Origin of the sequence: Neoroseomonas lacus (assembly GCF_014644535.1) — a bacterium.
In the GTDB taxonomy this organism is placed as follows: Bacteria; Pseudomonadota; Alphaproteobacteria; order Acetobacterales; family Acetobacteraceae; genus Neoroseomonas; species Neoroseomonas lacus.
The window spans coordinates 113263-169671 of the sequence record NZ_BMKW01000001.1 but is presented as its reverse complement, the minus strand read 5'-3'; the positions used below and the strand labels follow the sequence as shown (position 1 = coordinate 169671).

The following is a 56409-nucleotide window of genomic DNA, read 5'->3' as shown; positions in this document are numbered from 1 at the left end:
GCGCCTGTTCGATATCCTGCACGGCACCGAACCGGTGCTGCTGGTCCAGGGGCAGCCAAATGAGCTGCCCCGCGTCGCCGGGCTGCGCGTCGTCGCGATCACCGGGACAGCCATGGACGATCGCCACGGCGTCACGATGCTGCATGACGCCGCGGGGGCATTCGCTGCGGCGTATGGCAGCGCGGCCGGTGCCTGGCTGGTGCGCCCGGATGGCCATGTCGCCTGGCGTGGACCGACAGCGGCCCATCCGGGGTTGGCCGACGTGCTCGGCCGCGTCTTCGGGCTGCGCTGACGTGGTTTGACAAGACGGCGGTGCCCTACCGACACTGGCCGCAATCAAACCCGGAGGAACAAGCATGTCCCGCGCGGCGCCCGCCATCCTGGCCCGACGATCCCTGCTCACTGCCGCATCGGCGCTGCTCGCCACGCCGGCGCTCGCGCAGGCGCCCTGGCCGAACCGCCCGGTGCGCATCGTGGTGGGTTTCCCCGCCGGCGGCACGACGGACATCCTCGGCCGCATCGCCGCGCAGATCCTGCAGGAATCCCTGGGCCAGCCCGTCGTGGTCGAGAACCGCCCGGGCGCCGGGTCGAACATCGCCGCGCAGGCGGTGCTGCGCAGCCCGCCGGACGGCTACATGCTGTTGCTCGGCTCGCCCGGCACCAATGCGATCAATCCGCATCTCTATGCCAATGCCGGCTACGACCCGCTGAAGGACTTCCTGCCGATCAGCCAGATCGCGGAAGTGCCGAACCTGATCGCGGCGCATCCGGGCCTTGGCGTGCGCGACGCGGCCGCGCTGATCGCCTTGGCGAAGACGCGCACGCTCTCCTATGGCGAGACGAGCATCGGCGGTTCCACGCATCTCGCTGCCGAGTTGTTCCGCCTGATGGGTGGCTTCGAGGCGACGCACGTCTCCTATCGCGGCTCCTCGCCGATGATGGTGGATTTGCTGCCCGGCCGCATCGACTTCGGCACCGACAACCTACCCTCGATCATGCCGCATATCCGTTCCGGCGCGCTGGTCGCGATCGGCGTGACCTCGGCCGAACGCTGGCCCGCGAATCCCGAGATCCCGGCCATCGCCGAGACCCTGCCGGGCTATGAGGTGACCGCCTGGTTCGGCCTGGTCGCGCCGCGCGGCACGCCGCCCGAGATCATCGCGCAGGTGAACCAGGCGCTGCGCGTCGGGCTGGAGAATCCGGTGACGGTCTCGCGCATGGCCGAACTCGGCGCCCGGCCGCTGCCCGGCCCGCCCGAGGTCTACCAGGCACGCAACGAACGTGAATTCATCCGCCTCGGCGACCTGATCCGCCGCGTCGGCATCCGCGCGGAATAAGGGAGAGCGCCATGGCACGCATCGGTTTCATCGGTCTCGGCAGGATGGGCGCGCATATGGCGCGCAACCTGCTCAAGGCCGGGCACGAGGTTGTGGTCTTCGACATCGTGCAGGCAGCGGTCGATTCCGTCGTCGCGTCGGGGGCGAAGGCGGCCTTCTCCTCCGCCGCCGCGGCACAGGATGCGGACGTCGTCATCACCATGCTGCCGGCCGGCGAGCAGGTGCGCGACGCCTGGCTGGGGCAGGGCGGTCTCGCCAAGGCGTCCCGCGCCGATGCGCTACTGATGGATTGCTCGACCATCGACGTCGCAACAGCGCGCGAGGTCGCGGCGGCGGCGGGTCGGCCCTTCCTCGATGCGCCGGTCTCCGGCGGCGTGATGGGGGCCGAGGCCGGCACACTCACCTTCATGGTCGGCGGCGACGCGGAAGCAGTCGATCGCGCGAAGCCGATCCTCAGCGCCATGGGCAAGACCATCGTCCATTGCGGCGATGCCGGCGCCGGCCAGGTCGCGAAGCTCTGCAACAACATGATGCTCGCCGCCACCATGGCAGTGACCTCCGAGGCCTTCGTCATGGCCGAACGGCTCGGCCTGCCGGCGCAGGCGCTCTACGACGTGTGCTCCAAATCCACCGCGATGTCCTGGGCGCTGAACAACTCCTGCCCGGTGCCCGGCCCAGTGCCGACGAGTGCGGCGAACCGTGATTTCGCACCCGGCTTCACCGCGGCCCTGATGCGCAAGGACCTTGGCCTCGCCCAGCAGGCGGCGAAGGATGCTGGCGTGGATGCGAAGGTCGGCGCGCTGGCGCTCGCGCTGTTCGACCGCTTCGTGGAAAGCGGCGGAGGCGGCAAGGATTTCTCGGGAATCATCACGATGATCCGTGAAGGCAAGTGACCATGACGACGACTTTTGTTTCACCACGGCTGCTCATGATCGGCGGCGGTGCGGTCGGGAAGCTCGCCGAGGTTCTCGGCCAGTTCGGCTTCTCGAAGCCGCTGGTGGTCACCGACCCATGGATGGTTTCCTCCGGCACGGTGGAGAAGGCGCTCGCACCGCTGCGCGCCGCCGGCATCACCGCCGGCGTGTTCTCCGACACGGTGCCCGACCCGACCGACACGGTCATCGAGGCCGGCGTCGCCGCCATGAAGGCGGGCGACTATGACTGCCTGGTCGGTTTCGGCGGCGGTTCCCCGATGGACACCGCCAAGGCGATGGCCATCCTCGGCGCCGCGCCCGCGGGTGCGAAGATGCGCGACTTCAAGGTGCCGGCGCAGGCCAATCGTGGCGCGCTGCCGGTGATCGGCGTCCCGACCACGGCGGGCACCGGCAGCGAGGCGACGCGCTTCACCGTCATCACCGACACCGAGCGCGACGAGAAGATGCTGATCGCCGGCCTCGGCGCGCTGCCGCTCGCCGCCGTGGTGGATTACGAACTGACCTTCTCGCTGCCGGCGCGCATCACCGCCGATACCGGCATCGACAGCCTGACCCACGCGCTGGAGGCCTTCGTCTCCAAGCGCGCCAATGACGAGGCCGATGAATACGCGCTGCGGGCGATGCGGCTGATCGCGCCCAACCTGCGCACCGCCTATGCCGAGCCGTCCAATGGCATCGCCCGCGCGGCGATGATGAAGGGCGCGACCTTGGCCGGGATCGCCTTCAGCAATTCATCGGTCGCACTGGTGCATGGCATGTCACGCCCGATCGGCGCGCATTTCCATGTCCCGCACGGCTTGTCCAACGCCATGCTGCTGCCGGCGGTCACCGAATACAGCCTCAACGCCGCCCTGCCGCGCTATGCCGAGGCCGCGCGCGCCATGGGCGTGGCCACCGCCGCCGAGGGCGACCAATCCGCCGCCGCCAGGCTGCTGCAGGAACTGCGCGACCTCAACCGGGACCTCGCCGTGCCGACGCCGGCCGCCTATGGCATCGACCCGGCGGCCTGGAACGCGCTGTTGCCGACCATGGCCGAGCAGGCGCTCGCCTCCGGCAGCCCGGCGAACAACCCGGCGGTGCCGGCGGCGGAGGAGATCGTCGCGCTGTACCGGCGCGCCTGGGCGGGGTGAGAGACCTTGCCGCGCCGCGGGCCAGGACCGCCGGGGCGGCGGATGCCTCCTGATGCACCAGGGGCGTGATTGACCGGCGCCGAGCGGGCATGATGCGGCCGCCCCGGGACGGAAACGCTGCCATGGTACCAGGAATCGCCATCCTCGATGGAGCCGCCGCGCCGCCGGATGGCGCGGCCATGCACGCGGGGTCCGGCCCGTGCTGAGCGCCGCGCCGAAGAGACTCGCCCTGGCGCTGTGTCTGTTGCTGCTGGCCATGGGGGTAGGCCGCGCGGCGCTGCGGCCGGCCATCGACACGTCGAGCCCGGCCGCGACCTACGCGAGCTTCCTGTCCGAGGCGCGGCGGATCGAGGGCCTCTTCGCGGCATATCGCGCCGATCCGGGCCTCTCGACGCAGCTTGTCGTGGTGCGGGCGATAATCGGCCTCGGCACGGCGGTCTTCGACCTCAGCGACTTCGCCCCCGACCATCGCTGGAAGGACGCCGCCCGCTCCGTCGCGCTGCTGGTGGACATCCTCAACCGCATCCCAGTCGTGCCGCCCGAGGCCTTCCCCTCAGGTAGCGGCGCCAACGCGCCCGCGCATTGGACCATCCCCGGCACCGAGCTGACCATGTCGCGCATCGAGAGCGGCCCACGCTCCGGCAGCTACGTGTTCTCCGCCGCGACTGTCGCCCGGCTGCCGGAATTCCGCGCCATGGTCGAGGGCGACCCGGTGACGCAACGCACCGACATGTCGAACTGGACCCTGGCGCAGCAGCAATTCGTCGGACCCCTGCTCAAATGGCTGCCCGTGCAGCAACTGCCCGCGTGGACGCATGCGACCCTGCTCGGCGCACCGGTGTGGAAGCTGTTGTTCCTGTTGGCCAGCATATTCCTCGCGGGCTGGTTCTTCCTGCTGTGGAACCGCTGGCTGATGCGCGCCACGGTGGGCGCTACCGGGATGCGCAAATTCGCGCTGCGGCTGCCGGCGGCGCTCATGCTCGCCGTGCTGACGGCCTTCATCCATTTCATCGCGTCGCTTCAACTCGTCCTGCCCAGCCCGATCGGCGACTGGGAGACAACGCTGGCGATGATCCTGCTCTATCTCTCGGCTGCCTGGGGGGCCTGGCTCACCTGCTGGCTGTTGGCCGAGGCGATGATCGCCTCGCCGATCTTTCCCGACGACCTCTACGACGCCAATCTGTTGCGTCTGCTCGCGCGCGTCGGCTCGCTCGTCGCGGCGTCGGTCCTGATCATCTATGGCGCGAATGATATCGGCGTACCCGCGGTCGGCCTGCTCGCGGGCGTCAGCGTCGGCGGCATCGCCCTCGCCCTGGCGGCGCAATCGACTGTGGAGAACCTCTTCGGTGGCGTCTCTATCTTCGCCGACCGCCCCTTCCGCGTCGGCGACTTCATCCGCTATGGCGAGGACAGTGGCACGGTCGAGACGATCGGGCCGCGCTCGAGCCGCATCCGCGGCCTCGACGGCACGTTGACGGCGGTACCGAATGCGGACCTCGCCAAGATGCAGCTGACCAACCTCACCGCCCGCGACAGGACGCTGTTCCACCACACGATCATGGTCCGCTACGAGACCTCGCGCGGGCAGTTGCAGCATCTGCTCGCGACGCTGCGCGACAGGGTGAGCGCCCATCCCAGCGTGGAGAAATCCGCCACCCTGCCGCGCATCCGCCTCGTAGGCCTCGGCTCATCCTCGGTGGATATCGAGATCTTCGCCAAGGTGCTGGTCCCCGACCTCGCCGGCTATCTCGAGGTGCAGGAAGTCCTGATCCTCGAGATTATGAACGCGGTCGAGGACTACCGCGCCGGCTTCGCCATTCCCGCGACCATCACCCACGCCGCCCCGCCGAGCGAGACGCCCCGCGCCACCACGCCAGGCGCCTGACCCGGCGTCGTTCAGCCCTTCGCTGGCTTCGGGCCCGCCGGCGGCTCGTCCTTGCGCAGCCGGGTCCGACCGGTGAACAGTACGATCGGCGCCGCGATGAAGGTCGAGGACGACGTCCCGATCACAATGCCCGCGATCATCAGCCAGCCGAAGCCCGACAGCGTCTCGCCGCCGAACAGCGCCAGCGGCACCGCCGAGAGCAACAGCGTCATCGACGTCCCGAGCGTGCGGTTCAGCGTCTCGTTGATCGACAGGTCCACCAATTGCTCGAGCGGCATCGTCTTGAACTTACGCAAATTCTCGCGCATGCGGTCGAACACCACGACCTTGTCGTTGGCGTTGAAGCCGATGATGGTCAGGATCGCCGCGACGGTGGTCAGGTTGAACTCGATCCCGGTCACCACCATCACGCCGATCACCTTCGTGGTGTCCAGCATGAGCGTGACAACGCCGGCAATGGCGAATTCCCATTCGAAGCGGATCCAGATGTAGGCGAGCATGGCCAGGAAGGAGAGGCCGAGCGCCAGCATGCCGCCGAGGAACAACTCATCCGAGACGCGATTGCCCACCGCCTCGACGCGCAGGATGCGCGTGCCGGCGGCGACGTTCTCCAACGCGCCGCGCACGGCATTCACCGCATTCTGCACCGCGCCCTCGTCGCCCTGCGCCGGCAGCCGGATGGCGTAGGTCGAATGGTCGCCGAACTGCAGGATGGTGGCATCGCCGAGATTCAGCCCGCTTACCGCCGAGCGCAACGCGCCGATGTCACCGGGCCCGGGCGTGCGGACTTCCATCTCCAACCCGCCCTTGAAGTCGATGCCCTTCTCCAGCCCCGGATAGAAGGCCAGCGCCACCGAGGCGGTCGACAGCACCGCCGAGGTCAGCAGCCCGATCCGCGCCCCGCGCATGAAGCGGATGCGCGTGTCATCCGGCACGATGCGGAACAGCGGCCGCGCCAGCCGCTGCATCAGCGTCAGCCCCGGCCGTTCGATCACCGGCAGTTCCTTCGGCCGCGTGCGGCGATACCACCAGGACACCATCAGCCGGGTCAGCACCGTCGCCGTCCACATCTGCACCACGGTGCCGATCGCGACGGTCACGGCGAAACCCTTCACCGGCCCTGAGCCGAAGCCATACAGACAGGCCATGGCGATCAGGTTGGTGAGGTTGGAGTCCATGATGGTGCCGGACGCCTTGGTATAGCCGGCCTCCAGCGCATTGATCGGCGTTCGTCCGTTCTTGATCTCTTCGCGTATCCGCTCGTTGATCAGGATATTGGCGTCGAGCGCGGTGCCCAGCGTGAGCACGATGCCGGCGATGCCCGGCAAGGTCAGCGTCGCCTCCAGCAGCGATAGCCCCGCCATCATCAGGATGATGTTGAACACCAGCGCGATGTTGGCCAGCCAGCCGAACAACCCGTAGGCGAGCCCCATATACAGGAAGACGAAGGCCGTCCCGGCCGCCAACGCGATCATGCCGGCACGGATCGCATCCGCCCCGAGTTCCGGCCCGACGGTGCGTTCCTCGACCACGGTGAGCGGGGCGGGCAGGGCGCCCGCGCGCAGCAGCACCGAAAGCTCATTGGCCGATTGCGCGTTGAACGACCCACTGATCTGCCCCTGGCCGCCGGTGATCGGCTCGCGGATCACCGGCGCGGTGATCACCTTGTCGTCCAGCACCACGGCGAAGGGGCGGCCGACATTCTCGCGCGTTATCTGCGCGAAGCGCCGCGTGCCGACCGAATCGAACTGGAAATTCACCACCCATTCGCCGTTGCGGCTGTCCTGCCCGGCGCGGGCGTTGGTCAGGTTGGCGCCATCCACCTCGACGCGCCGCCGCACGGCGAAGCGTTCGCCCGGCCGCTCGCCAGGCAGGAACATCACCCCCGGCGGTGGGGTGCTGGCCAGCGCCGCATTCTCATCTACCAAGTGGAAGGTCATGCGCGCCGTGCGGCCCAGCAGTTCCTTGATCCGGTTGGGGTCCTCGACGCCCGGCAGCGTCACCAGGATGCGCGACTGCCCCTGGCGGGCGATCAGTGCTTCCGCGACGCCCGTCTCATCGATGCGGCGGCGGACGATCTCGATGGATTGCTCGACCGCGCTGGATGCCTTGGCGCGCAGCCCGGCCTCGGTCAGCGTCGCCCAGATCTGCCCGTCCGGCTCGCTGGTCACGTCGATATCGGGCACGTTCTGCCCGGTCGACATGGTGACCGGATTGGCCAGCTCGCGCAGCGCGGCGACCGCCGCGGGCACCTGTGCGGCATCGAGCACGCGCAGCCCCATCCGCCGGTTCGCCGCATCGGCGGCGAGGTTCACGTAGCGGATATTGCCCGTGCGCAGGCGCGTGCGCGCGCCGTCGATCATGCTCTCGAGCCGCTCGCGCACCACGGTGTTGAGGTCGACCTCCAGCAGCAGGTACGACCCACCCCGCAGATCGAGTCCGAGGCTGACCTGGCGGGCCGGGAACCAGCTCGGGAAGGCCGAGCGCGGCGCCAGGTTCACCATGGCGATCAGCGTCCCGATGAGGCAGACCGCCAGGATGGTGACGGTCTTCCAGCGCGCGAAATGAAGCATGGGTAACAAAAACCCCGGTTTTTCAGGCGCCGGACAATGGCCAGGGGGTGCAGGTCATGCAACCCCGCCGGCGGGATGGCGCAAGCCGCGCCGTCATCGCGGAGGCGGCGCGATTGCGCAAGGGCTTACGCAGGCGGCGATGCTTGACGCGGATTGGACGACCGTCCTACATGCCCATTAGGACGTTCGCCCCAGGAACCCGCCATGCCCGCCGGGCAGACCCGCGACCACATCATCGAGGCCGCTGACGCCCTGTTCTACGAAAAGGGCTTCGACCACACCGCCTTCTCCGACATCGCGCGGGCGGTCGGCATCTCGCGCGGCAATTTCTATTACCATTTCAGGACGAAGGACGAGATCCTGGCCGCCGTGATCGACCGCCGCCTAGCCCGCACCGCCGAGCTGCTGGCCGGCTGGCAGGCGCAGGCCGCTGACCCGGCCGGCCGCATCCGGTGCTTCATCGGGATGCTGGTGGCGAACCGCGAGCCCATCATGCGCCATGGCTGCCCGGTCGGCACGCTGTGCCAGGAACTGGCCAAGCTCGGCCACCCCGCCCAACCGGATGCCGTGCGCCTCTACACCCTGTTCCGCGACTGGCTCGCCCGCCAATTCACCGAAGCCGACCGGGCAGGTGAGGCCGACGCGTTGGCCCTGCACCTGTTGGCCCGCAGCCAGGGCGTCGCCGCTCTGGCCAATGCCTTTCACGACGAAGGCTTCATCCGCGCGGAAGTCGCCCTGATGGAGGCCTGGCTGACCCGGGAGATCCCGCCATGTTCATGATCCTGCTGCGCTTTTCCACCAACAAGGCCGAGGCCCCCCGCCTGATGGAGGCCCACAACTCTTGGCTGCGCGAGGGCTTCGAGGCCGGCGTCTTCCACCTCGCCGGCAGCCTGCCGCCGGGGCTGGGCGGCGCCATCCTCGCCCATGGCGCGACCCGCCCTGAGATCGAGGCCCGCCTCGCCGCCGACCCCTTCGTCGCCGCCGACGTCGTCCGCCCGGAGATCGTCGAGATCACTCCCGCCCGCACCGAACCGCGCCTCGCCCATCTGGCGGCTTGACTCATGGACAAGCTGTTCACCGCCCCCGATGGCCGCCCGCGCTGCCGCTGGTGTGCCGCCTTCCCCGACTATGTCGCCTATCACGACACCGAATGGGGCTTCCCCGTCACCGACGACCGCCGCCTGTTCGAGAAGATCTGCCTGGAAGGGTTCCAGTCCGGCCTGAGCTGGCGAACCATCCTGACCAAGCGCGAGAACTTCCGCGCCGCCTTCCACGGTTTCGACATCGACCGCGTCGCCGCCTTCACCGAGGCTGATGTCGCCCGCCTGCTCGCCGATGCCGGCATCATCCGCCACCGCGGCAAGATCGAGGCTGCCATCAACAACGCCCAGCGGGCGCGCGAACTGCTTGCCGAAACCGGCACGCTCGCCGCGTATTTCTGGCGCTACGAGGGCCAGGCGGTGCCGGGCTTTCGCGCGACCTCGCCGGAATCCGTCGCCCTGTCAAAGGACCTCAAGAAGCGCGGCTGGCGCTTCGTCGGCCCGACCACGGTCTATGCCTTCATGCAGGCGATGGGACTGGTCAACGACCACGACCCGGGCTGCGCCATCCATGCCGAGGTGGCCCACGCCAGGGCCGTCTTCCAGCCGCCCACCGCCCGGTAGCGGTCGGCGCTCCCAGGCGCGGAACCGCCTCGCGCCATCCACATCCCGGCACCGGCGCGGCGGGCCGGTGCCGCCGTGCGAAAAATGCCCTAAACCGCGCCCATGAACGCCAGCGACACGCGACTCGCCCTTGCCATTCTCGGCGTCGGTCATTTCGGCCGCTTCCATGCGCTGAAGGCCGCCGCCAACCCTCGCATCCGGCTTCTCGGCCTGGCGGATGCCGACGCCGCCCGCGCCGCCACGGTCGCCGCCGAGGCCGGCACCGAGGCGCTGCCCCCCGTGTCGGCGATCGCCGCCGCCGACGCGGTGATCATCGCCGCGCCCACGCGCTTCCATCACGACCTCGCCATGGCCGCCCTCGCCGCCGGCAAGCACGTCTTCATCGAAAAGCCGATCGGCGCCACGCTCGCCCAGGCCGATGCGCTGATCGCCGCCGCCGCCACCGCCCGCCGCGTCCTGCAGGTCGGCCACATCGAACGCTTCTCCGCCGCCTTCCGCGCCGTGGTGGAAGCCCCCGCCGGCGGCCGCGCCCTGTCCTGGGACGCCGTCCGCGTCGCCCCCTTCCGCCCGCGCAGCCTCGATGTGTCAGTGGTGCTCGACCTGATGATCCACGACATCGACTTGGTGTTGACCCTCGCCGGCGAGGACCCCGACGCCGTCGAGGCGGTCGGTGCTACCGTCGCCTCCGACCGCCCCGACTTCGCTGTCGCCCGGCTGCGCTTCCCCGGCGGCCGTGCCGCGGTCATTACCGCCTCGCGCGTCTCGCTGGCGATGGAACGCCGCCTGCGCGTGCTCGGCACCGAGGGCGAGATGAGCGTGAATTTCCTCGATCGTTCGCTCGCCATCCTCCGCCGAGGCGGCGCCGAGCCCGTCGCCACCATGCCGGGCTCGGGCATCGACCGCGCCACCTGGACCGACCATGACAGCCTGGAAGCCGAGCAGGCCGCCTTCGTCGGGGCCTGTCTGGACGGCGCGCCGGTTGTGGTGGACGGTGCGGCCGGACGGCGCGCACTGAAGGTGGCGCTCGCCGTGGAGGCCGCGATCGGCGGCGCGTAAGAGGAAACGCTACGAATGGAAAAGCCACGCATCGCCATCGTGGGGGCCGGCGCGGTCGGCGCCTATGCGGGGTCCTACATGGCCCAGGCGGGCCACGACGTGACCTTCATCGACCCCTGGCCCGAACACGTCGAGGCGATGCGCTCGCGCGGCCTGACCATCGAGCATCTGAAGGATGTGCCGCCCTTCACCGTGCCGGTGCAGGCGATCCACCTCACCGAGCTGCAATCCTTCGCCAAGCAGAAGCCGGTCGACATCGCCTTCGTCTGCATGAAGTCCTACGACACCGCCTGGGCCACGACGATGATCGCGCAGTACCTCTCGCCCGGTGGCTACATCGTCTCGCTGCAGAACTGCATCAATGAGGAAGTGATCGCCGGCATCGTCGGCTGGGGTCGTGTGCTCGGTGCCATCGCCTCGCTGATCACCGTGGAACTCTCCGCCCCCGCCCTGGTGAAGCGCGCCGCCGGCAAGTCGGGCGCCTCGCACACCGTCTATCGCGTCGGCGAACCGCATGGCCGCGTCTCCCCGCGCGCCGAGTACATTACCTCGCTGGTCGCGCTCTCCGATTCGGCGCTCACCACGACCAATCTATGGGGCGAGCGCTGGTCGAAGCTGGTGGCCAACGTGATGGGCAACGGCATCGCCGCCGCCACCGGCCTGCTTGCCAAGGAAGCCACGGCAGACGACGCCATCCGCGGCTTCGCCGCTCGGCTCGGCAGCGAGGCGATCCGTGTCGGCCAAGCCCTCGGTTACGACCTCGAGGAAATCCTCCATCTCGACGCCGAGATCATCGCGAAAGCCGGGGAGGGCGATGACGCCGCCCGCAAGGCCTACGACGCGCAACGCCTCGCCGATACGCAGAAGCCCGGCGGCGGCGCCCATCGCGCCTCGATGGGCCAGGATATGATGAAGGGCCGCCGCACCGAGATCGAATACCTCAACGGCTTCGTCGTCGCGCGTGGCGCGGAAGTCGGCATCGCCGCCCCGGCCAACGCCGCGCTGACCGAGATCGTCAAGCGCGTTGAGCGTGGCGAACTGTCCGCCTCGCCCGACCTGATCCGCAATCTGCGGCTCAACTGATTGGACCGGCGCGCCTCCGGGGGCAGCGGCTTCACCGGATCGGGACCGGCGGGATGGGGACAAGCGCCGCGTGGGCTGGCACCGTGACCCGCGACGCCAGGATGAGATGAGGGTCAGATCATGAAAGTTGCGGTCATGGGTGCCGGAGCCATCGGTTGCTACTACGGCGGCCTGCTCGCCCGCTCGGGCCTGCCGGTCACGCTGATCGGCCGGCCGCAGCATGTCGATGCCGTGACGCAACGCGGGCTCCTGCTGGATATCGGCCAGGAGCAATTCACCGTCCCGATGGCCGCCACCACCGAGGTGAGCGGCGTCGCCGGCGCCGATGTCGTGCTGTTCAGCGTGAAGTCCGGCGATACCGAAGCGGTCGGCCGCGCCATGCTGCCGTATCTGCGCCCCGATGTGACGATCCTCTGCCTGCAGAACGGCGTGGACAACCCGGACCGCCTGCGCGCCGTCATCGGTGGGACAGTGGTGCCCGTCGCCGTCTACGTCGCCACCGCCATGGCCGGGCCAGGGCATGTGCGCCACCACGGCCGCGGCGACCTGGTGATGGGTCCGAATCCCCACGACAGCGAGATCGTCCAGCACTTCGCCGCCGCCGGCATCCCGACCACCGTCTCCGCCACAGCGATCGATGCGCTCTGGGCCAAGCTGATCGTCAACTGCGCCTACAACGCGCTCTCGGCGCTGACGCAGCTCCCCTATGGCCGGCTGCTGGCGATGGGCGGCGTCGCCGAAGTGATGACCGATGTCGTCGCCGAATGCGTCGCCGTGGCGACTGCCTCCGGCGTGACCGTCTCGCCGGAGATCCTCCCCTCGGTGCTCGGCCTGGCCGCCAGCATGCCCGGACAGCGCTCCTCCACAGCGCAGGACCTCGCCATGGGCAAGCCGACCGAGATCGACCACCTCAATGGCTTCGTCATCCGCCGTGGTGCCGAACTGGGCATCCCCACCCCGGCGAACCGCGTGCTGCACACGCTGGTCAAGGCGACCGAAGCCGTGAAACGCGGCGATTGACCGGCTGAGGGAGCGCCGACTCTACCCGCCCTCGCGTTTCGCCGCCCAGACCAGGATCGCATCGAGCGCCGGGCACAGCGCCCGGCCCCAGTCGGTCAGGCCATACTCGACCTTTGGCGGCACCTGGTGGTGCACGACACGCCGCACCACGCCGTCCGTCTCCAACTGGCGCAATTGCTGGATCAGCATCTTCTGCGACACCGCCGGAATGGCACGCTCCAGGTCGGAAAAGCGCCGCAGCGACCCGTCGAACAGGTGGAACAGGATCAGCAGCTTCCACCGTCCTTCGAGGATGAGCAGCGTCGCCTCGACATCCGCCGCCGCCGTCTGCGGCGTATAGGGCGCACCGCTGCGGTCCACCTTACTTTCAGGTGAGTACCTTACTTTTTCGTCTGTGCTTGCCATTGCTGAAGTTTATCCGCACCTCCGCCTTCACTCAACCGAGGAAGGAGAGCCCCATGACGCCGCCGCTGCCCGACCCGATCGCCGCCTATTACGCCGCCGAGCAGGCCAATGACGCCGAGGCCCTGTCCCGCTGCTTCGCCCCCGAGGCCATCGTGCGCGACGAGGGCGCTACGCGCCACGGGCGCGCCGAAATCGCGGCCTGGATGGCCGAGGCCAAACATCGCTATCAACACCGCACCGAGATCCTGTCCGCCACGGCCGAGGGCGACACCGTGACCGTCGCGGTCCGCATCAGCGGCCGCTTCCCCAATTCACCGGCCCATGCGTCGCAGGTGTTCACCCTGGCCGACGGCGCCATCAGGATGCTGGTGATCGCCTGATGGCCGGCCCCCTGCATAGCAAGCGCGCGCTCGTCACCGGCGCGAGCCGCGGCATCGGCCGTGCCGTTGCCGACCGCTTGCGCGAGGACGGCGCGACCGTCCTCACCGTGGCCCGCAGTGGCGACGCCGATCGCCTCTCCATCGCCACCGACCTCGCCACCGCCTCCGGCTGCACCGCCGTTGCCGAGGCGGTGGCGGCGCAACTCGGCGGCATCGACATCATCGTCCATGCGCTGGGCGGTTCCACCGCGCCGGCCGGTGGCTACGCCGCCCTGGACGATGCCGAATGGCAGGCCGCGCTCGCCCTGAACCTGCTGCCCGCTATCCGGCTCGACCGCGCGCTGCTGCCGTTGATGGTGGGGCAGGGCGCCGGCGTCATCGTGCATGTCACATCGATCCAGGTGCAGTCGCCGGTCTTCGAGGCGACGCTCGCCTATGCCGCCGCCAAGGCTGCCCTTGCCAATTACAGCAAGGGCCTGTCCAAGGAGGTCAGCCCGAAAGGCGTGCGCGTGCTGCGCGTCTCCCCCGGCTGGACCGAGACCGAGGCCGCCGTCGCACTCGTCAACCGCCTCGCCACCGAGGCCGGCACCGATGCCGCCACCGCGCGCGACGAGTTGATGAAGGCGATCGGCGGCATCCCCATCGGCCGCCCGAACCAGCCCTCCGAGGTCGCCGACCTCATCGCCTTCCTGGTCTCGCCGCGTGCCGCGACGATCACCGGCACCGAAATGCGGATCGACGGTGGTTCGCTGCCCATCGTCTGACCGACCCCGCCCGAGCGTTCGGTCGGGACTTCCTGCCGGAACCCGACCGATCGGTCGGCCCGCCCTTGCCAGCGCCCCACCGCCGCGCGACCCTCCCCGCAACGTATTCAGAGGAAGGAAACGCCGCATGCACAATCCAATGGACCTGACGGGCCGCACCATCATCGTCACCGGCACCGGTCAGGGGATCGGCCGCGCCATTTCGCAGCTCGTCCTCGACCTAGGCGGCAACCTGGTGATGGTCGAGCGCAACCCCGAGACCTTCGCCGATGTCTCGAAGGCACTCGGCGGCAACCACACCCTCGCCATCCAGGGCGACGTGACGGATGAAGTGTTCTGCGCCCGCGTGGTGGACGATGCCGTCGCCCATTTCGGCGCTGTGCATGGCCTCGTCAACAATGCCGGCATCACGCGCCCGGCGATGATCGAGAAGATGACCGTCCCGCAATGGCAGGCGGTGATCGACGTGAACCTCACCGCCGTGCACCTGATGCAGCAGGCCGTCGGCCGCCACATGATCAGCCGCGCGCGTGCCGGCGACACGGTCGCGGGCGCGATCGTCAACATCTCCTCCACCGCCGGCAAGCGCGGCTCGATCGGCCAAGTGAACTACGCGGCGGCCAAGGCCGGCGTGCTCGGCATCACCATGACCGGCGCGCTGGAATGGGCGCGCTACGGCATCCGCGTGAACTCTGTCGGCTTCGGCACAGTCGAAACCCCAATGACGGAGACCGTCCGCTCCGACCGCTTCCGCGAGCGCACCCTGGCGCGCATCCCGCTCGGCCGCATCGCCACGCCGGCCGAGGTGGCGCCGCTGATCTGCTTCCTGCTGTCGGACGCCTCCTCCTTCGTCACCGGCCAGAATTGGCTCGAGGATGGCGGCAGCATCACGCATGTCTGACGGACCCCGGCCCCCTGTTGGTCGCGCCGCCGGGGGCGCCGCGCGGACGGGCCAAGTGCGGATGTTCCCGATCGGCCGACACCGCGCGGCTCTCCCGAGGGTGCTGCCGGTCGGTTCGCCGGCCCGGGCGCGGCGCGATTGACCCCGTTCAGGAGAGCGGCGGGCGAGGGGGAGGTGGTTGCATCAAGTACGTATAAAGTAAAGACGGCTGAAAATATGTCGAGGCATGAACGGAAAATTAAAATAAGATTACAATGAATGATGGGGCCAGGTTAACCGCCATGTACATGCCTGTACTGGCATGACCGATTTCAAGAAGGGATAGTCCGGCATATGCAGCGGGCGGGACGCAGACGCGATCCATCCGCAGCAACGACCGCCGCCAACCAGCCCCAGATAGCTTGCGCAGGGGCGCAGTTGCCTCCGACGAGCTTGGATAGAATTTACCATGATGCTCAAACGCCGCGCTCCGCTGCTTCTTGCCGCGCTGGCCACGGGCTGGATCGCGGCGGGTGCCGCAGCCCCCGCGATGGCGCAGGACCTCGGCGCGGCCATCGTGCCAACCAATCCGGACCCGCACAGCTTTGGCGATCCGATGGCCTCCGGCCGCCCCGCACTCGCTGCGACGGTCCCGCGGGCCGATGCCAATCAGGGTCCCCGAGGTTTCGGCGACCCGACGTCATCCGGCCGTGTTGCAACCGGATAGACGGCCGCGCGCAGCTCCGTCAATCAGGGTGCCCATCCCCTGGGGTCATGAACGAAGGTTCCGATCCGCGACGTCATCGGTTCCGGCGATCACGCGCGAACGCCTGCAGCATGACGGGGCCGGCACCATGGCGCGTCTGACCCCGTACTTTCACTCACTTCAACAATTCATCAATAGATTTGGCTTTCGCCGGACTACCAGCGGGCCGCCTTCGCGGTATCGGCACAAGTCAAAGCCTCGTGCCGTTGGTATAGCGTGAACGAAACCGAATTCGCTCACATGTGAGTGTGACGCAGCGCCAAAATGCTCGATAATGTATGAGCAAGCATTGAAAGGCGACCGCGCGACATGACGAGCGAGCCCACCCGTCCTCAGCTTTCGTCGAGGACGGTCCATGTGAACGCCGCAAGCGCGGCCGTCCAGCCCGATGGCACCAGTTGGGCAAATGCCTTCCCTGATCTCCAACCGGCGCTCGCAACCAATGCCGCCGAGATCTGGGTCGCGGCGGGCAGCTATTCGCCGGGCACCACCGCCGACGCCACCTTCCAGCTCAAGGCCGGCCAGGCGGTGTATGGCGGTTTCGCCGGCACCGAGGCGCAGCGTGAGGCGCGCGACGTCACGCGTCATCGCACGGTGCTCGATGGCGGCGGCGTCGCCCATCACGTCGTCATCGGCGCGGATGACGCGGTCCTCGACGGCTTCACCATCCGCGGCGGCCATGGCGAGACCCAGCACGAGACCACCCAGGGCAATGCCGGCGACCCGTTGCATCTGACACCCGAGACCATCCTCGCCGGCACCAACACCGATGCCGGCGCCGGCATGCTGAACTTCCAGGTCGCGCCGGTGGTCCGCCACTGCATCTTCGAGGACAATTCGGCCGCCAAGGGCGGCGCCGCCTACAATGCCGGCCACTCCTCGACCGGGTCGGACCGCAAGACCCGCGTGCCGCTCTTTGCCCACTGCACCTTCCGCCGCAACACGGCCACCGCGCGCGGCGGGGCGATCAGCAACGATCTGGGTGTCGATACGATCTTTCTCGACTGCGTCTTCGAGGCCAACCGCACCGATGAAAAGGGCGGCGGCATGTACAACGACTTCGCCTGTTCGCCGCTGCTGCTGAACTGCCTGTTCACTGGCAACGAGGCGGCCAGCGCGGGTGGCATCGGCTGTGACGGCGGCTCCTCCCCGGTGATGCGCAATTGCAGCTTCACCGCCAACCGTTCGACCGATTTCGGCGCGGGCGTCTATCTCGGTACCGGCCCGGCCAACGACCCGGTGCTGGTGGATTGCGTCATCGCCGACAATGCCTGCCCGTGGGACCCCTCGGTCATCTATCTGTGGCACGACAATCGGCCGCGCAGCGTCACCCTGTCGGGTGATGCGGGCTACCGCGCCGGCCGCTGGACCGAACAGGATATCGACCGTCTGCGCACCGAGCTCGACGCACTGCGCGTGGCGCCCGAGCCGGCCATCGCCCCGCCCTCGACGACCACGCCGCAATCCACGCGGGTCGTCTTCGTAGACGGGTTACGCCCATCCGGCGGCGACGGCACCGCCTGGACCAGCGCCCATGCCTCGCTCTCGGCGGCGCTGGAGGATGCCGGCAAGGATGGCGCCGAGATCCGCGTCGCCGCCGGCCTGTACTGCCCCGGCACCGACCGCGATGCCTCCTTCTTGCTGCAGCCGGGCGTGCGCGTCCAGGGCGGCTACCGCGACGGCCTGCGTGACATCGAGGCGCATCGCACCGTGCTCGACGGCCAGGGCGTCTATCACGTCGTCACCGGGGCCAATGGCGCCGTGCTGGACGGCTTCACCATCACCGGCGGCCGGGCGGATGGGCAGGGCTATGACGGCAAGGGCGGCGGCCTGGTGAACTACCGCCGCGGCCCGCAGAACGCGCCGCGCCACACCGACGCCACCGGCTATTCCACGACGGTGCGGCACTGCGTCTTCATCGGCAACAGCGCGCATGATGGTGGCGCGGTGTACAGCTACGACCGCGCCGCCCCCGTCTTCGAGAACTGCACCTTCACGGCCAACAGCGCCGAGAATGGCGGCGCCGTGCTCGACCGCGTCGGTGTCACCTCGGCCTTCCGCAACTGTACCTTCGACCACAATCTCGCCCGGTGGCGCGGTGGTGCGCTGTATCTCGACTATGGGGCGCGCGCGACATTCTCCGACTGCAACTTCTCGGGCAACGCCACCGGCGGCCATGGCGGCGCCCTGTTCGGCGTCAGCCGCGCCTCGCAACTCGAATACACCGCCGCCGAACTCACTACATGCACGTTGGAAAGCAACGCCGCCGCCGGCGATGGCGGCGCGATCGACGCCACCGACTTCACGCGCATCACTCTCGACAAATGCAGCTTCGCCGGCAACACGGCTGGCCGCAGCGGTGACGACATCCTGACCGACAGCAGCAGCTTGCTGACGCGTAGTGGGTGATGCCGGGCGGGCAGGACCCGCCAAGGCGTCTCGGCACCGCAACTGCCCCCGCAGGCCGGGCCAGTGATGCCTGTGCCGCCTCAATCCTCTCGGCCAGCCCTCCGCGGGGTGGGCGCATCGGCATGACCTCGTTTTGTCACTTGTAATAGACACATATCAAGATATCCTTATTTCGCGTTGGTCCCGCGCAAGCGGGTGCAAGAGGGAATGCCGTGCGCGGGGGCAACACACCCCCCGCAAGTCGGCGGCTGCCCCAGCAACTGTCGGCGGTGAGCCGCCGGCCCTTCCGCGGTTCCAACCGCGGGCCACTGCGCGGGCAACCGCGCGGGAAGGCGGGCCGGTGGCGCTGACCCGCGAGCCAGGAAACCTGCCCACGCCGCCGACCCGTGACTCAACCGCGGGCAGCGCCACCATTTTGCCGCCGGGCTGGGTGCACCGGGGGCGGAGACGCTCGCGATGACCATCGCAGCCACCCTTGGCTACCCCCGCATCGGCCCGCGCCGAGAGCTGAAGACCGCCCTCGAGGCCCATTGGGCCGGCACGCTCGACGAACCCGGCCTGCTTGCCGCCGGCGCCATGCTGCGCGCCCGCGCCCGCGTCACCCAGCGCGCCAACGGCATCGGCCATGTCGCCTCTGCCGATTTCGCGCTCTACGACCACGTCCTCGAAACCGCCACCGCCCTTGGCGCCATCCCCGACGGCTATGGCTGGGACGGCCAGGGCCCGGCCAGCCTAGCCACCCTCTTCGCCCTGGCGCGGGGCGCCCGCGGCACCGAGGCCGAACGCGCCGCCGGCATCGCCGCCGATGTCCCCGCGCTCGAAATGACCAAGTGGTTCGACACCAACTACCACTACCTGGTCCCGCGCCTGTCCGCCGCCACGCGCTTCCGCCTGCTGCACAACCGCTGGGCGGATGCCGTCGCCGAGGGCCTGGCCGAGCAATGCCGCACCCGCCCCGTGCTGCTTGGCCCGGTCTCCTTCCTGCTGCTCTCGAAAACCGAGGACGGCAGCAACCCGCTCGCCCTGCTGCCCGCCCTGCTGCCGGCCTATGAAGCCGCGCTGCGCGGCATCGCCGAAGCCGGCGCGGCCTGGGTGCAGATCGACGAGCCCTGCCTGGTCACCGACCTGCCCGCCGGCGCCGCCGAGGCCTACGCCACCGCCTTCCGTCGCCTGGCCGACGCCGCCCCCGGCCTGCGCCTGCTGCTCGCCACCTATTTCGGCGGCCTGCGCGACAATCTGCCGATCGCCGCGGCGCTGCCCGTTGCCGGCCTGCATCTCGACCTCACCCGTGGCCGCGACGGGCTGGAACCCGCGCTCGACGCCCTGCCGGCCGGCCACTTCCTGTCGCTCGGCGTCGTCGATGGCCGCAACGTCTGGCGCAACGACCTGCGCGCGACCCTTGCCACGCTGCGCGGCGTCGCCGAGCGTCGCGGCACCCGCAACCTCATGGTCGCGCCGAGCTGCTCGCTGCTCCACGTCCCGCATTCCCTCGCCCGCGAGGACGCGCTCGACCCCGCCTTGAAGCGCCGCCTCGCCTTCGCCGAGGAAAAGCTCGCCGAGGTCTCGGCCCTCGCCCGCGCCCTCGACGAAGGGGAGGGCGCCATCGCCGCCACCCTCGCCGAGTCCGACCGCGCCATGGCCGAATGGCGGGCCGACCCGCGCCTGCGCGACGCGACGGTCGCCGCCGCCCTGGCCGCCGTCACCCCGCGCATGGCCCAGCGCATCTCCGCCTATCCGCAGCGCGCCGTCGCCCAGCAGCAGCGCCTGAACCTGCCGCGCTTCCCGGTGACCAGCATCGGCTCCTTCCCGCAGACCGCCGAGGTGCGCAAAGCCCGCGCCGCCGCCGCCCGTGGCGAGATCACGGCCGAGGCCTACGACACCCGCATGAAGGACCTCACCGCCGAGGCCATCGCCTGGCAGGAGGCCGAAGGCGTCGACGTCCTCGTCCATGGCGAGTTCGAACGCAACGACATGGTCAAGTATTTCGGCGAGCGCCTCGCCGGCTATGCCTTCACCAAGCATGGCTGGGTGCAGTCCTACGGCAGCCGCTGCGTCGCCCCGCCGATCATCTGGGCCGACGTCTCGCGCCCCGAGCCCATGACGGTGGATTGGGCCAGCTACGCGCAGTCCCTCACCACCAAGCCGGTGAAGGGCATGCTGACCGGCCCGGTGACGATGCTGTTCTGGGCCTTCGTCCGCGAGGACATCCCGCGCGCGGAGGTCTGCGCCCAGATCGCCCTCGCGATACGCGATGAGGTGTGCGACCTCGAACGCGCCGGCATCGCCATCATCCAGATCGACGAGCCCGCCTTCCGCGAAGGCCTGCCGCTGCGCCGCGCCGACCAGCCCGCCTATCTCGACTGGGCGGCCCGCTGCTTCCGGCTCTCCGCCAGCGGCGTGGCCGATGCGACGCAGATCCACACCCACATGTGCTACGCTGAATTCAACGACATTATCGGCGCCATCGCCGCGATGGATGCGGACGTCATCTCCATCGAGACCGCCCGCAGCCGCATGGAACTGCTGAACGCCTTCACGCAGTTCAACTACCCCAACGCCATCGGGCCGGGCCTGTGGGACATCCATTCCCCCCGCGTGCCCGGCGTCGAGGAAATGGTCGGCCTGCTGCGCCAGGCGGCGGCAGCCCTGCCGAGCGAAAGGCTGTGGGTGAACCCCGATTGCGGCTGCAAGACGCGCGGCTGGGCGGAGGTGAAGCCGGCGATGGCGAACCTCGTCACAACGGCACGGCGGCTGCGGGCGGAGGCAGTTGCCTAAGACGCCGTCAATCCTGGAGGGGCAACTGCTCCTCCAGGTCCGGCCTGGCGTTGACAGGTGCAGGTGGCTCCCGTGAAGTCGGGCTGCAACAGCGATGCAGGTGACGCCATGCGCGAGCCGACCGACTCCCAGCCCGCCGCGATGCGGCGCCGCGCCCTGCTCCTCGCCGCACTCGCCACGCCATCCCCCACCATCGCGCAATCGGTGCGCGGCACGACGAAGATGATCGTCCCGTATGGTGCGGGCAACATCACCGACCAGGTCGCCCGCGTCTTCGTCGAGGTGCTGGGCACGCGCGGCGGCCGGCAACTCGTCATCGACAACCAGCCTGGCGCCGGCGGCACGCTTGGCGCCTACAATCTGGCACGCGCGCCGGCGGATGGATCGACGCTCGGCATGGTCTCCGTCGCCGCACTCGCCATCGCCCCACATGCGGCGCGGCAGGCGGTGCGCTACGACCCCTTCACCGACTTGGTGCCAGTGGCCGGCATCTGGGTCTCCAGCGCCTTCCTCGCGGTCAACGCCAGCGTGCCGGTGACCAACCTCGCCGAATTCGTCGCCTATGCGCGCTCGCGCCCGGCCGACAATCCGCTGTTCTACTGCTCGCCCGGCAACGCCACCGTACCGCATCTGAACATTGAGGCGCTCCGCCGCGCGCTCGATTTTCCCGCGCAACACGTCCCGTATCGCACCAGCGCGCAGGCCAATACTGATCTGCTCGCCAACCGCGTGCAGGTGACGATGGATTCCGCCTCCATCACCGTCCCGCACATGAAGGCGGGCACGCTGCGCCCGATCGCCTATAATGGCGCGCGCCGCAGCCCGGACTTCCCCGACATCCCGACCTTCCGCGAAGCCGCCCCGGATGTGCAGATGCTCAACGCCTGGTCGGGCATCTTCTTCCCCAAGGGCACGGCGCAGGCGATCGTGCAGCCGGCCGCCGAGGAATTCCTTGCCACCGTCAACGCCCCGGGTTTCGCCGAGAAGATGCCGCTCGGCGTCGCTCCCTTTGCGCTCAATCCGGCGGAACTCGGCGCGCAGGTGCGGCGGGACAATGAACGGCTCGGGCGGCTGATCGCCGATATCGGCCTGACGTCGGACTGAACTGTCGCGAGAGCGGCTTACGTTCGACCGCGCTCACGCAAATCGCTCCGACCGATTATTTGACCGAGCATCGTCACGTGCCTGACTGACTCCAGTCAGGCACGATCTGCTCCAACCTCCGGAAAGGTCCCCATGGCACGAGAGATCATCAACTCGCCGCGCGTGACGCCGATGCGCTCCGCCGTTTCGCATGCGGTGAAGTGCAACGGCTTCGTCTTTGTCACCGGCGCCACGCCCTTTCGCGGCCCCGACCGCATGACGGCGGAACTCGACAAGGGAGACCTCACCGCGCAGGTCCACCAGGTGATGCGCAACATCACCGCGATCCTCGAGGAAGCGGGCTCCTCGCTCGACCGCGCGGTGAAGATGAACATCGCAGTCACCGACCTGACCCGCTACGCCGAGTTCGACGCAGCCTTCCGCACCTGGTTCGCGGAAGGCAATTTCCCGGCGCGGCAGACGACGGAATCGGTCCATCTGGCGCATCCGGATTTCCTCGTCTCGATCGACTGCATCGCCGAGGCCTGACGGGGTACCTCCTGGCGTATCGCTTGCATGCCCCTTCGGCATGCCGCGCGAGACCTTCTGCCTCCGCTTTGACATGCCAGACCCCGGTGACGCGGCGGCCCTGCGCGCGGCCATCGCATCCGGCCGCATCGCGCGCGACGGCCTGCGCGCCGTGCTGCTGAAGACCCCTGGCAACGGCCTGACCAACGACCACACCCGCACCCTCGCCACGCGCGAGGTGCTTGCCGCCCTCGGCCCCGGCCCCGCGCCGATGATGCTGGCCTCCGGCGGCACCGAGGGCATCGCGGTCCCGCACATCATCCTGCTCGGCGAAATGGCAGGTGGCGGCCAGCCGGGCAGGGGCCTCGCCATCGGCCTGGGCCATGGCCCGTCCATCACCCCGGCCGACACCGCCGGCCCCGCCATGTCGCGCGCCGTCGCCGCCGCGGTCGCCGCTGCGATGCGAACCGCCGGCGTCACCGACGCTGCTGATGTGGTCATCGCCCTGGTCAAGGCGCCACTGCCGAGCCCATTCGCTTTCGGCGGTACCGAAGAAGCCTTCGCCGCCTTGAAGGGCTCTGCCCGCGCCGCCGCCTCCCTCGGCGCGGCTGCAGCGCTGGGCGAGATTCCCTGGGCGCAGATCGGCGACGGCACGACGGCCGCGCTGCACGGCCACCGCACTCTCGTCGCCGCGGGCACTGACGTCACCGCGCCCGAAGCCCTCGTCATCGGCCAGGCCCCGGGCTGGGCCGGCACGCTGCGCGCTGGCGCCACCATGCTCGTCGACATGCTCGACGCCCCCGGCGTCGCAGCGCTGCTGGCCTCGCTCGGCCTCGCCGCCACACCACAACTCACCGCCGCTGACGCCGTGCGCCTGCGCGCCGTCATCACCAAGGGCGAGATGCCCGCGCTGCTGCGCGGCGACCGTCCCGCCGCTCTCGATGACAGCGACATCCACCCCAACCGCCACTTCCGCGCCGCCCTCGGCGGCATGATCGCCGCGCTCACCGGCGATGGCCGTATCTTCCTCTCCGGCGGCGCCGAGGCTCAGACACCACCAGGTGGCGTGCTGCTCGCCATCATCGCCGACACAGGCCAGGAGGCTCAGGAATGAACACCAGGCAACTCGCGGAACAGTTCCGCGAAGACGGATTCTGCCGCATCGAAGGCTTGTTCGGCGCGGCCGAACTCGCCGACCTCGACGCCAAAACGCGCGACGTCATCGCCCGCGCCCAAGGCATCCCCGGCGAGACCGAGATCTTCGACGTCGAGGACAGCCACACCCCCGACGACCCCCGCATCCGCCGCATCAAGCGCCCGCACGAAGTCGACCCGCTCTACTGGTCCTACGCCTGCTTCCCAAAGCTGCTCGAAGCCGTACAGGCCATCCTCGGCCCCGACATCCGCCTCCACCACAGCAAGATCAACCTGAAGAGCGCCCGCTTCGGCAGCCCGCTCGAATGGCATCAGGACTGGGCCTTCATCCCCCACACCAACATGGACCTCGCCATCGGCGCGGTAATGCTGGACGAGGTCGACGAAGGCAACGGCCCCATGCTTGTCATCCCGGGCAGCCACCGCACCGGCCTGATCGATCACCACGACGAGGACGGCTGGTTCGCCGGCGCCATCGACCCCGACCGCATCGACACCGCCGCTGCCGTCCCGCTGCTCGGCCCGCCAGGCACCGTCACGCTGCACCACCCGCTGCTGGTGCATGGCAGCGCGCTCAACACCAGCACCCGTGAACGCCGCCTGCTGTTCTACGAATACGCCGCCGCCGACGCCTGGCCGCTGATCTATGGCGTGCAATGGCCGGAATACACTGGCCGCCTCGTCGCCGGCTCGCCCAACCCGCGCATCCGCATGGAGCCGGTCGAAGTGAAGATGCCGCATCCGGTGCGCAAGGCAGGGTCGATCTACAATAACCAGTCGGCCCTCAAGCGCCGCTTCTTCGAGACGCTGAACGCCCAGGCGTAAGGGAAGGTCGAGGGGCGCTGCCCCTCAAACACCCGCAGGAAATTCAGCTTCCTGCACCTTCGCTCGATTTCTGCGAAATCGAAGAACGGCATCACGAATGCGGACAGGCGGCCCGTCGCAACGGCCATGCGCCGCGCCCGGGAGCAACTGATCCCGCCTTTGGCACCCATTGCCAATGGCGCCTCCAGGCTGTCTCTGAATGATCTCGGCCCGTGTCAGCAAGGTCGGGAAGCGGCTCTTATACGCGACTGCCCTGACGCTCCGACAGCCGCACTGCAGGGATCTTGCCCTCATTGGCGCGGACATCAGCGGCGAGCGACTCTCCACCGCGGCCCATGCGGCAGCGCCGCGATGCACTTGTCCACATTGCCTCAGTTCGACGAGCAACGTGTTCAGCCAGTTGGCCTGCGGCCTGCTGGACGCCCCAATCCTCATGCACCGCCATTGGCGTTGTTGTAGGCGATTGGCGGCAGGTTGACGCCTCTCGGGCCGGAACCGGACACTGCGTCGCTACAAGCAGCCACGGAAAGCAACATCTGGATCACAACGGCGAGGCAGAACATCTCTCGGATTCCCTGCCGCACGAGGAGCTTCATCCTTCTTCTGACGAGAACTCCAAACACTACTCCGTCGCGTCTGATGCATTCGATCGGGTGGCTCCAATCCATCCGATGATACGAACTGGTCCGTGATCGAGGCATTCACGTAGCGAACGGGCGCCGCACGACCCGCAGCGCCCAGATGTTCTGCAACGCGAACTGGTCCGCAGTAGGCCGCGTTATCGGCTCACGCGACAGTTCGGCTACGGTCGCCGCCGCGCGAAAGAGAATGCGGCGGGCGCGGCTCAGGACCGCCGCACCTTCCCTGTCAGCGCCCACCAGCCGAACCGCCGTACAAACCGGCCAGGGCCGGTCCGACGCTTCGGATCCTGGGCGGCTGGGAAAGGCGCTGCACCGTCGTATTAGGTCCGGCGCGGAAGATACTGCGCGGCAAAGCCCGCGCGACGCCCGGCCGGCGGTCTACGTCGAGGGCCGCCGCAGCGGCAAGCAGCCCGTCGATCACGCCCTGCGCGGGCGCGGATGCAGGGATGTCGAGCGCGGCACGACCTTGGTTGCGCGCTTGGGCCAACTGGGTGATTGCCGTCGGGGAGGAAGACCGCCAGCGGGGACCAACAGGCACGTTCGCCGCGAGGAACTCGGTATCGGCAATGGCGCGTGCCGCCGCGGCAGGCTTGTTCGCTTCAGGACTCCGAAAGAAGCTGGCAGCTTCCTGGCCTGCGCGGCGAATGGGATCGGACGTAACGGCGTCGGGGCTGAGGCCGGCATCGTGGGTGGAGGTTCGGCGGGCGTACGGGCGGCAACCGCGATTCTCCCAAGTAGCAGCGCCTCCCGGATCATGGCCGTTCATCCTCACTGTCTTATATTGTCAAGAGATCGCTTCCCAAACGATGCGGATTGATTTGCGTCAAATCGTACGGGCTGAATGTCCAGGCGGACGGCACATGCGCGGCTGCCTCAAGCTGAGCCCACTCTGACCCAGGCGTTGTATTGCGAGGTGGTCCGGAAACCTTGGACCGCCGGTGTGGCGTCGTTCGCGAGAGAGAGGAGTGGCCCTGTGCCACTCGCTACTGCCCGCCGCGCTCCTCCACTATGCCCAATACCGCGATTGCCGCCGCTTCTGACGGCAACCCCTCCGGCGCCCGCAATTTCGCCAGCGCCTCGCCAAAGCCGACACGCTGTGCCGCCGCCACCGCCGGGTCGAGCATCGGCCGCAACAACGCCTCCGCCAGTGATTCCGGATTGCACGGCCCCTGGATGCGTTCCGGCACCACCTCGCGTTCCGCCAGCAGATTCACCAGCGACGCATGCGGCACCTTCACCAAGCGCTTCGCGATCGCCGCTGTGATCGGGTTCAGCCGATACGCCACCACATGCGGAATCCCGGCCACCGCCATCTCCAACGACGACGTGCCCGATTTGATCAGCCCTGCACCATGGGATTCCGCGACGGCGGCGAAGGCGTCGTGCTTGGCCTCATTCCCTTCCACCAGGATCGGCGCCGCAGGCCAATCGGCGGCCGCGGCCCGCACAGCCTCGGCGACAATCGGCGCCACCGGCAACACCGGCCGCAACCCAGGCAGCTGCTGCGCCACCAACCGCAACGCCCCGCCGAAGATCGGCAGCAGCCGCTGCGCCTCCATTCGCCGGCTGCCCGGCATGACGATGACCGGCCGCTCCTCCGCGCCCAGCCCATGCACCGCACGGAACCGTGCCGCATCGCCGTGATCCGCCCCGCTCTCCAACACCGGATGGCCGACGAAAGTCACCGGCACGCCGGCGAGCTCGAAGAAGATCGGCTCGAAGGGCAGCAGGCAGAGAATGCGGTCCACCTCCTCCTTCAGTTTCACCACGCGCCCTGGCCGCCAGGCCCAGACCTGGGGTGCGACGTAATGCACCACCGGAATGCCGAGTGCCTTCGCCGGCCTGGCCACGCGCAAGGTGAAGCCCGGGCTGTCGACCGTCACCAGCACCGCCGGCCGGCGCTTGGCGACATCGGCGACGGCATCGGCGATCAATCGCTTCAGCCGGAAGATCTTGGGCAGCACTTCCAGCAGCCCCATCAGCGCGAGCTCGCGATAATCGAACAGGCTCGGCACGCCCTGCTCGGCCATGCGCGGCCCGCCAATGCCGGCGAAGTCGAGATCAGGCCGCCGTGCGCGCAATGCCGCGATCAGCCGCGCCCCCAGCACATCGCCCGAAGCCTCGCCGGCCACGACATACACCAGCGTCATGCGAAGACCGCCGGCACCGGCGCCGCGAAAGGCCGAGACGGCCAGTCACGAAAGTTGCGCACCTGCCCATCCTCCCGCACCGCGGCCAGACGCGCCGGGTCCAGCGTGCAGAATACCCATTCCTCCGTGTCGAGCGCCCCGCGCGCCAGCACGCCATCCTCGGGAAAGCCCCGATCGACCGGCCCGAACACCGCTGCATGCCCCCGGTTCACATCGAGCGCCGCCGACCATGGCGCCTCGCCCACGGTCGGCGTGATGGCGACGTAGCATTGGTTCTCCATCGCCCGTGCCGCCGCACCGACGCGTACGCGGTTGAATCCATGCATCGTGTCGGTGCAGGACGGCGCGAGGATCGCCCAGGCACCTGCCTCGACCTGCGTGCGAACATGCTTCGGAAACTCCACGTCGTAGCAGACGGAAATCCCAATCCTTCCCCACGGCGTCTCGAACACCGATGGATCGGCGCCCTGCGCGACACCCCAGCGTTCCGCCTCGAAGCGCGTCATGGCGCGCTTCTCCTGCACTGCCATGCGCCCCTCCGGCGTGATCAGTGGCGCGCGGTTGACGACGCGCCCATCCGTCCGCCGCACCGGCAGCGTGCCCGGCAGCAGCCATATGCCAAGCCGTCGCGCCGCACCCTGCATCACGGCCAAGATCTCTGGCGCCGCGTCGACCATCGCGGCAAGTTCGCCGGCCTCATCGGCAACATCGCCGCCCGCCAGCGTACTGCCGAGTTCCACGCAGGCATATTCCGGCAGCACGAGAAGCTCCGCCCGCGCACGCCCTTCCTCCAGCCGTTCCTCCAGCGCGCGCCCGAAGGCCGCGACTGAGGCCGGCCGCCCGACACCGTATTGCAACAACCCCAACCGCAGCGGCGCGCTCACAGCGGATCCTTCACCCAGAAGCCGAGCGCGTGGGGCGTCTCGCGATCGTCCCCGACTTCCTTCCAGTCAAACACAACTGAAATGTCGGGCCGCTGCGTGTACCCTCGTTTCACCCAGAAGCCATCGAGCGGGACATGCCCCTGCGGCCGCCGCGGATCGTTGTCGTTGCGCGTCACCGCGCAGAAGGCGCTGGCGCGTAACCCGAGCGACCGCGCATGCGCTTCCCTCAATTCGAAGAACCGCACGCCGGCGCCGCGCCCGCGATACTCGGGCAGCAACACGCTCTCGCCGAAATAGCAGAACCGCGCCGGGTCCAGGCCACGCCCCCGGAACGCCGCCGCGACGCGCGCGGCCGCCTCGACCATCGGCTGGCAGGTGGCGCATCCGACGACGCGTTCGCCGTCGATGGCGGCGATGACGGCCGCCCCCGGACTGTCGGCATAGGCGGCGAGATAGCCTTCCTCGTAGCTGGCGTCGCCGTCATAGAGATACGGCCAGTCCCGGAACACGGCGATGCGCAGCCCCGCGAGGCGCGGCAGCCAGGCGCGCAGCGCGTCGCCGCGCAATGTCTCGAAGCGAAGGGATGAGGTCTCCATCCCCGATGCATAGGGTCCGTGCCCCCCACAAGGAAGGCCCCACCCACGATTTCGCGGAAATCGAGCAAAGCTCCAGGAAACCGAGTTTCCTGGCTGGGGGGCGAGCGGCGCCCCTCGACCTACCGGTCCCGCACCACCCGTATCCCCGCGAAATTGTACCGATCCGTACCGGTCCCCTGCACCCGGTTCCCCGCCCGCACATACCAGGGCAGATGGCTCCACGAGCCCCCACGCATCGAGCGGTTGGCGCAATCCCCAGTCAGCCGCGGTGCCCCGTTGGCGGGCTGCCCGTGCAGGTCGGGATTCACGCAATCCTCGACCCACTGCCAGGCATTGCCGAGCATGTCGTGCAGGCCGAAGGCGTTCGGCCTGAAGCTGCCGATCGGCGCGGTGTAGACGTGGCGGTCATTGCAGCGGAAGGTGAATTGCGGCCGGCGGTCGAGTTGCCGCGCCTCGGCCAGCGTCAGGTCCGCGACATTGCCATAGGCGCAGGCCGCCGCCCGCGAATCCCCCCAATAGCGCGATGTGGTGGTGCCGGCGCGCGCGGCGAACTCCCATTCCGCCTCGCTCGGCAGGCGATATGGCTTGCCGGTGGTCTCCGTCAGCCAGCGCGCATAGGCCTGTGCATCATTCCAACTCACGCAGACGACCGGGTGGTCTCCCTTCTGCCGAAAGCCGGGGTTGCGCCAGTTCAGCGTCGGCGATTCGAGATATTCGTAGGTCGCGCCGGTATTCGAGACCGCCCAGCAGCCGGCCTTCGGCGCGTGGCCGGTCGCCGCGACGAAGGCGGCGAATTCGCCGACCGTCACGGCGCTGCGCGACATGGCGAGCCCCGAGGCGATGGTCACGCGCAACGCCGGTTCCGATCGTCCGCGCATGGTGACCGGCACACCCTCGAGCGCTTCCTCACCGGCCGGGACGCCCATGGTGAAGGTGCCGGCGGGCAGCGCCACCATCTCGGGGCAATGCGAACAATCGCGAAAACCGGGCGGTGACACCTGCGCGGCAGCGTCGCCGGCGAACAGCAGCATCAGGAAGATCGATGCCAGGGACGAACACTTCAGCATGCAACGCTCCGACGAGTGCCCGAAGCCTACCGCAGGCCTTCCCGCCACCGATACATGCAACGATCGTCAATGCGCGTGGATTTGGCCTGATTCGCGGGCCGCGGTGACGAAGGCGGCGAGGCCTTCCTCCACCACCGCGCGCGGCAGGTTGCGCAGCACCAGGGTCAGCCGCGACCTGCGGTCGTGACCTGCCGGCCATGCTGCAAGCTTGAGTGGCGGATGGAACACATGCTGCACGCCATGGACGACGACGGGTCTGTCCTCACCAGCGATGTTGAGCAGCCCCTTCACCCGCAGGATCGAATCGCCGCGCGTCAGCGCCAGCATCTCCAGCCAGGTGGCGACGCCATCCCATGGCAGCGGCGCGTCGAACACCAGCCCGAACGCCTCGATGCCCGCATCATGCCGGTTCGGATCATGGTTATGGTGATGCCCGTGATGATGCCCCGCCTCCGCGTCCAGCCACCCAGCCACCGCCGGAATCCGCCCCGCCACATCGAAGCCGCCGGCATCAAGCAACGCCTCGGGCGCGATCACGCCAAGCTCGGCGCGTAGCAGCGGCGCCACCGGGTTCAGCGCGACAAGCCGCGCCTCCAGCGCCGCGACCGCCTCGGCTCCTGCGAGATCCGCCTTGGTGAGCACCAGCCGGTCGGCCATCGCCGCCTGCTTCACCGCCTCGACCTGGGTGTCGAGCGTCGCCATCCCCGCCACCGCATCGACCAGCGTCACCACACCATCGAGCCGGAATGCCGCCAGCACCACCGGGTCGCTCATCAGCGTCTGCAGGATCGGCGCCGGATCGGCGAGCCCGGTCGTCTCCACCACCACGCGACGGATGTTCTGCCCGCCCTCCGCGCGGATCGCGAGGTCGCGCAACACCCGCACCAGATCCCCGCGCACCGTGCAGCACAGGCACCCGGCATTGAGCAGCACCACATCGTCGTCGAGCCGTTCGACCAGTAGGTGATCGAGCCCGATCTCACCGAATTCGTTAATCAGCACGGCGGTATCGGCCATCGCCGGCGACTTCAGCAGCCGGTTCAGCAGCGTCGTCTTGCCCGCACCGAGAAAGCCGGTCAGCACCGTGACCGGGATCTTCTCCCGCCTCATGCGCCGTACAGCGTTTTGGGGTCCACCAGCGGATCGGCGATGGTCGTCACCTGCCCATCGCGCAGCGCGTGGAAGAAGCAATTGTGCCGGCCCGTGTGGCAGGCAACGCCATCCTGGTCGACCAGCGCCAGCAGCGTATCGCCATCACAATCGACGCGCAGGTCGATCAACCGCTGCTGCTGCCCCGAGGTCTCCCCCTTGCGCCACAACCGGTTGCGCGAGCGCGACCAATAACACACGCGCCCCGTCGTCAGCGTCTCGGCGACGGAGTCCGCATTCATCCAGGCCATCATCAACACCTCGCCGGTGTCGTGCTGCTGGGCGATGCAGGGCACCAGACCATTGGCGTCGAAGCGGATCTCGGCGATCAACCGGGCGGCGGCGTCGGGGGCGATACTGGTCATCGCTCGATGATATAATATCTCAGAGTGCAGGAAGCGAGGTGGTGACATGACCCAAACTGCGACGCGCGAGACTGCCCTGAAGGAGGCCGAGGCCGCCTGCCTGCGCCGCGGCGCCACGCTCACCCCGCTGCGCCGCCAGGTGCTCGAACTGGTCCTCGATGCCGATGCCCCGGTCGGCGCCTACGCCCTGCTTGACCGGCTGAAGGCGACCCGCCCCGGCGCGGCGCCGCCCACTGTCTATCGCGCACTCGATTTCCTGCTGGAACAGGGGCTGATCCACAAGCTCGAACGGCTCAACGCCTATATCGGCTGCACTGATGCCGGTCATGGCCACGCCCATGACCACCATCACCCGCACCAGTTCCTGATCTGCCGCACGTGCGGCGCCACCACCGAGATCACCGACCACGGCGTCGCCCACGCCATCGAGGCCGCCGCCCGGCGCGCCGGATTCGCCCTGGCCGAGGCGACGGTCGAGATAGAAGGCACCTGCGCGCGCTGCCTCGCCTAAGGAAGGCGGGGGAGGGCGCTCCCACCGAATCGTGCCCATCGACGTCGCTGCGCAACGCCGATGGGGCCCCAAGCCCCACCGTGTTCCATCTGTTGGCATGGCCCCTCGTCGTCCCCAACAGACACAAAAGAGGGGATTCGGGCCGTATGCCCACATATACCGAATATGGCTCGGCCTGTCATAATTGCCGGCCTTTCCTGGCGTAACGGTCGTTCGGTCGCAGCTTCAAATCGGGGGCACGCATCAGCTTGCCCGGTCAGCGTTTGTGCGCAGCGTCGCGGCGGTCACACGGGGCGCCGCGCTCGCCGGCTTGCGGCGAGGTTGCATGGATCAGTCGGGCAACCAACTTTCTCGAAGCCTCCCGGAATGCGCCGAATGCACGCGCAGGCGTGGAATATGCGCCCCTGAGCCGGCAGCCGGCTCCGGAATGTGCCTTGCGGGGCTGCCGGTGGTGGCAAGAAAGGCCGCCGTTCGATGGCATGATGTTTGCTGCCGCGGCTGAGGGTAGTCAGATTGAGACCCGGGAGACGAAGAAACATGCCAACGCGCAGGTCCGTGCTTCTCTCAAGTATCGGGGTGCTTGCGGCGCCGGGTCTCGCTTTCGCGCAGCCCCGCGCGCGAGAAGTGCGCGTCGGCATGGCGCAGGACGCGCTGACGCTCGACCCCGCCAATCATCGCAACCGCGAGACCGAGACCATCATCCGCAACATGATGGACGGCGTTCTGACGCGGGACGCCGACATGCGCATCGTCCCCGAGATCGCGGAATCCTTCCGCCAGGTCGACGCGAAGACCTGGGAGTTTCGCGTCCGCCAGGGCATCCGCTTCCATTCCGGCGATGCGCTGACGGCGGCGGACATCAAGTTCACGTTCGATCGCCTGGTCAAGGACGGCGCCATGGGCGGCCAGACGAGCCCGCGCAAAGGCTTGCTTGGACCGCTCGAAGACACGGTGATGGCCGATGACCGCACCGTGCGCATGGTCCTGAGCGACCCCTGGCCCATCCTTCCGGCCATGCTGCCCTTCCAGGAGGTCGTGAACCGCCGCCAAGTGGAGCGCGTCGGGCAGGAAGGCATGCAGACGCGCCCCGACGGCTGCGGCCCGTTCAAACTTGCCGAATGGCGGCGCGGCGAGGCCGTGATCATGGAGCGCTTCGCCGAGTACTACGGCGGCAGCACCGAGATCCCCGTCGCCGGGCCGGCGCAGATCGACCGCGCCATCTTCCGCGTCATGCCTGAGAACAGCGCGCGCATCGCCGCGCTGCTGGCTGGGGAGGTCGATATAATCAGCGAATTGCCGGCCTCGGCCATGCGCCAGGTCGAAGCTTCGCGCAATGCGCAGGTCATGAAGGTCAATGGCACGCGGACCTTCTTCGTTTCGCTGAACAATGCCAAGGCGCCGTTCAACGATGTGCGGGTGCGCCGGGCGCTCAACCATGCGCTCGACAAGGCGGCGATCATTTCGCGCATCCTCGCCGGCACCGCGACGCCGCTGCGCGGGGTGATGAGTCCGGACGCCTTCGCCTTCAACCCGGATATACCCGAATACGCCCACGATCTTGCCCGCGCCCGCGCCCTGTTGGCCGAGGCCGGCGTGGCGCAGGGCACGGAGATGGTTATCGACACCACCGCCGCGCTGAAGGAGATCGCCGAGGCGATTGCCGCGCTGCTCTCACGCACTGGCCTGCGCGTGCGCGCGCAGATCTGGGAAGGCGCGGTGCTGGGCCCGATGTGGCAGAACGCCGAGCGGCGGCGCGAACGGGACATGTTCCTCACCTCCTGGGGCAATGGTGCGCTCGACCCCTCGGACATCATGGTGCCGGTGCTGCGCACGGGCGGCCGCGGCAATTCCGCCGGCTTCAGCAATGCCGAGGTGGACCGGCTGCTCGACGCCGCGGAGACCGAGGCCGACCAGGGACGTCGCGCCGATATGTACAAGCGGGCCCAGGCCATCGTGACCGAGCAGGCTCCCTGGATCTTCCTCTGGCTGCCGCAGGATATCTACGGCGTGGCGCGGCGGGTGCAGAACTGGCGCCCGCAGGCCGACAGCCGCATCAACCTGCATCGCGTGCGCCTGGCTTGAGCGTTTCCCGCCTGCTGGAGCGCCTGCTCCAAACGCTGCCGGTGCTGTTGGGCGTCAGCCTGATCGTCTTCCTGATGATCACGCTGACACCGGGCGATCCGGTGGAGATCATGCTCGCCGACAGCCGTGCGACACCCGAACAGGCGGCGCAGCTGCGCGCGGATCTCGGGCTCGACAGGCCGTTGCCGGAGCGCTTCCTCGTCTTCCTCGGCAATGCGCTCACCGGGGATTTCGGCATCTCATTCTTCCACCGCCGCCCAGTCTGGGACGTGATCGCCGAACGCCTGCCGGCGACGATCGAACTGACCCTCGCGGCCATCCTGCTGGCGATCGCGGTCGCCATCCCGCTCGGCGTCATCGCGGCGGTGAAGCGGGACACCTGGATAGACAGGACGCTGACGGCGGTCTCGCTGTTCGGCGTCTCGTTGCCGGGCTTCTGGTTCGGGATCCTGCTGATCCTGTTGTTCGCCGTGCAGCTCGGCATCTTTCCCGTGGGCGGGCGCACCTCCTTCGACCTGGAAGTCACGCGCGTCACGGGCTTTCTCGTGCTGGACAGCATCATCGCGGGCCGCGCCGATGCTCTTCTCGCGGCGCTGCGGCACCTGGCGCTGCCGGCGATCACGCTGGGCCTGCCGACAGCGGCCCTGCTGGCGCGCGTGGTGCGCAGCTCGATGGCGGAGGTGTTGACCTCCGACTATGTGCTCTTCGCCGAGGCCAAGGGCCTGTCGCACCGGCGCGTGTTGCTGCGCCATGCGCTCAAGAACGCGCTGATCCCGGTGGTGACGGTCGCCGCGATCGAGACCGGATCGCTGCTTGGCGGCAACATGATCGTCGAGACGGTGTTCGGCTGGCCCGGCCTCGGGCGCCTGGTGGTGGAGAGCATCTTCGCGCGCAACTATCCGCTCGTGCAGGCGGCCGTGCTGCTCTACGCCGTCACCTACGTGATGCTGAACTTCACGGCGGACCTGCTCTATACCGCGCTGAACCCGAAGGTGCGGCTGTGAGCGCGACCATCGCGGAGGACGCCCCGGTCTCCCCATTGCGCCTGGGGCTCGATCGCTTTGCGGGCAACCGCACGGCGCTCGTGGCCGCCGCACTCATTATGTTGTTCATCCTGGCCGCGCTCGCCGCGCCGCTGATCGCGCCGCACGACCCGGCGGATGCCGACCTCTTCCGCCGCCTGCAGCCGCCCGCCTGGCAGGAGGGGGGCGACTGGGCCTTCCCGCTCGGTTGCGATTCCCTCGGCCGCGACATGCTCTCGCGGCTGCTCTATGGCGCACGCGTCTCGCTGATGGTCGCGGCGCTGGTCATCGGCATCGCCGCGGTGATCGGCACGCTGGCCGGGCTCGCGGCCGGCTATTTGCGCGGCTGGACGGATACGCTGATCTCGCGCCTCGTTGATACGCTGCTGGGCTTTCCATACCTCGTCTTCGCCATCGGGCTGATGGCGATGATGGGCCCCGGCCTGCACAACATCGTGCTGGTGCTGATCTACAAGGAATGGGTCTTCTCCTGCCGCGTTGTGCGCGGGGAAACGCTGGCGGCGCGCGAGCAGGACTATGTAGAGGCGGCGCGCGCGCTCGGCTGCGGCACGCGCCACATCATGTTGCGGGAGATCCTGCCCAACGTTCTCTCCCCCGTGCTCGTCGTGGCCACCTTCCGCATGGCGTATGTGATCATCATGGAGGCCTCGCTTTCCTTCCTTGGCCTTGGCGTGCAGCCGCCGACACCCTCCTGGGGCTCGATGGTTTCGGATGGGCGGGAGCATCTCGTTGATGCCTGGTGGGTCTCGACCCTGCCGGGGCTTGCGATCCTCGCGCTGGTGCTGTCGATCAACCTGGCGAGCCAGGGCCTGCGCGACGCCTTCGACCCACGACTGCACCAGGCATGAGCGGCGCTTTGCTCCAGGTGCGCGGCCTGCGCACGGTGTTCCCCACGCGCCGCGGCCCGGTCGCCGCGGCCGATGGCGTGGATCTCGAGATCGCGGCCGGCGAGGCGCTCGGCGTCGTCGGCGAGAGCGGTTCGGGCAAGAGCGTCACCTTCCTCTCCGTGCTCGGCTTGCTGCGCCCACCCGGGCGGATCGAGGCTGGAGAAATCCTCTTCGACGGCCGCGACTTGCGCCGCCTGCCGCGCGGCGCGTTGCGCGCGCTGCGCGGGCGGCAGATGGCGCTTGCCATGCAGGACGCGCTCTCGGCCCTGAACCCGGCCTTCACCATCGGCCAGCAACTGATCGAGACGCTGCAGGCGCATGGCCTCGCGAAGGATGCGCGTGCCCAGGCGGCCGCGGCCCTGACGCGCGTGGGTATCCCCGCCGCCGCCGAGCGGCTGGACGACTATCCGCACCAGTTCTCCGGCGGCATGCGCCAGCGGGCGATGATCGCCATCTCGCTCGCCGCCCGCCCCCGCCTGCTGGTGGCGGACGAACCGACGACAGCGCTGGATGTCACGCTGCGCGCGCAGGTGCTCGACCTGCTCGATGACCTGCGCGAGCAGGACGGCCTCGCGCTGGCGCTCATTACCCACGACCTCGCCGTGGTGGCCGAACGCTGCCCGCGCGTGATGGTGATGTATGCCGGCCAGGTGGTGGAAACCGGCCCGACCACCGAGGTCGTCGCCAGCCCGCGCCATCCCTATACGCGCGGCCTGCTCGAAAGCCTGCCGCGGCTCGAGGATCCGGATCGCCCGCTGCACCCGATTCCAGGCCAGGTGCCAGACCTCGCGCGGCTCGATGGCGGTTGTCGCTTTCGCAACCGCTGCGCCATGGCGCAGCCCGCCTGCATGGGCCCGACGCCGCTCGTGGACCTCGGCCAGGGCCGCGCCTCGCGCTGCCTGCGCGCCGTCGAGGTGACGCCATGACCCCGCTGCTGGAAGCCCGCGGCATCGAGCGCCGCTTCGACATCCCACCGGCGCTGCTCGACCGGCTGCGGGGGCGACCCGGGCGCGCCGTGCGCGCCGTCTCGGGTGTGGATCTCACGCTGGCGCGCGGGGATACCCTGGGACTGATCGGGGAAAGCGGCTGCGGCAAGTCCACGCTGGGTCGCCTGCTGCTGCGCCTGCATGCGCCAACCGGCGGCCAGGTGGTCTTCGACGGCCAGGACATTACGCGCCTGCCGGAAGCCGCGCTGCGCCCCCTGCGGCGGCGCATGCAGATCATTTTCCAGGACCCCTATGCCTCACTGAATCCGCGCCGCACGGTGCGAGAGATCCTCGCCTTGCCGCTCGCGCTGCATGAAGGGTTGAAGGGCGCGGCGGCGGAAGCGCGCATCCTCGTGATGATGGAGCGTGTGGGTCTCGCGCGACAGCATCTCGACCGCTATCCGCACCAGTTTTCCGGTGGGCAGCGCCAGCGCATCGGCATCGCCCGTGCCCTGATCCTGAAGCCGGACTTCGTTGTCTGCGACGAGCCGGTCTCGGCACTCGACGTCTCGGTTCAGGCGCAGGTGCTGGCGCTGCTGCGGGAACTGCGGGACGAGCTCGGCCTCACGATGCTTTTCATCTCGCACGACCTCGCGGTAGTGGCGCATCTCGCGGGGCGCATCGCGGTCATGTATCTCGGCCGGGTGGTGGAGGAAGGCACACGCGACGCCGTCATCAACCACCCCGCGCATCCCTATACCCGTGCCCTGCTCGCCGCCGTACCGCGCATCGGCGCACCGGGGGAAAGGCGCGCGCGCGCGCCCGCAGGGGACCTGCCATCGCCGCTCGCCCCGCCGCCGGGCTGCGCCTTCCACCCGCGCTGCCCGCTCGCCGGCCCACGCTGTTCGCGGGAGGTGCCGCACCTCCTCGATCTCACGGGCGCGCACCGCGCCGCCTGCCACCTGCATGACGGAGGCGTTGCATGAACCTGCTCGTCACCCTTGCGGGCGACGCCCGCGCGCGTGGGCGCGGCCAGGCGGCCGCCTGCCCGGAGCAGGCCGCTGCCGTGCGCGCCGCCATACTCGGCCGGCTCGCTCAGGCGCCGGCGCGCACCGCGGGCATGGCGCGCTTTCTCGATGCGCAATGGGACGCGACGCATCGCCATGTCCCCGAAGCCAACGCGGAGATCGCCGGCATCGCCGAGGGCTTCTCGCTGGCGCCGGAGCAGGTCTTCGACTTCCTCCATCTCGGCTGCCTGGCGGATCTCGCGGCCGCGCCGGCGGACACGGATGGCTGCTCGGCCTTCGCCACCGGCGGCGTGGTGGCGAAGAACCGCGACTTCCGGCCCGAGCACGCGGGCCTGCAACGCGTCTTCCAGCACCAGGACCCGGCCTGGGGCGGGCGGCGCGTGCTCTGTCTCGGCTCGCTGGGCGCGCCGGGCGCCTGGTCCTCCGGCATGAACAGCGACGGGCTGGCGCTGGCCGACACGCAGATCCCCACGGCCGATCATGGGCCTGGCGTGCTGCGCTATTTCCTAATGACACGGCTGCTCTTCGCCTGCGGCACGGTGGAGGAGGCGCTGGCCGTGATGGCTTCCCTGCCGCATGCCGGCGGCGGCTCCCTGGTGCTGGGCGATGCCTCGGGCGCCGCGGCGGCGGTCGAACTGCGGCACGGGCGCGTGGACGTCACGCGTGGCGCGTGGGTCGCGCACACCAACCACTACACCGCGGCGCCCGACGCCCTGGCACCAGTCGAGCATTCCGAAGGGCGGCTCGCCGTGCTGCGCGTAGCGCTGTCGCGCGATCCGGCGCAGGACCCGCGTGCGCTGCTCGCGACCCATGCCCCGGTCGCGCTGTGCCGCCACGCGCCGGACCCATCCCCAACGCTGGCCGGCGCGGTCTGGGAGTGCCGGACGGGCGCGGCGAGCGTCGCCGCCGGCCCGCCCTGCTCGGCCGCCTGGGTTCGCTTCGTTCCGGATGGTTCGGGGTGGCGCGAAATCCACGCGCAGGCGTAAACTCCACGCCAGTGGAGGCGCGCACACCGATGCCCTATGCCGACCTGCTGGGGGAGCACGAGAGCATCCGCGCGGTGCGTGACCTCATCGCGCGCATCGCCGCGAGCCCCGCGCGCACCGTGCTTCTTTATGGCGAGACCGGTACAGGCAAGGGCCTGGTCGCGCGGATGCTGCACCGTCTTTCCCCCCGTGCCGCCAAGCCCTTCGTGGACGTGAACTGCGCCGCCATTCCGGCCAGCCTGATGGAAAGCGAACTGTTCGGCCATGAGCGCGGCGCCTTCACCGGTGCCGCCAGTGCCAAGCCCGGCCTGGTCGAGGCCGCGGATGGTGGCACGCTGTTCCTCGACGAGATCCGCGAGATGGACCTGCAACTGCAGGCCAAGCTGCTGACCATGCTGGACACGCAGCGCTTCCGCCGCCTCGGCGCGGTGAAGCAGACCGCGGCCGATGTGCGCTTCGTCACCTCGACCAACCGGATCCTGCTCTCGGAGGTGAAGGCTGGGCGCTTCCGGGACGACCTCTACTGGCGGCTGCAGGTGGTGCCGGTGAACATCCCGCCGCTGCGCGCGCGCGGCGACGACGTGCTGCTGCTGGCGGAAGCCTTCCTGCGCCACCACGGCGCGCGCTGCGGTCGCCTCATCCGCGGCCTCGAACCCCACGTCGCCGAGGTTTTCCGCCGCTATTCCTGGCCCGGCAACGTGCGCGAACTCGAGAACCTGATCGAGCGCATCGCCATCCTGGAAACCGAAGACCAGGTGCTGGTGAAGCACCTGCCCGACCGCATCCTGCGCGAGGTGGAAGGCCGCGCCCTGCCCGAAGCGATGGAGGGCGAAGGCGCGGCCGATCTTCGCTTCCACGAGGCAACCGACCGTTTCCAGAAGGCGCTGATCGAGAAGGCCCTGCGCGAGGCCGGCGGGCGGCACGGCCGGGCCGCCGCCCGGCTTGGCCTGTCGCGCCATGCCCTGCGACACCAGATGCAGAAGCTCGGCATGGCGGTGCCGGGCTGAACTGGCACGTCGCGTGCAATACACGGCCCGACGCGCCAGCGAAGGCCAGGAAACATGACCGAAATCACCATCCTCTGCCCCACCGGGCATCTCGGCTTCACGCCGCTCGAGAAGGATTCGTTCCTTGCGGGTTGTGAGCTGAAGCCGGATTTCATCATCGCTGATTCCGGATCCTGCGACATCGGCCCCTATCCGCTCGGCGCCGACGGACAGGCGAGCCCGTCGGCCTGGCAACGCCATGACCTTGAGGTGATGCTGCTCGCCGCACGCCGGCTCGGCGTGCCGATGATCATCGGCTCCGCCTCCGACACCGGAACCGATCGCGGCGTCGCGCAGTATGTTGCGCTGATCGAGGAGATCGCCGCGGAGCATGGTCTCGCTCCATTCCGCATGGCAGCGATCGAATCCGAGATCACGCCCGCCGACCTGCGCGCGCGGCTGGCCGCCGGCACGCCCGTCACGGGCCTCGACGGCAGGCCGGAGGCGGACGACGCGCTGCTCGCGCGCACCGACCGCGTCGTCGCGGTGATGGATGCGGAACCGATCGCGTCCGCATTAAAGCAGGGGGCCGATGTCGTCATCGCCGGCCGTGCCTCGGACTGCGCGCTGTTCGCGGCGCCGATCCTAAATGCGGGCATGACGCCGGCCACGGCCTACTACGCCGGCAAGCTGATGGAATGCGCCTCCTTCTGCTGCGAGCCCTTCATGGGCAAGGAGAGCATCTTCGGCCGCATCCGCGAGGACGATATCCGCGTCACCGCCATGCATCCCGGCCAGTGCTGCACACCGGCCTCGCTCGCCTCGCATGCCATGTATGAACGCCGCGACCCGTTCCGCGAATACGTCGTGAGCGGCTACGTGGACATGAGCGAATGCCGCTACGAGCAGATGGGTGAGAAGACGACGCGCGCGAGCGGCGCCCGCTTTGTGCCGTCCGCCACGCCAATGGTGAAGCTCGAGGGCGCGGGCAAGGTCGGCGAACGTCGCCTGGCGGTGGTCGGCATGCGCGACCCCTACATGATCCAGAATATCGATAAGGCGATTGGCTGGGCACGCGCGCGCCTGGCGGAGCGCTTCGGCGCGCCGGAGGAGGCCGGCTGGCAGGTCTTCTACCACCTCTATGGCCGGGACGGCGTGATGGGCGCGATGGACCCGACTGCCCCCACCCAGCCGCACGAGATCGGCGTGGTGGTCGAAACCCTCTGTCAGGACGGCAAGCGGGGCGAGGAGATCTGCGCGCTCGCCGCTCGCAACCTGTTCTACGCGCGCCTGCCCGAGGTGAAGGGCACCGCCGGCGCCGCCGCGCTGATGTCGGATGAGGTACTGATCGGCAAGCCTGGCTACGAATGGACGTTGAATCACGTCATGCCGGTGAAGGAGGCGGGCGAGATGTTCCGCACGCGCTTCGTCGCCGTCGATGGTGCCGCCCGGAGGGCCGCATGATGGAGCGCCGCAACATGCCGACGCTGCGCGATCTCGCTTCGACCATCCGCAGCAAGAACGCCGGCGTTGATCACATCACCTTCGACATCATCTTCAAGGAGCGCGCGAATTTCGAGAAGGTGCGCGACGCGAAGGTGCTCTCGCCCTCGATCGTAGCGGTCCTCCTTCGCATACCACCCGAGCGCGTGACCGACTTCGTGGTCTTCGAACCGGCGAATGCGATCAAGTTCACGATCCGGCGCGAGCGTCCCTCGGGCAGCCCGGGTGAGCGGGATGTTTTCGGTTCTCAGCAATACGCGCCGCTCTTCGACGTCGAGGTGCCGTAGCAGGCGGCGACGTCACTGATCGCGCCGCCGCTGCGCGGGGAATTCCCCGCCCAGCGGGCTTCGCCACCAATGCCATGATGCCCGGCGCCTTCGTTGGAAGACGCCATCCGACATCTCATGCCGCCGCGCGCCATCGCCGGGCAGCGATATCCCTGTCAGCATGCCGATCGCGTCTTCGCCCAGGCTGAGGCAGTCAGCCGCCTGGCAACGCCGCCCCCAGGTCGCGCGCGCGCCTGCCCGCACGCAGGTTCGCCTCGATATGTTCGAGCGTACGATCGCGCGTTTCCGGTACCATCTTCGCGGCAAAGACATAGGTCGCCGCGCAGACGAGGGCGAAGACGCCGAACGTCTCGCCCATCCCGATCGACGCCTCGACGACCGGGAAGGCCAGGGAGACGGCCGCATTGACGCCCCAGGCGGTGGCCGCGGCGACACCCATGCCCAGGCTGCGCACGCGCATCGGGAACAGTTCGGACATCAGCACATAGGGGATCGGCCCGAGACTCACGGCGAAGGCCACGATGAACACCGAAATGCAGGCCAGCGAGACCCAGTTCGCGAAGCCGCTGTCGGGTGCCAGGACCAGCGCCGCGGCAAGCAGGGCGAGCGCCGCAGCCATGGCCGCCGAGCCACCAAGCAGCAGCCGCCGGCGACCCAACGCCTCCACGGCCCACATCGAAACGACGGTCGCCAACAGGTTCACCACGCCGAGTCCGACCGTGGCGAGGATCGGGCCCGTGGCCCCGGAGATCCCGATGCGCAGGAAGATGTCAGGCGCGTAGTAGAGGATGGCGTCGATGCCGCTGAGGTTCTGCAGCAGGAACAGCCCGGCGGCGACCACGAGCACCGGCCGCACGCGTGGCCCCACCAGGTCGCGCCAGCCGCCACTCTCGGCGGCCGAGGCGCGCAGCACGGCGAGATCGGCCGGGCTCCATTCGACGCCGCCAAGCTTCCGCCAGACCACGCGCGCCTCGTCCTCACGGCCACGCAGCAGGAGCCAGCGCGGACTTTCCGGCAGGAACATGAGGCCGATGAGCAGCAGAAGCGCCGGCCAGATGCCGACGAACAGCATCGCACGCCAGTCGCCACTCGGCGTGTGCGCCCAGCCGGCGAGATAGGCCCCGAGGATGCCGGCGGTGATGGCGAGTTGGATGGAGGCGACAAGCGCGCCGCGCCATGAGGGCGGCGCGGTCTCGGCCACATAGAGCGGGGCCAGCATCGTCGCCGCGCCGACGGCGAGACCGAGCACCGCGCGCGAAGCTCCGAGCGTGACGGCTTCCGGTGCCACCGCCCCCGCCCAGGCGCCAAGGACGAATGTGAGGCCGGCCAGTGCCAGCGTCCGGCGCTGCCCGATGCGTGCCGAGATCGGCCCGGATGCGACGGCACCGACGAGGCCGCCGACCAGCACGGCCGACACGACCACGCCCTTGCCGAGCGGACCGAGCGCCATCTCCGTCGCCAGGAACGGCAAGGCGCCCGCGATGACGGCGGTATTGAAGCCGATCAACAGACCGGCCAGGGCGGAGACGCCGGCGATGCCGAACGCCACCAGCCCGGTACGCGAGCCCATCAGGGCAGCACGACGGCGGCAACCTTGCGGAAGGCGGCGACGATGTCATCGACATCCGCGGGGGTCAGCACGGAAGCGATGGCCAGGAGCGCCGCGCGTTCGGACATCTCGTCGCATACCGGCAGGTTGCCGCGCTGGTAGCTGATGTCTGCATGAAAGGCATTGTCCGGGTGGCTCCAGGGGAAGCCGCCGCGGGCCGCCTCGCGCTTGTTCACCAGGCTCGGGACGTTGAAGTACCAGTGCATGCCCCATTCCGCCATGGTGATGCAGGCAAGGCTTCCCTTCTCGCCCTTGATGCCTTCGGCCCGCAGCGCCTCGGTGAAACGCTTGCACGTCGCGGCGTCGCGGTAGGTGGTGATCATGAAGGGGCCGCTGTCGCCGTCAGGATCAAGGATCGTCCTGAAGCCGAGGCCAGGGATCCCTTCGAGCTGCCGGCGGATCGACCATTTCGCGTTGCGCATCGCGCCGGTGATCTTGTCCAGCTTGCGGAACTGCGCGAGTGCCATCGCCGCCGCGAGGTCGGACATGCGGGCGCCGACGCCCCACATCTGGAATTCGGGTTCGGAGGCGTCGAGCCGCCCGGCTTCGTTGCGCGGATAGCCGAGGTCGTGCAGCGCATAGGCGCGACGGAACAGATGCGGGTCGGAACTGGTCAGCATGCCGCCGTCGCCGCTCGTCATGTTCTTGTTCAGCTGGAAGGAGAAGATGGCGATGTCGCCGTCACTGCCGGCCCAGCGGCCGTCGATATGCGCGTTCGCGGCCTGCGCGCAATCCTCGACGACCTTGAGGCCATGGGCATGCGCGACGCGCACGACTTCCTTCACGTGGCCCGGCGCGCCGCTCATGTTCACGTAGATGACCGCGCGGCTGCGGGGATTGATCTTCCGGGCGAGGTCGGCCGGATCCATGCAGAAGGTGTCGTCGATATCCACCAGACGCGGGATCGCGCCCTGGCGCACGATGGCGCTGATGCAACTGGTCCACATGTAGCCGGGGACGAGGACCTCGTCGCCGGGGCCAACGCCGATGGCACCGAGGGCGACGCCAAGCGCCGCCGTGCCACTGCCCATGGCGAGCGCATTGGTGGCGCCGAACTTGGCCTTCCATTCGCGCTCGAGCGTATCGGCCATGTTCTGGGGGTCGAGACCGTAGAACCGGAACGGACTGCGGGCGCGGATTACGCGTCCGACCAGTTCCTCCTCCTCGGCACCGATCCAGTGCGCGCCCGGCAGTTCCCAGGGCAACGGACGTGTTCGGACGGGCTCGCCCCCGTCGATCGCCAGCTTGCCGAGCGTTCCGATTTCATTGGTCATTCTTGCCGCCTCCACGCGCCTGCGTTGTCGTTCGCACACGCCCGAGCAGCGCGACGCGTCAAACAATGGACAGGTATTTCCAATTTTACTACACATCAATCAACGATTGAAATTTCTGGGGCGATGCCAAGATGCACGGTAGTGAACGCGCCATTTTCCTGCTCGCGTCCATCGCGGCGATCGCCGGCGTCCTTTTTGGCTTCGATGAAGGCGTGATCGCCGGCGCCCTGCACCTGCTGCGGGTCGATTTTCCGATCACCCCGGTCTCCGAAGGCTTCATGACCGCGGCGGTGCCGCTCGGTGCCCTCATGGGCGCGATCGTCGCCGGACGCCTGGCGGACCCGATCGGCCGGCGTTCCCTCCTGATCGCAGCGGCGGCGCTGTTCTGCGCTGGCGCCCTGCTCGCGGCACTGGCGGGCAGCATGTGGATGTTGACCTTCGCGCGCCTTATCCTTGGCCTCGCGATCGGCGTCGCCGGCGTCATGGCGCCGCTCTACATCGCCGAGAGCGTGCCGCCCGCCCGGCGAGGCATGCTGGTGTCCGTCTACCAGCTTGCGATCACCATCGGCATCCTCAGCGCCTACGGGGTCAACCTGGCCTTCAGCGAGAGCTGGCGGCTGATGTTCGCATGCGGGATCCTACCGGGCCTCGCCCTCTTCTTCGGGATGGCGCGGATGAGCGATTCACCCCGCTGGCTGGTGCAGAAGGGGCGGGATGCGGAGGCGCAACAGGCTCTTGCCCGGCTCACCGGCACCACCGCGGATGATCCGGCCGTCACCATGGAGCGGGAGCGGATCGCGAAGGCGGTCATGGCCGACCAGCACCTGACCGGTGGCGTCAGGGACCTGTTCACGGTCCGGGTGCGGCCGGCACTGATCGTCGCGGTCGGCCTGTTCGCCCTCCAGCAGCTGTGCGGCATCAACGCCGTGATCTACTACGCGCCGACGATCTTCGCGCATGCGGGCTTCGACTCGACCGGCACGCAATTGATGGCGACGATCGGGATCGGCGTCGTGAACGTCGCCATGACCATCGTCGGCATGCTGCTGATCGACCGGCTCGGCCGGCGGCGGCTGCTGCTGGCGGGCTTTGGCGGCGCCGCCGCGAGCCTGGCGCTGATCGCGTATGCCGCGGCGAGCACCCACCCGTCGTCGCCTGTCTGGGCGATGGCCGGCGTCGCGTTGTTCATCGCCTCCTTCGCCTTGAGCCTCGGCCCGCTTCCGCATGTGATGATGTCGGAAGTCTTCCCGCTCAACGTCCGTGGAGTTGGCATGGGGTTGGCCTCCATCAGCAATTGGGGCCTGAATTTCGTCGTCGTCTTCAGTTTCCCGGTGCTGCTCGACCTGATCGGGCTGACCGGGGTGTTCAGCCTGTTCGCGCTGGTCTGCGTTGCGGGGCTGGTCTTCACGGTCCGCACCGTGCCGGAAACCCGCGGCGTATCGCTGGAGCAGATCGAGCGGCATCTCATGAGCGGCCTGCCGCTGCGTGATCTCGGGCTTCCTCTCGGCGCCAGGGCATGAGCGCACCGATGGAGCACGCGCTGATCGCGGCGTTGGTGGAAATGAGCCCTTACCGCCGCGGGCTGCGCCCGCTTGTCGCCGAGATCGCCCGCGCGGCGCAGATCTGCGACCAGGTCCGTGAAGCGGTCGCGCGCATCGCCGGGCGCGCCGGCGGCGCCGCACCGACCCGCAGCGCCCTCGGCGAGGACCGCGCGCTGATCATGGCATTTCTGGAACACATCTTCTTCGCGTCGCCCGCCTTCCTGGCGAGCGCCGGCATGGCGGGACGAACGCAGACCCATGTCTGAGTCCGATCATTGTGAGGTCTGCATCGTCGGCACCGGTGCCGGCGGCGGAATCCTGGCACACCAACTCGCGCAGGCAGGGTTCCGCGTCGTTTCGCTCGAACAGGGCCGGATGCTGGAGCCGGATCATTTCGCGCGGATCGATCCGCCAGGCGCCAAGCTCGACTTCGGCATCCGCGACAACAGCGTATGGCCGAGCGAGCCGCACGACAGCCTGTTCGTCCATCCGCTCTTCGCGCGGGAGGACACCCGTTCCTCGACAACCAGCACGCAATTCCAACAGTACCAGATCCTCGCGGTGAACGGGCTGCAGAACCTCTGGAACGGCGTGTCGGTGCGTTTCGCCACCAGTGACTTCGATGGCTGGCCCATCGGGTACGACGACCTCGCGCCGCACTACACCGCCGTCGAGAAACTGATCACAGTCTGTGGTACCGAGGAAGGTCTCGATGCACTGCCCGATGGCGCCTATGTGCCGCCGAAGCCGCTTCGCCTCGCCGACCAACTGATCGTGAAGGCGGTGGATGGCCTTGGCGAACCAGACGCCCGGGCGATTCCGAACCGCAAGGCGATCGAGACCCGCCCGGGCCTCGCCACGTCCTGCATCAGTTGCGGCATTTGCACCTCCGGCTGTCCCGTGGGGTCCGTCTACAAATTCTCGGCACGGCTGCTGCCGGAGATCGCCAGGCTTCCCAATTACGAACTGCGCAGCAACGCAAAGGTTGTCCGCCTGCTGCGCGCGCCCGGCGCAACGAATGTCGACGGCGTCGAATACATCGATACGGTAACCGGCGAGCGCCGACGCCTTCGCGCCGATCGCGTCGTGCTCGCCGCCGGTGCCATCGAAAGCCCACGCATCCTGTTCAATTCCGCCGACGAGGCGGATCCGGCAGGGCTCGGCAATCGTTCAGGTCATGTCGGCATGTGGCTGCAGGACAACCCGAAATCTGTGCTCTCGACATCGCTGTGGCGGCTCTGGGGCAAGCGGCCGAGTCCGGACATCGGCTATGGCGATCTTCTGATCCTGATGGCGCGCGGCAAACTGCCCGATGGCGCCGAGTTCCCGTTCATCGGTCATGCCATTCATGGGACGCCGGAGGTGCCGCACTACCTTGGCGGCATGTCGTTCATCCCACCCTTCGCAAAGCCGACCGTCGCGCGAATGATGTTCAGCAGCTACGTGACGCTGGGTCTGTTTTCGGCGGGCGAGGCGCTTCCCGGCAACCGGATCCGTCCGGCCGCGGCGACCGACCGGTACGGGGTGCCCCAGGTCTCGGTCGATTTCGCCGCATCGCCGCGCGCCCATGCAACGATGGATGCCATGGACGCCTGGGGCCGGCGGGTCCTACGCGCCGCCTCCTCGACGCTGGTGCACGCCACCCGCGATGCGTCGGGCACCGGCATCCACTACGCCGGTACGACGCGCATTTCCGCGAACCCGATCGAGGGCGTGGTCGATGCCGGACTGCGCTGCCACGGCTTCGAGAACCTGCATGTCTGCGACGGCAGTGTCATCCCGCAGTTGCCCGATAAGCACCTGACACTGACGATCATGGCGCTGGCGCATCGCCTCGCCGGGCAGTTGCTCGCCGCCCGAAATATGCCCGCGGAGGCGACCGCCTGAGACGTCGAGGTCGGGCCAGGCCTCGACGGGGAATGGAGTGGCGCAGGAGCGCCAGGGCTCCTGAGGGAGCATGAGCCGCGGTTTAATTGCCACGGCAGGCAGACAGGCTGACGTTGGGAGCATCGCTGATGGGCCCGAGAGTCTCATGCCAGGTCCGAATTCTTCGACCGTTGGCATTTGCCCATTCATGCCCTTGGACGCGTCGTGCCAGCGACGCGCCTTCGGCGTGACGCGTACACCTTCGGTTTGCTCGGATTTCGCCGGACATCCAGCGAGCCGGCGTCGCGGTCTGGGTATGAATTAAACTATTGCATTGTGAGCATCATACAAAGTCAAGACCAAGTACCTATGCTCTGCCTTGAAGAATCAGCGCCGCACGAACATCATCGACACCGATCAATCCACCGGCAGCGCGGCGCAGTGCGGCAATCTAAAGGAGAAAATCGTCGGTAGTGGCCCTGATGCCAATCACGACGTCCTGGAAGTCGTTATCGCCGGTGCCGTTCGGCAAGTCTTCGAAGCCGATCAGCAATTCGTGGCCGCCGGCCGATGTGCCGGAGAGGACCTGCATGGCGTCTGCCGGATTGAGCGCCGAGAGCGAGTGGAGGATGGTGGCGGAGATTGCGCCCAAGGTCGCGCTTTGCAGCTGCGGTGGGATACCAATGTCGGTGTCGGACGGTGCCCCCGTGCCGGGCGTGACAAACGACAGGTCGTCCGGCAACGCGCCAAAGCTGTTGAAGCCGTTCTGGATGAGGAAGAAGGCAACACGCTCGCCATCCGCCGGCGTGCCGAGGTCCACGGTGCGTGCGCCGGGCACCACGTTCAACGTGTTGTCGTACAGGATGCGGACATCGCTGATGGTGCCATTTGTGGCGATCCGGTAGGCGCCGAGCGTGTTGGCGTAGGCCGACGCGGCTGACTTCAGCTCCGCCGTGAATCCGACCGTGGCGTCACCGGTCAGGAACGGCTCGTTGGCGATGCCGTTGACCAGGGTCGCATCGACTGTCGCGCCTTCGGACAGGGTCGGCAGGAAGTTCTGGAAGGTCAGCATCGTGTGCGCGTCGGCGCCCGAACCACGGGCCACCATCATGAAATTGCCGCTGGGGAAATCGACATCCGTCTGGAAGTTCGAGCCGCCGAGGCTAAGCATGGTGGGTCCCACGCCGCCGCTGCCCCGCGTGACGCCAAGATCGCCCCGCCCGGCCAGCGTGCCCTGGATGTCCACCATATCGTTCGCGCCGAAGGCGACGACCGTGTCGCCGTTGAGGTCGGCAAGGGTGTCGCGCACCCTATCAGCACCCTGGCCGACGTGAATCCGGTCGGCGCCGGCACCGCCGCTGATGAGGTTCGCGCCGGTGCCGCCATAGAGCGCGTCGTTGCCAGCGCCGCCGCTCATCGTATCGTTGCCTTCGCCACCAGCGACCACGTCATTGCCGATGCCGCCACGGAGCGTGTCGTCGCCGGCGGCGCCGTCAAGCGCCTCGCCAGCCGCGCCGGCAACCAGATTATTGTGGGCGCTGTTGCCGAGCTGGGTCGTCAGCCGTTCAACCTTCACGTAGTCGACGTCGAAAAAGTAGCTTTTGCTCTGAGCCGCGTTTGGGGCGATCAGCAGCGTCGGATCGGTGATGTTCGGCCCGCCCGGGTCGCCCGGATTGGGCCCCCATGGCCCTCCATCGGGACCGCCGGCCTGCGGCGCGCCCCACATGTTCAGGTGGATCTGCTGCGGCCTGGTCGGCACATGCTCCACTTCTTCGCGGATCAGACTGCCGTCGACGAACCAGCGCACCACCGAGGGCAGCCATTCGAAGCGATAGATGTGGTCGACCCCCAAGCCGCCATCCACGGCATAGGAATGCGGCGTGCCCGTCGCCTGATGCTGGAAGACGTTGGTCGAGATCTTCTGCATCTGGGTGGTGATGATCTCGAAGTCGATCTCGTCATGAGGCTCGCGCACCGCGCCCGAGGGGAATTGTTCATAGGTGAAGAAGCCGGCGATCATGCCGCCCTGGCTGCCCTCGAACCTGAACTTGCCTTCGAAGCCAAGTCCCCCGGCACTGACGTCCCACGCCTGCTTGGTGATCGCTTCCGAGCCATAGTACGAGTCAGGGCCACCTGGCGGCGGGTTGAAGGTATCCAACCTGATGCGTGCCATGCCGTTTTCGGCGGCCGGCAGTACCTGCCGCATCTGCGTCTGGCCGAGATAGGACGGATTGTTCGGTCCTTCGATCCACTGGTTGAAATCCCAGTAAACGTTGCTGACCTGCGTTCCCGAGAAGTCGTCCTGAAACAGGATGGCCGATGCAGGGAGTGGTGAAGTCATCTGGAGCCGCCCTATCCCACTTTTGCCAAGATTTTTCGGAAAACGCCTTGGAACGGAGCGAACGCTAGCATTGTGTTGCATTCCAAGGAAATTATCTGGGACGGACATCGTTATTCCGGCATGTCCGCCACGCCCACCGTCTGCTCCGCCCAACCGTCCGAACTGATCGTGTGCCGGCGAGCAATGTAGGAGTGTCTTGGGCTCTTCTGCGGGCTTGAGCCGCGGTCAGCTTGCCACGGCGGTCAGGCTGACGTAGCGGCGCTGCACGGCCCACTCGTCGTTCTGTTCGAGCAGGATGCTGGAGGCCGCACGGGCCTTGATCGACAAGGTCATCGTGACGCCTGGCGACCATCCCGACGAACCGCCGGGCATCGAGCTGGTCGGGCAACTCATGGACATGCTCAACGGCGCCGGCGCCCTCGCCAACGGGGATGACGCCAAAAAACCGCGATCGCGTTTCTGGCCTGTCCATCTGTTCGGCAAGAGAGACCATGAGGGGGCATACCCCGCATATGCCGGACGACTATTCTGAACCGCTCCGGTTTTGCCGGAGGCTGTATGGTATGAGTTCCGCCCCCAGCGGCAGATTGTCCCGGGCGGGATAGAAAAGTGCTTCGGCCCCGGCGGGCGGGATGTTGCCGATGGGCTCCAGCAGCCGCCGATGGTTGAACCAGCAGACGCATTCGAGGGCGGCGAATTCGGAGACCTCGAGCGAGCGCCCGGGGTCGCGCCAGTGAATGACACCGGCCTTGCAGAGCCCGTTGATGCACTCGGCCAAAGCGTTGTCGTAGCTGTCGCCGACGCTGCCGACGGAAGGCTCGATGCCGGCCTGGGCCAAGCGCCGGTGTACTTGATAGAGACGTGCTGGCTGAGCCATCGAGGTGAACAGCGTCTCGTTGAGACATTCATCCCGTAGGCGACCGTTGATGCTCTCGACGAACGCCTCCCGGGTCGGCTTGGCCGGGACGATGTATTGCGATTTCACCTGCCGTTCCTGCGACCAGCGCAGGATGGAGGTCGATGTGAGCTCCGGAGCGGTATCACTGACCACCGCCACGGGCTTGCCGCGGATCGCCGCGATCGCATCGATCCGCGGGCCACCCAGGCACCCGACAACAACGTATCGGCCAGCAGCGCCAGGCTTTCGCGCATGAAGTCGTCCGCCATGCACAGGATGCGGAACGCGCGGCTCCGCGATCCGGAAAGCGGCCATCATGTCTATCGATCCCATGCCGCCGATGACCTCGTCGAGACCCTTGTCCCCGAGATTCGGATCATCCGCGACGATCTTTGGCGTCGCGCCCAGGCACGTCTGCGGATGGAGGCCGCACCTTTGAATCGCGGATCGACGCCGGCGTTCCGGGAACGACGCCGCCCGCGCCGTCTGCTGAGCGGAAAGGTGCCGTGTGGCGTCTGCGGTGGCGGGTTCAGCGCCATGGGGAAGGAATATCTGGGCTGTCTTAAGGCGCGCAATGAGCATGGGTGGCCTTATCCATCCCTGGGCTTGTCCCTGCGTCCCGCGTCTACCGTATCCGTCCCGCCGGCTTGCGCTGTGTCATTGCACAGTGCCCGATAGGTCGTAACCATCCGCAGCAAGACCAGTTGAACCGAGGGCCATCCCGGCCCGGGCCAGGAGGACAACACCGTCATGCTTTCCACCACGCTCACCCGGATGCTGCGGCGGGGCACGGTTGCCATCGCCCTCGCCGGCGCCATCGTCACCACGCCCGCCCTTGCCCAAGGGCAGGCCGCCGGCGGCGCGCCCGCCAGCTTCACCACGGCCGACCTCGCCCGGCTCTGCGGCCCGGCTGCCGACAACGCCAACGCCATGGCGCTGCGCCCGGCCTGCTTCGCGGCGCTCGTCACGGTCGGGCAGACCCACGCGCTCTACACCTCCGGCCAGCATGCCCAGCGGCCCGTCTTCTGCCTGCCGGCGCAGACGCCAACGCTGGACCAGGTCGCCGCGGAATTCGTCTCCTGGGCCGCGGCCAACCAGCAATATTCCGGCGCTCGCGCCGCCGAGGGCGTGCTGCGCTTCGCCGCCACCACCTACCCCTGTGCCGCCGCACCCGCCGCGCGGCGTCGCCGCTGAGCGGAAGGAGAACGTCATGACGATGAACAAGCCATTCCGGATGGCCGCCATCCTGCTCCTCGGCATCGGCCTCGCCGGCTGCGAAGGCATGAGCGAGACCCAGCGCGGCACCGCCACGGGGGCCGGCATCGGCGCCTTGGGCGGCGCGGCCATCGGCTCGCTGTCGGGCAATGCCGGTTGGGGCGCGCTGATCGGCGCCGGCGTCGGCGGCGTCAGCGGCTATGCGATCAGCAACTCCCGCCAGCGTTCGTCGCAGTAAGGGGTGAGGGGGGGGGGGAGGGATCTCCCTCCGTCGCGCCGAGGAAGGTCGAGGGGCGCCGCCCCTCGAACACCCCGCCAAATGCCAGTGGCATTTGGAATGCCGTCTTTTGGCTTGGGGCACGGGCAGGGTGCGCCTCCTGCACAAGGGCGGGTCTTGGCACCCATCCTGACCGAGGTGCGGTGCGCTTCCATCGGCCTTGCTTCGCAACGTCAACCGCTTCCCGCGATGGGGAGAGCCTGAGAGGGACAGAGCGCCGCTCGGTTCCGTCACTCAGGAACCAGCGCCCCCGGCACCAGTGGCGGCGCCCAACCCGGCGCTCCGGCACAACCCGCGCTGCTTCCCCGTTGCCGTCCCCTTCCGCCACGTTGGACACTGCGTCCGCCGCCCGAGTCTCGCCCGGGCCGCCAATCGCGCGACGGAAGGACAAGACCGACATGCGCCTCAAGACCATCCTCACGGCGGCGGCCCTGTTGGCTGCCGCGCCGGCCATGGCCCAGACGCCGCCCGCCGTGCGCGGCTCGAACACCGCCACGGTGGCCGAACTCGCCGCGCTCTGCGCCACACCGGCGACCGCGGCCAATTTCGCCGAGGCGAACGGGCTGTGCCGCGGCTTCATCGGCGGCTTCGCGCAATACCACGCCGTGATGACGCAGCCCGGCACCCGTTTCCGCCCGCTCTTCTGCGTGCCCAATCCGCCGCCGACCGGGGCTGCGGCCGCCGCCGGCTTCGCCGCCTGGGCACAGGCCAACCCGCAGACCGCGAACGAACTGGCCGTGGACGGCCTCGGCCGCTGGTTCGTCGCCACCTATCCATGCCCGCAGCCGCCCGCGCGCCGCGGCACGCGCTGAGACGGAGAACCCAACATGCGCAAGATGGTCCTGCTTCCCGCCGCCCTGGCCCTTGGTCTTGGCGGCTGCTCGGGTGATTCGATGACGCCGGGCGGGCGTGACGTGCTGATCGGTGGCGCCGGCGGCGCGCTGGCCGGCGCCGCGATCGGTTCCTTCACCGCCAATGCCGGCGTCGGCGCGCTGATCGGCGCGGGTGTCGGCGTCGTCGGCGGCTATCTGTGGAACCAGCACGAGGTCGCCGAACGCCAGGCAGCCGAACGGCGCCAGCAGCAGCTCGACGCCGCCTATCAGCGCGGCGTGCAGAGCGGCGAACGGCAGGCCCGTACGTCGAACTGAGAGTGAAGAGCGCCATGGAGGGGCGTTGCCCCTCCAAACCACCCCACCAAAGGCCTAAGGCGTCTGGACACCGATACTTGGTGCTTTGCATCGCGGGCCGGATGGGCGCCGAGAGCGGCTCTCGGCCCCAAGGTCAGGCGCCCAAACGATGGACGCCAATCGATGTTCGTGATACGTTCTCAATATCGCGAGCGTCACCGGATCTCGCGCGCCCGAAGCGCTTAAAAGTCTAAATTCCTAAGATCTTACAGTGTGATTTCCCAAAGGCTTACCGCGGCAGAGGTGGGCGTGGAGGGGGCATTCCCCCTCCAACCCGTTCACTTCGGCAGCGTCGCCAGCCCCTGTTCCAGGTCGGCGATCAGGTCGCCCACATCCTCCAGCCCGATATGGATGCGCACGGTGAAGCCGCCGAGGTCATCGCTGGTCGCCGTGCGGGTGATGAAGCCCGTGGTCGGCAGCGCCAGGCTCTCGAACCCGCCCCAGGAGGCGCCGATCCCGAACAGCGCCAGGCTGTCGATGAAGCCGAACACCTCCGCCTCGGTGTAGCGAGGCTGGAACACGATCCCGAACAGCGAGCAAGACCCCGTGAAGTCCCGCTTGAACAGCGCATGCTGGGGGTGCGAGGGCAGCCCCGGATGCAGCACGCGCTGGATCTCCGGCCGGCCCTCGAACCAGCGCGCCACGGCCAGCCCGCTCTGTTCCTGGTGCTTCAGCCGAACCGGCATGGTCCGCGCCCCGCGCAGCGCCAGCCAGCAATCGTCCGGCGCGGCGAAATGCCCCATCTGCCCCGCCGCGTTGCGGATGATCAGATAGTCTTCCTCGGTATTCGTGGTGATCGACCCGAGCAGCACATCCGAATGCCCGCCGACATACTTGGTCAGGGCCTGGATCGACACATCCACGCCGTGCTGGAACGGCATGAAATTGTGAATGCCCCAGGTATTGTCCATCAGCACCTTGGCCCCGCCGGCATGGGCGGCGCGCGCAATGGCAGGGATGTCCTGGAGTTCGAAGGTGTGGGAGCCGGGGCTCTCGGTGTAGACGACCTTCGTATTGGGCCGCATCAGCGCGGCGATTTCCGCCTCACCGATCGTCGGGTCGTAGAAGGTCGTCTCAATGCCATAGGCGGTCATGAGCCCGGTGGCGATGTTGCGCCCGGGGCCATAGACGCTGTCGGGCATCAGGCAATGCTCGCCGGCCTTCAGATACGCCATCAGCGGCACCGTGACGGCGGCAAGGCCGGTGCCGACCAGCACGCAGCGCGTGCCGCCCTCGATCTCGCAGATCACGTCCTCAAGCGCGTAATGGGTCGGACCGCCGGCGGTGCCGTAGGTCATCACGCGATTGTAGCGGTCCTTGGCGAACTCCTTGCGCGCCCGCACGTTCGGCATCAGCACGGTCGAGCCGCGATGCACGGCCGGATTGACGAAGCCATGGGCATGCGTGCCGGCGCGGCCGGCATGCGACATGCGGGTAGCGAAACCCTGGGTGGCGTGCGGGTTGGTCATCTTTGGGGCGTCGTCTGGCATGGTCAGGCCGTCTTTTCCTTGATGGTTTCGGGGCGGGACGCCCATTCAGTCCAGGAGCCGTCGTAGACGGCCGGTTCAGCGAGGCCGGCACGCACCATGCCGAAGGCGATGACGCAGGCGGTTACGCCGGAGCCGCAGGAGGTCACGACCGGCCTGCCGCCAGTCGCCCCTGCCGCCGCGAAGATGGCGCGCAGCGTCGCCGGGTCCTTCATCAGCCCATCCGGGCCGGCCATCTCGCTCACCGGCACATTGCCGGCCCCGGGCATGTGGCCGGAGGGCAGTCCGGCGCGTGGTTCGGCCGCGGTGCCATCGAACCGCCCCTTGGCCCGCGCATCGAGGATCAGCGCCGAGCCATCGGCCACGATCTGCTTGATGTCGCCGATGCCCTTCAGCATCGACGCGCGGAAATCCGGCACGAAGGTCGCGGGCGCTGGGGCAGGGGCCTCGCCACTCTCGACGGGGCGGTCTTCCTTCTTCCAGGCCGGGAGCCCGCCATCGAGCACGGCGACCTTGTCATGCCCGAACAGCCGCATCATCCACCAGCCACGCGGCGAGGACCGCAACCCGTGCTGGTCGTAGAACACCACCCGCGTGTCGTTCGAGACGCCCAGCGCCCCGATCAGGCGCGCGAACTTCGCCGGCGTCGGCACCATATGAGGCAGGTCGGTCTCGTCATCGGCGATCTTGTCGATGTCGAACAGCCGCGCACCGGGAATATGCGCGGCGCGGAAGGCGTCGTGCTTGTTGCCCGGCTCGCCCGGCAGGAAGGTCGAGCAGTCGAACACCACGAGATCCGGCTTGCCCAATTCCCCAGCCAGCCACTCGGTTGAAACCAGCGATTCCATCGGCCTTACTCCCCGGCGAGCACCAGCGTCACGCGCCGGTTCGCCTTGCCCTTGTTCTCGATCTTGCTCACTTCGACGCGCCCGATCTCCCCGGTGGCGCGCACATGCGTCCCGCCGCAGGG

Annotated in this window: 55 protein-coding genes, 2 pseudogenes and 1 riboswitch (2 of these 58 cut by a window edge); of the genes and pseudogenes, 39 read left to right on the top strand and 18 right to left on the bottom strand. The window is 68.5% G+C overall.

Annotated elements, in window-relative coordinates:
• From IEY36_RS00845 to IEY36_RS00825, 5 genes are all read left to right on the top strand, one after another.
• Positions 1 to 292: the 3' end of an FAD-dependent monooxygenase gene (locus IEY36_RS00845; protein ID WP_188965018.1), read on the top strand. Its footprint begins 1238 nt before the window's first position; 292 of the gene's 1530 nt are visible here — the last part of the coding sequence; the start codon falls outside the window, past its left edge; the stop codon is at positions 290 to 292.
• A gap of 64 nt (positions 293 to 356) precedes the next feature.
• A complete protein-coding gene (locus tag IEY36_RS00840; RefSeq protein WP_188965017.1) occupies positions 357 to 1337 on the top strand; it encodes a Bug family tripartite tricarboxylate transporter substrate binding protein in 981 nt (326 codons plus the stop codon).
• An 11-nt stretch (positions 1338 to 1348) separates the two neighbouring features.
• The gene (mmsB, locus tag IEY36_RS00835) at positions 1349 to 2230 is read left to right on the top strand and encodes a 3-hydroxyisobutyrate dehydrogenase (RefSeq protein WP_188965016.1); all 882 of its coding nucleotides are present in this window, start codon (positions 1349 to 1351) and stop codon (positions 2228 to 2230) included.
• A gap of 2 nt (positions 2231 to 2232) precedes the next feature.
• Positions 2233 to 3402, top strand: a complete 1170-nt coding sequence (locus IEY36_RS00830) for an iron-containing alcohol dehydrogenase (protein WP_188965015.1) — start codon at positions 2233 to 2235, stop codon at positions 3400 to 3402.
• 199 nt (positions 3403 to 3601) lie between these two features.
• Positions 3602 to 5287, top strand: coding sequence for a mechanosensitive ion channel family protein (locus tag IEY36_RS00825; RefSeq protein ID WP_188965014.1), 1686 nt, complete (start codon positions 3602 to 3604; stop codon positions 5285 to 5287).
• A gap of 11 nt (positions 5288 to 5298) precedes the next feature.
• On the opposite strand, the gene secD is transcribed toward IEY36_RS00825, so the two are convergent.
• Entirely contained in the window at positions 5299 to 7860 is a 2562-nt protein-coding gene (gene secD / locus IEY36_RS00820; RefSeq protein ID WP_188965013.1) for a protein translocase subunit SecD, read from the bottom strand.
• Between the two features lie 204 nt (positions 7861 to 8064).
• Here secD and IEY36_RS00815 point away from each other — a divergent pair, with 204 nt between their 5' ends.
• The 6 genes from IEY36_RS00815 (at position 8065) to IEY36_RS00790 (ending at position 12683) form a co-directional block, all read left to right on the top strand.
• Positions 8065 to 8640 (top strand): TetR/AcrR family transcriptional regulator, encoded by a 576-nt coding sequence (locus IEY36_RS00815; protein WP_188965012.1) that lies wholly within the window; start codon positions 8065 to 8067, stop codon positions 8638 to 8640.
• Positions 8631 to 8918: a YciI family protein gene (locus IEY36_RS00810; RefSeq protein WP_188965011.1), complete on the top strand. Its 288-nt coding sequence runs from the start codon at positions 8631 to 8633 to the stop codon at positions 8916 to 8918. The genes IEY36_RS00815 and IEY36_RS00810 overlap by 10 nt, the downstream gene beginning before the upstream one ends.
• A gap of 3 nt (positions 8919 to 8921) precedes the next feature.
• A complete protein-coding gene (locus tag IEY36_RS00805) occupies positions 8922 to 9524 on the top strand; it encodes a DNA-3-methyladenine glycosylase I (RefSeq protein WP_188965010.1) in 603 nt (200 codons plus the stop codon).
• A 102-nt stretch (positions 9525 to 9626) separates the two neighbouring features.
• Positions 9627 to 10580 (top strand): Gfo/Idh/MocA family protein, encoded by a 954-nt coding sequence (locus IEY36_RS00800; RefSeq protein WP_188965009.1) that lies wholly within the window; start codon positions 9627 to 9629, stop codon positions 10578 to 10580.
• Between the two features lie 15 nt (positions 10581 to 10595).
• The gene (locus IEY36_RS00795; RefSeq protein WP_188965008.1) at positions 10596 to 11663 is read left to right on the top strand and encodes a ketopantoate reductase family protein; all 1068 of its coding nucleotides are present in this window, start codon (positions 10596 to 10598) and stop codon (positions 11661 to 11663) included.
• A 120-nt stretch (positions 11664 to 11783) separates the two neighbouring features.
• Positions 11784 to 12683, top strand: coding sequence for a ketopantoate reductase family protein (locus tag IEY36_RS00790; RefSeq protein ID WP_188965007.1), 900 nt, complete (start codon positions 11784 to 11786; stop codon positions 12681 to 12683).
• Between the two features lie 21 nt (positions 12684 to 12704).
• On the opposite strand, the gene IEY36_RS00785 is transcribed toward IEY36_RS00790, so the two are convergent.
• Positions 12705 to 13043: a winged helix-turn-helix transcriptional regulator gene (locus IEY36_RS00785; RefSeq protein WP_308423095.1), complete on the bottom strand. Its 339-nt coding sequence runs from the start codon at positions 13041 to 13043 to the stop codon at positions 12705 to 12707.
• A gap of 98 nt (positions 13044 to 13141) precedes the next feature.
• Between IEY36_RS00785 and IEY36_RS00780 the strand changes: the two genes are divergently transcribed.
• The 10 genes from IEY36_RS00780 (at position 13142) to IEY36_RS00735 (ending at position 24653) form a co-directional block, all read left to right on the top strand.
• A complete protein-coding gene (locus IEY36_RS00780; protein WP_188965005.1) occupies positions 13142 to 13468 on the top strand; it encodes a nuclear transport factor 2 family protein in 327 nt (108 codons plus the stop codon).
• The gene (locus IEY36_RS00775; protein WP_188965004.1) at positions 13468 to 14232 is read left to right on the top strand and encodes an SDR family oxidoreductase; all 765 of its coding nucleotides are present in this window, start codon (positions 13468 to 13470) and stop codon (positions 14230 to 14232) included. Before IEY36_RS00780 ends, IEY36_RS00775 begins: the two co-directional genes overlap by 1 nt.
• Positions 14233 to 14359: 127 nt before the next feature.
• Positions 14360 to 15133: an SDR family NAD(P)-dependent oxidoreductase gene (locus IEY36_RS00770; protein WP_188965003.1), complete on the top strand. Its 774-nt coding sequence runs from the start codon at positions 14360 to 14362 to the stop codon at positions 15131 to 15133.
• A gap of 448 nt (positions 15134 to 15581) precedes the next feature.
• Complete coding sequence (locus tag IEY36_RS00765) at positions 15582 to 15839, top strand: hypothetical protein (protein ID WP_188965002.1); 258 nt, start codon at positions 15582 to 15584, stop codon at positions 15837 to 15839.
• Between the two features lie 396 nt (positions 15840 to 16235).
• The gene (locus tag IEY36_RS00760) at positions 16236 to 18287 is read left to right on the top strand and encodes a right-handed parallel beta-helix repeat-containing protein (RefSeq protein ID WP_188965001.1); all 2052 of its coding nucleotides are present in this window, start codon (positions 16236 to 16238) and stop codon (positions 18285 to 18287) included.
• A gap of 161 nt (positions 18288 to 18448) precedes the next feature.
• Positions 18449 to 18676: riboswitch (cobalamin riboswitch) on the top strand.
• 67 nt (positions 18677 to 18743) lie between these two features.
• Entirely contained in the window at positions 18744 to 21062 is a 2319-nt protein-coding gene (gene metE / locus IEY36_RS00755) for a 5-methyltetrahydropteroyltriglutamate--homocysteine S-methyltransferase (RefSeq protein WP_188965000.1), read from the top strand.
• 108 nt (positions 21063 to 21170) lie between these two features.
• A complete protein-coding gene (locus tag IEY36_RS00750; protein WP_188964999.1) occupies positions 21171 to 22166 on the top strand; it encodes a Bug family tripartite tricarboxylate transporter substrate binding protein in 996 nt (331 codons plus the stop codon).
• Positions 22167 to 22298: 132 nt separating this feature from the next.
• Positions 22299 to 22694, top strand: a complete 396-nt coding sequence (locus tag IEY36_RS00745) for a RidA family protein (protein ID WP_188964998.1) — start codon at positions 22299 to 22301, stop codon at positions 22692 to 22694.
• Positions 22695 to 22734: 40 nt separating this feature from the next.
• A complete protein-coding gene (locus IEY36_RS00740; protein WP_188964997.1) occupies positions 22735 to 23787 on the top strand; it encodes a ring-opening amidohydrolase in 1053 nt (350 codons plus the stop codon).
• Entirely contained in the window at positions 23784 to 24653 is an 870-nt protein-coding gene (locus IEY36_RS00735) for a phytanoyl-CoA dioxygenase family protein (RefSeq protein ID WP_188964996.1), read from the top strand. The genes IEY36_RS00740 and IEY36_RS00735 overlap by 4 nt, the downstream gene beginning before the upstream one ends.
• A gap of 431 nt (positions 24654 to 25084) precedes the next feature.
• Here IEY36_RS00735 and IEY36_RS00730 read toward each other — a convergent pair whose 3' ends face one another.
• From IEY36_RS00730 to hisI, 8 genes are all read right to left on the bottom strand, one after another.
• Positions 25085 to 25249, bottom strand: coding sequence for a hypothetical protein (locus IEY36_RS00730; RefSeq protein ID WP_188964995.1), 165 nt, complete (start codon positions 25247 to 25249; stop codon positions 25085 to 25087).
• 271 nt (positions 25250 to 25520) lie between these two features.
• Positions 25521 to 26060, bottom strand: a complete 540-nt coding sequence (locus tag IEY36_RS00725) for a hypothetical protein (RefSeq protein WP_188964994.1) — start codon at positions 26058 to 26060, stop codon at positions 25521 to 25523.
• 217 nt (positions 26061 to 26277) lie between these two features.
• The gene (lpxB, locus tag IEY36_RS00720) at positions 26278 to 27444 is read right to left on the bottom strand and encodes a lipid-A-disaccharide synthase (RefSeq protein ID WP_188964993.1); all 1167 of its coding nucleotides are present in this window, start codon (positions 27442 to 27444) and stop codon (positions 26278 to 26280) included.
• Positions 27441 to 28328 carry a carbon-nitrogen hydrolase family protein gene (locus IEY36_RS00715; protein WP_188964992.1) on the bottom strand — a complete coding sequence of 296 codons (888 nt, stop codon included), beginning with the start codon at positions 28326 to 28328 and terminating at the stop codon, positions 27441 to 27443. The genes lpxB and IEY36_RS00715 overlap by 4 nt, the downstream gene beginning before the upstream one ends.
• Complete coding sequence (locus tag IEY36_RS00710; protein ID WP_188964991.1) at positions 28325 to 28924, bottom strand: GNAT family N-acetyltransferase; 600 nt, start codon at positions 28922 to 28924, stop codon at positions 28325 to 28327. The genes IEY36_RS00715 and IEY36_RS00710 overlap by 4 nt, the downstream gene beginning before the upstream one ends.
• 119 nt (positions 28925 to 29043) lie before the next feature.
• Positions 29044 to 29991, bottom strand: coding sequence for a formylglycine-generating enzyme family protein (locus tag IEY36_RS00705; protein WP_188964990.1), 948 nt, complete (start codon positions 29989 to 29991; stop codon positions 29044 to 29046).
• A gap of 66 nt (positions 29992 to 30057) precedes the next feature.
• Positions 30058 to 31101 (bottom strand): CobW family GTP-binding protein, encoded by a 1044-nt coding sequence (locus IEY36_RS00700; protein ID WP_188964989.1) that lies wholly within the window; start codon positions 31099 to 31101, stop codon positions 30058 to 30060.
• Complete coding sequence (gene hisI / locus IEY36_RS00695; protein WP_188964988.1) at positions 31098 to 31505, bottom strand: phosphoribosyl-AMP cyclohydrolase; 408 nt, start codon at positions 31503 to 31505, stop codon at positions 31098 to 31100. Before hisI ends, IEY36_RS00700 begins: the two co-directional genes overlap by 4 nt.
• 46 nt (positions 31506 to 31551) lie before the next feature.
• Here hisI and IEY36_RS00690 point away from each other — a divergent pair, with 46 nt between their 5' ends.
• From IEY36_RS00690 to IEY36_RS00645, 10 genes are all read left to right on the top strand, one after another.
• Positions 31552 to 32016: a Fur family transcriptional regulator gene (locus tag IEY36_RS00690; RefSeq protein ID WP_188964987.1), complete on the top strand. Its 465-nt coding sequence runs from the start codon at positions 31552 to 31554 to the stop codon at positions 32014 to 32016.
• 537 nt (positions 32017 to 32553) lie between these two features.
• Positions 32554 to 34098, top strand: coding sequence for an ABC transporter substrate-binding protein (locus tag IEY36_RS00685; protein WP_188964986.1), 1545 nt, complete (start codon positions 32554 to 32556; stop codon positions 34096 to 34098).
• Positions 34095 to 35102: an ABC transporter permease gene (locus IEY36_RS00680; RefSeq protein WP_188964985.1), complete on the top strand. Its 1008-nt coding sequence runs from the start codon at positions 34095 to 34097 to the stop codon at positions 35100 to 35102. Before IEY36_RS00685 ends, IEY36_RS00680 begins: the two co-directional genes overlap by 4 nt.
• Positions 35099 to 35989 (top strand): ABC transporter permease, encoded by an 891-nt coding sequence (locus IEY36_RS00675; RefSeq protein WP_188964984.1) that lies wholly within the window; start codon positions 35099 to 35101, stop codon positions 35987 to 35989. The genes IEY36_RS00680 and IEY36_RS00675 overlap by 4 nt, the downstream gene beginning before the upstream one ends.
• Positions 35986 to 36954, top strand: coding sequence for an ABC transporter ATP-binding protein (locus IEY36_RS00670; RefSeq protein WP_188964983.1), 969 nt, complete (start codon positions 35986 to 35988; stop codon positions 36952 to 36954). Before IEY36_RS00675 ends, IEY36_RS00670 begins: the two co-directional genes overlap by 4 nt.
• Positions 36951 to 37940, top strand: a complete 990-nt coding sequence (locus IEY36_RS00665) for an ABC transporter ATP-binding protein (RefSeq protein ID WP_188964982.1) — start codon at positions 36951 to 36953, stop codon at positions 37938 to 37940. The genes IEY36_RS00670 and IEY36_RS00665 overlap by 4 nt, the downstream gene beginning before the upstream one ends.
• Entirely contained in the window at positions 37937 to 38968 is a 1032-nt protein-coding gene (locus IEY36_RS00660; RefSeq protein WP_188964981.1) for a C45 family autoproteolytic acyltransferase/hydolase, read from the top strand. Before IEY36_RS00665 ends, IEY36_RS00660 begins: the two co-directional genes overlap by 4 nt.
• Positions 38969 to 38997: 29 nt before the next feature.
• A complete protein-coding gene (locus tag IEY36_RS00655; protein ID WP_188964980.1) occupies positions 38998 to 39975 on the top strand; it encodes a sigma-54 interaction domain-containing protein in 978 nt (325 codons plus the stop codon).
• A gap of 54 nt (positions 39976 to 40029) precedes the next feature.
• Positions 40030 to 41418, top strand: a complete 1389-nt coding sequence (locus tag IEY36_RS00650) for an acyclic terpene utilization AtuA family protein (protein ID WP_188964979.1) — start codon at positions 40030 to 40032, stop codon at positions 41416 to 41418.
• 14 nt (positions 41419 to 41432) lie between these two features.
• Positions 41433 to 41744: a DUF4387 domain-containing protein gene (locus tag IEY36_RS00645; protein WP_188964978.1), complete on the top strand. Its 312-nt coding sequence runs from the start codon at positions 41433 to 41435 to the stop codon at positions 41742 to 41744.
• A 193-nt stretch (positions 41745 to 41937) separates the two neighbouring features.
• On the opposite strand, the gene IEY36_RS00640 is transcribed toward IEY36_RS00645, so the two are convergent.
• The gene (locus IEY36_RS00640; RefSeq protein ID WP_188964977.1) at positions 41938 to 43314 is read right to left on the bottom strand and encodes a sugar porter family MFS transporter; all 1377 of its coding nucleotides are present in this window, start codon (positions 43312 to 43314) and stop codon (positions 41938 to 41940) included.
• A complete protein-coding gene (locus IEY36_RS00635) occupies positions 43314 to 44627 on the bottom strand; it encodes a DegT/DnrJ/EryC1/StrS family aminotransferase (protein ID WP_188964976.1) in 1314 nt (437 codons plus the stop codon). Before IEY36_RS00635 ends, IEY36_RS00640 begins: the two co-directional genes overlap by 1 nt.
• Positions 44628 to 44758: 131 nt before the next feature.
• Between IEY36_RS00635 and IEY36_RS00630 the strand changes: the two genes are divergently transcribed.
• Genes IEY36_RS00630 through IEY36_RS00620 form a run of 3 tightly spaced genes read left to right on the top strand, consistent with a single transcriptional unit; the run spans position 44759 to position 48055 of the window.
• Positions 44759 to 46147 carry a sugar porter family MFS transporter gene (locus IEY36_RS00630; RefSeq protein WP_188964975.1) on the top strand — a complete coding sequence of 463 codons (1389 nt, stop codon included), beginning with the start codon at positions 44759 to 44761 and terminating at the stop codon, positions 46145 to 46147.
• Positions 46144 to 46434: a hypothetical protein gene (locus IEY36_RS00625; protein WP_188964974.1), complete on the top strand. Its 291-nt coding sequence runs from the start codon at positions 46144 to 46146 to the stop codon at positions 46432 to 46434. The genes IEY36_RS00630 and IEY36_RS00625 overlap by 4 nt, the downstream gene beginning before the upstream one ends.
• Positions 46427 to 48055 (top strand): GMC oxidoreductase, encoded by a 1629-nt coding sequence (locus tag IEY36_RS00620; RefSeq protein WP_188964973.1) that lies wholly within the window; start codon positions 46427 to 46429, stop codon positions 48053 to 48055. Before IEY36_RS00625 ends, IEY36_RS00620 begins: the two co-directional genes overlap by 8 nt.
• 430 nt (positions 48056 to 48485) lie before the next feature.
• Here IEY36_RS00620 and IEY36_RS31045 read toward each other — a convergent pair whose 3' ends face one another.
• On the bottom strand, positions 48486 to 50375 hold the full coding sequence (locus tag IEY36_RS31045; protein ID WP_188964972.1) for a family 16 glycosylhydrolase: 1890 nt from the start codon (positions 50373 to 50375) through the stop codon (positions 48486 to 48488).
• A gap of 316 nt (positions 50376 to 50691) precedes the next feature.
• Between IEY36_RS31045 and IEY36_RS00610 the strand changes: the two genes are divergently transcribed.
• Positions 50692 to 50907, top strand: a complete 216-nt coding sequence (locus tag IEY36_RS00610) for a hypothetical protein (protein ID WP_188964971.1) — start codon at positions 50692 to 50694, stop codon at positions 50905 to 50907.
• Here the strand turns inward: IEY36_RS00610 and IEY36_RS00605 are convergent.
• Positions 50899 to 51245 (bottom strand): annotated as a pseudogene (locus IEY36_RS00605) (hypothetical protein); the annotation flags it as partial. The gene IEY36_RS00610 and the pseudogene IEY36_RS00605 sit on opposite strands and share 9 nt — an antisense overlap.
• 55 nt (positions 51246 to 51300) lie before the next feature.
• Positions 51301 to 51588: pseudogene (locus tag IEY36_RS00600) on the bottom strand (hypothetical protein); the annotation flags it as partial.
• A gap of 435 nt (positions 51589 to 52023) precedes the next feature.
• On the opposite strand from IEY36_RS00600, the gene IEY36_RS00595 reads away from it, so the two are divergent.
• The 4 genes from IEY36_RS00595 to IEY36_RS00580 all read left to right on the top strand — a co-directional run bounded on the left by IEY36_RS00595 (position 52024) and on the right by IEY36_RS00580 (position 53913).
• Positions 52024 to 52467 (top strand): Rap1a/Tai family immunity protein, encoded by a 444-nt coding sequence (locus tag IEY36_RS00595; RefSeq protein ID WP_188964970.1) that lies wholly within the window; start codon positions 52024 to 52026, stop codon positions 52465 to 52467.
• 16 nt (positions 52468 to 52483) lie between these two features.
• Positions 52484 to 52726 (top strand): YMGG-like glycine zipper-containing protein, encoded by a 243-nt coding sequence (locus IEY36_RS00590; RefSeq protein WP_229680996.1) that lies wholly within the window; start codon positions 52484 to 52486, stop codon positions 52724 to 52726.
• 437 nt (positions 52727 to 53163) lie between these two features.
• A complete protein-coding gene (locus IEY36_RS00585; RefSeq protein WP_188964969.1) occupies positions 53164 to 53577 on the top strand; it encodes a Rap1a/Tai family immunity protein in 414 nt (137 codons plus the stop codon).
• A 15-nt stretch (positions 53578 to 53592) separates the two neighbouring features.
• Entirely contained in the window at positions 53593 to 53913 is a 321-nt protein-coding gene (locus IEY36_RS00580; RefSeq protein WP_188964968.1) for a glycine zipper domain-containing protein, read from the top strand.
• A 317-nt stretch (positions 53914 to 54230) separates the two neighbouring features.
• Here IEY36_RS00580 and metC read toward each other — a convergent pair whose 3' ends face one another.
• The 3 genes in view from metC to IEY36_RS00565 are tightly spaced (at most 5 nt apart) and all read right to left on the bottom strand, a layout consistent with a single transcriptional unit that may run on beyond the window.
• Positions 54231 to 55442, bottom strand: coding sequence for a cystathionine beta-lyase (gene metC / locus IEY36_RS00575; RefSeq protein WP_188964967.1), 1212 nt, complete (start codon positions 55440 to 55442; stop codon positions 54231 to 54233).
• Positions 55443 to 55444: 2 nt separating this feature from the next.
• Positions 55445 to 56287 (bottom strand): sulfurtransferase, encoded by an 843-nt coding sequence (locus IEY36_RS00570; RefSeq protein WP_188964966.1) that lies wholly within the window; start codon positions 56285 to 56287, stop codon positions 55445 to 55447.
• A gap of 5 nt (positions 56288 to 56292) precedes the next feature.
• A protein-coding gene (locus IEY36_RS00565) for an alanyl-tRNA editing protein (protein WP_188964965.1) crosses the window boundary here: on the bottom strand, positions 56293 to 56409 show its 3' end. Its footprint extends 606 nt past the window's final position; 117 of the gene's 723 nt are visible here — the last part of the coding sequence; its start codon lies off the right edge, out of view; it ends in the stop codon at positions 56293 to 56295.

Coding starts and splice junctions, on each gene's coding strand:
- IEY36_RS00840 (WP_188965017.1), top strand. CDS start 357: ATGTCCCGCGCGGCGCCCGCCATCCTGGCCCGACGATCCCTGCTCACT.
- mmsB (WP_188965016.1), top strand. CDS start 1,349: ATGGCACGCATCGGTTTCATCGGTCTCGGCAGGATGGGCGCGCATATG.
- IEY36_RS00830 (WP_188965015.1), top strand. CDS start 2,233: ATGACGACGACTTTTGTTTCACCACGGCTGCTCATGATCGGCGGCGGT.
- secD (WP_188965013.1), bottom strand. CDS start 7,860: ATGCTTCATTTCGCGCGCTGGAAGACCGTCACCATCCTGGCGGTCTGC.
- IEY36_RS00815 (WP_188965012.1), top strand. CDS start 8,065: ATGCCCGCCGGGCAGACCCGCGACCACATCATCGAGGCCGCTGACGCC.
- IEY36_RS00810 (WP_188965011.1), top strand. CDS start 8,631: ATGTTCATGATCCTGCTGCGCTTTTCCACCAACAAGGCCGAGGCCCCC.
- IEY36_RS00805 (WP_188965010.1), top strand. CDS start 8,922: ATGGACAAGCTGTTCACCGCCCCCGATGGCCGCCCGCGCTGCCGCTGG.
- IEY36_RS00800 (WP_188965009.1), top strand. CDS start 9,627: ATGAACGCCAGCGACACGCGACTCGCCCTTGCCATTCTCGGCGTCGGT.
- IEY36_RS00795 (WP_188965008.1), top strand. CDS start 10,596: ATGGAAAAGCCACGCATCGCCATCGTGGGGGCCGGCGCGGTCGGCGCC.
- IEY36_RS00790 (WP_188965007.1), top strand. CDS start 11,784: ATGAAAGTTGCGGTCATGGGTGCCGGAGCCATCGGTTGCTACTACGGC.
- IEY36_RS00780 (WP_188965005.1), top strand. CDS start 13,142: ATGACGCCGCCGCTGCCCGACCCGATCGCCGCCTATTACGCCGCCGAG.
- IEY36_RS00775 (WP_188965004.1), top strand. CDS start 13,468: ATGGCCGGCCCCCTGCATAGCAAGCGCGCGCTCGTCACCGGCGCGAGC.
- IEY36_RS00770 (WP_188965003.1), top strand. CDS start 14,360: ATGCACAATCCAATGGACCTGACGGGCCGCACCATCATCGTCACCGGC.
- IEY36_RS00765 (WP_188965002.1), top strand. CDS start 15,582: ATGATGCTCAAACGCCGCGCTCCGCTGCTTCTTGCCGCGCTGGCCACG.
- metE (WP_188965000.1), top strand. CDS start 18,744: ATGACCATCGCAGCCACCCTTGGCTACCCCCGCATCGGCCCGCGCCGA.
- IEY36_RS00750 (WP_188964999.1), top strand. CDS start 21,171: ATGCGCGAGCCGACCGACTCCCAGCCCGCCGCGATGCGGCGCCGCGCC.
- IEY36_RS00745 (WP_188964998.1), top strand. CDS start 22,299: ATGGCACGAGAGATCATCAACTCGCCGCGCGTGACGCCGATGCGCTCC.
- IEY36_RS00740 (WP_188964997.1), top strand. CDS start 22,735: ATGCCGCGCGAGACCTTCTGCCTCCGCTTTGACATGCCAGACCCCGGT.
- IEY36_RS00735 (WP_188964996.1), top strand. CDS start 23,784: ATGAACACCAGGCAACTCGCGGAACAGTTCCGCGAAGACGGATTCTGC.
- IEY36_RS00730 (WP_188964995.1), bottom strand. CDS start 25,249: ATGAAGCTCCTCGTGCGGCAGGGAATCCGAGAGATGTTCTGCCTCGCC.
- IEY36_RS00725 (WP_188964994.1), bottom strand. CDS start 26,060: ATGAACGGCCATGATCCGGGAGGCGCTGCTACTTGGGAGAATCGCGGT.
- lpxB (WP_188964993.1), bottom strand. CDS start 27,444: ATGACGCTGGTGTATGTCGTGGCCGGCGAGGCTTCGGGCGATGTGCTG.
- IEY36_RS00710 (WP_188964991.1), bottom strand. CDS start 28,924: ATGGAGACCTCATCCCTTCGCTTCGAGACATTGCGCGGCGACGCGCTG.
- IEY36_RS00705 (WP_188964990.1), bottom strand. CDS start 29,991: ATGCTGAAGTGTTCGTCCCTGGCATCGATCTTCCTGATGCTGCTGTTC.
- IEY36_RS00700 (WP_188964989.1), bottom strand. CDS start 31,101: ATGAGGCGGGAGAAGATCCCGGTCACGGTGCTGACCGGCTTTCTCGGT.
- hisI (WP_188964988.1), bottom strand. CDS start 31,505: ATGACCAGTATCGCCCCCGACGCCGCCGCCCGGTTGATCGCCGAGATC.
- IEY36_RS00690 (WP_188964987.1), top strand. CDS start 31,552: ATGACCCAAACTGCGACGCGCGAGACTGCCCTGAAGGAGGCCGAGGCC.
- IEY36_RS00685 (WP_188964986.1), top strand. CDS start 32,554: ATGCCAACGCGCAGGTCCGTGCTTCTCTCAAGTATCGGGGTGCTTGCG.
- IEY36_RS00670 (WP_188964983.1), top strand. CDS start 35,986: ATGAGCGGCGCTTTGCTCCAGGTGCGCGGCCTGCGCACGGTGTTCCCC.
- IEY36_RS00665 (WP_188964982.1), top strand. CDS start 36,951: ATGACCCCGCTGCTGGAAGCCCGCGGCATCGAGCGCCGCTTCGACATC.
- IEY36_RS00660 (WP_188964981.1), top strand. CDS start 37,937: ATGAACCTGCTCGTCACCCTTGCGGGCGACGCCCGCGCGCGTGGGCGC.
- IEY36_RS00655 (WP_188964980.1), top strand. CDS start 38,998: ATGCCCTATGCCGACCTGCTGGGGGAGCACGAGAGCATCCGCGCGGTG.
- IEY36_RS00650 (WP_188964979.1), top strand. CDS start 40,030: ATGACCGAAATCACCATCCTCTGCCCCACCGGGCATCTCGGCTTCACG.
- IEY36_RS00645 (WP_188964978.1), top strand. CDS start 41,433: ATGCCGACGCTGCGCGATCTCGCTTCGACCATCCGCAGCAAGAACGCC.
- IEY36_RS00640 (WP_188964977.1), bottom strand. CDS start 43,314: ATGGGCTCGCGTACCGGGCTGGTGGCGTTCGGCATCGCCGGCGTCTCC.
- IEY36_RS00635 (WP_188964976.1), bottom strand. CDS start 44,627: ATGACCAATGAAATCGGAACGCTCGGCAAGCTGGCGATCGACGGGGGC.
- IEY36_RS00630 (WP_188964975.1), top strand. CDS start 44,759: ATGCACGGTAGTGAACGCGCCATTTTCCTGCTCGCGTCCATCGCGGCG.
- IEY36_RS00625 (WP_188964974.1), top strand. CDS start 46,144: ATGAGCGCACCGATGGAGCACGCGCTGATCGCGGCGTTGGTGGAAATG.
- IEY36_RS00620 (WP_188964973.1), top strand. CDS start 46,427: ATGTCTGAGTCCGATCATTGTGAGGTCTGCATCGTCGGCACCGGTGCC.
- IEY36_RS31045 (WP_188964972.1), bottom strand. CDS start 50,375: ATGACTTCACCACTCCCTGCATCGGCCATCCTGTTTCAGGACGACTTC.
- IEY36_RS00595 (WP_188964970.1), top strand. CDS start 52,024: ATGCTTTCCACCACGCTCACCCGGATGCTGCGGCGGGGCACGGTTGCC.
- IEY36_RS00590 (WP_229680996.1), top strand. CDS start 52,484: ATGACGATGAACAAGCCATTCCGGATGGCCGCCATCCTGCTCCTCGGC.
- IEY36_RS00585 (WP_188964969.1), top strand. CDS start 53,164: ATGCGCCTCAAGACCATCCTCACGGCGGCGGCCCTGTTGGCTGCCGCG.
- IEY36_RS00580 (WP_188964968.1), top strand. CDS start 53,593: ATGCGCAAGATGGTCCTGCTTCCCGCCGCCCTGGCCCTTGGTCTTGGC.
- metC (WP_188964967.1), bottom strand. CDS start 55,442: ATGCCAGACGACGCCCCAAAGATGACCAACCCGCACGCCACCCAGGGT.
- IEY36_RS00570 (WP_188964966.1), bottom strand. CDS start 56,287: ATGGAATCGCTGGTTTCAACCGAGTGGCTGGCTGGGGAATTGGGCAAG.